The 56893-nt window shown below is 57.8% G+C and carries 53 protein-coding genes (2 of these 53 only partly in view); 17 read left to right on the top strand and 36 right to left on the bottom strand.

Annotation, left to right across the window (positions count from 1 at the left end; all coding sequences use genetic code 11):
• Positions 1-790 carry the 5' portion of a serine hydroxymethyltransferase gene (gene glyA, locus ACR0A1_RS08005; protein ID WP_170594798.1) on the bottom strand. Its footprint begins 506 nt before the window's first position, so only the first 790 of its 1296 coding nucleotides appear in the window; it begins with the start codon at positions 788-790; its stop codon lies off the left edge, out of view.
• Between the two features lie 168 nt (positions 791-958).
• On the opposite strand from glyA, the gene ACR0A1_RS08000 reads away from it, so the two are divergent.
• Positions 959-1720, top strand: coding sequence for an NAD kinase (locus tag ACR0A1_RS08000; RefSeq protein ID WP_480866985.1), 762 nt, complete (start codon positions 959-961; stop codon positions 1718-1720).
• A gap of 271 nt (positions 1721-1991) precedes the next feature.
• Here ACR0A1_RS08000 and ACR0A1_RS07995 read toward each other — a convergent pair whose 3' ends face one another.
• The 3 genes from ACR0A1_RS07995 to ACR0A1_RS07985 all read right to left on the bottom strand — a co-directional run bounded on the left by ACR0A1_RS07995 (position 1992) and on the right by ACR0A1_RS07985 (position 8062).
• Positions 1992-3431 carry an amidase family protein gene (locus ACR0A1_RS07995; protein ID WP_170594800.1) on the bottom strand — a complete coding sequence of 480 codons (1440 nt, stop codon included), beginning with the start codon at positions 3429-3431 and terminating at the stop codon, positions 1992-1994.
• A 180-nt stretch (positions 3432-3611) separates the two neighbouring features.
• The gene (gene prpE / locus ACR0A1_RS07990; protein ID WP_170594802.1) at positions 3612-5501 is read right to left on the bottom strand and encodes a propionate-CoA ligase PrpE; all 1890 of its coding nucleotides are present in this window, start codon (positions 5499-5501) and stop codon (positions 3612-3614) included.
• 287 nt (positions 5502-5788) lie between these two features.
• Positions 5789-8062 (bottom strand): NADP-dependent malic enzyme, encoded by a 2274-nt coding sequence (locus tag ACR0A1_RS07985; RefSeq protein ID WP_170401318.1) that lies wholly within the window; start codon positions 8060-8062, stop codon positions 5789-5791.
• A gap of 196 nt (positions 8063-8258) precedes the next feature.
• Here ACR0A1_RS07985 and ACR0A1_RS07980 point away from each other — a divergent pair, with 196 nt between their 5' ends.
• The 7 genes from ACR0A1_RS07980 (at position 8259) to upp (ending at position 14658) form a co-directional block, all read left to right on the top strand.
• Positions 8259-8963 carry a hypothetical protein gene (locus ACR0A1_RS07980; protein WP_480866982.1) on the top strand — a complete coding sequence of 235 codons (705 nt, stop codon included), beginning with the start codon at positions 8259-8261 and terminating at the stop codon, positions 8961-8963.
• Complete coding sequence (locus ACR0A1_RS07975) at positions 8926-10029, top strand: cupin domain-containing protein (protein ID WP_480866980.1); 1104 nt, start codon at positions 8926-8928, stop codon at positions 10027-10029. The genes ACR0A1_RS07980 and ACR0A1_RS07975 overlap by 38 nt, the downstream gene beginning before the upstream one ends.
• A gap of 104 nt (positions 10030-10133) precedes the next feature.
• Positions 10134-10526 carry a cytidine deaminase gene (locus ACR0A1_RS07970; RefSeq protein WP_170391936.1) on the top strand — a complete coding sequence of 131 codons (393 nt, stop codon included), beginning with the start codon at positions 10134-10136 and terminating at the stop codon, positions 10524-10526.
• Positions 10527-10530: 4 nt separating this feature from the next.
• Positions 10531-11838 (top strand): thymidine phosphorylase, encoded by a 1308-nt coding sequence (locus tag ACR0A1_RS07965; protein WP_480866978.1) that lies wholly within the window; start codon positions 10531-10533, stop codon positions 11836-11838.
• Entirely contained in the window at positions 11835-13046 is a 1212-nt protein-coding gene (locus tag ACR0A1_RS07960) for a phosphopentomutase (protein WP_480866976.1), read from the top strand. The genes ACR0A1_RS07965 and ACR0A1_RS07960 overlap by 4 nt, the downstream gene beginning before the upstream one ends.
• Entirely contained in the window at positions 13043-14029 is a 987-nt protein-coding gene (locus ACR0A1_RS07955) for an adenosine deaminase (protein WP_480866974.1), read from the top strand. Before ACR0A1_RS07960 ends, ACR0A1_RS07955 begins: the two co-directional genes overlap by 4 nt.
• Positions 14026-14658 carry a uracil phosphoribosyltransferase gene (upp, locus tag ACR0A1_RS07950; protein ID WP_170391930.1) on the top strand — a complete coding sequence of 211 codons (633 nt, stop codon included), beginning with the start codon at positions 14026-14028 and terminating at the stop codon, positions 14656-14658. The genes ACR0A1_RS07955 and upp overlap by 4 nt, the downstream gene beginning before the upstream one ends.
• A 3-nt stretch (positions 14659-14661) precedes the next feature.
• On the opposite strand, the gene ACR0A1_RS07945 is transcribed toward upp, so the two are convergent.
• Positions 14662-15675 carry a hypothetical protein gene (locus ACR0A1_RS07945; RefSeq protein WP_480866972.1) on the bottom strand — a complete coding sequence of 338 codons (1014 nt, stop codon included), beginning with the start codon at positions 15673-15675 and terminating at the stop codon, positions 14662-14664.
• 147 nt (positions 15676-15822) lie between these two features.
• On the opposite strand from ACR0A1_RS07945, the gene ACR0A1_RS07940 reads away from it, so the two are divergent.
• A complete protein-coding gene (locus tag ACR0A1_RS07940; RefSeq protein WP_480866970.1) occupies positions 15823-16761 on the top strand; it encodes a DMT family transporter in 939 nt (312 codons plus the stop codon).
• A gap of 209 nt (positions 16762-16970) precedes the next feature.
• Positions 16971-17747, top strand: a complete 777-nt coding sequence (locus ACR0A1_RS07935) for a Hint domain-containing protein (protein WP_480866968.1) — start codon at positions 16971-16973, stop codon at positions 17745-17747.
• A 53-nt stretch (positions 17748-17800) separates the two neighbouring features.
• Here the strand turns inward: ACR0A1_RS07935 and ACR0A1_RS07930 are convergent, their stop codons facing one another.
• From ACR0A1_RS07930 to ACR0A1_RS07895, 8 genes are all read right to left on the bottom strand, one after another.
• Positions 17801-20002 carry a 3-hydroxyacyl-CoA dehydrogenase NAD-binding domain-containing protein gene (locus ACR0A1_RS07930; RefSeq protein WP_480866966.1) on the bottom strand — a complete coding sequence of 734 codons (2202 nt, stop codon included), beginning with the start codon at positions 20000-20002 and terminating at the stop codon, positions 17801-17803.
• Entirely contained in the window at positions 19995-20483 is a 489-nt protein-coding gene (locus tag ACR0A1_RS07925; RefSeq protein WP_480866964.1) for a cupin domain-containing protein, read from the bottom strand. Before ACR0A1_RS07925 ends, ACR0A1_RS07930 begins: the two co-directional genes overlap by 8 nt.
• On the bottom strand, positions 20483-21694 hold the full coding sequence (locus ACR0A1_RS07920) for an acetyl-CoA C-acetyltransferase (RefSeq protein ID WP_480752472.1): 1212 nt from the start codon (positions 21692-21694) through the stop codon (positions 20483-20485). The genes ACR0A1_RS07925 and ACR0A1_RS07920 overlap by 1 nt, the downstream gene beginning before the upstream one ends.
• 12 nt (positions 21695-21706) lie before the next feature.
• Positions 21707-22345, bottom strand: coding sequence for a glutathione S-transferase (locus ACR0A1_RS07915; RefSeq protein ID WP_170391918.1), 639 nt, complete (start codon positions 22343-22345; stop codon positions 21707-21709).
• Positions 22346-22376: 31 nt separating this feature from the next.
• Positions 22377-22589, bottom strand: a complete 213-nt coding sequence (locus ACR0A1_RS07910; RefSeq protein WP_170391916.1) for a hypothetical protein — start codon at positions 22587-22589, stop codon at positions 22377-22379.
• Positions 22590-22642: 53 nt separating this feature from the next.
• The gene (locus ACR0A1_RS07905; protein WP_480866961.1) at positions 22643-24424 is read right to left on the bottom strand and encodes an acyl-CoA dehydrogenase C-terminal domain-containing protein; all 1782 of its coding nucleotides are present in this window, start codon (positions 24422-24424) and stop codon (positions 22643-22645) included.
• A gap of 38 nt (positions 24425-24462) precedes the next feature.
• A complete protein-coding gene (locus ACR0A1_RS07900; protein ID WP_039536426.1) occupies positions 24463-24864 on the bottom strand; it encodes a MerR family transcriptional regulator in 402 nt (133 codons plus the stop codon).
• A gap of 172 nt (positions 24865-25036) precedes the next feature.
• Positions 25037-25405, bottom strand: a complete 369-nt coding sequence (locus ACR0A1_RS07895) for a MerR family transcriptional regulator (protein WP_170391912.1) — start codon at positions 25403-25405, stop codon at positions 25037-25039.
• Between the two features lie 117 nt (positions 25406-25522).
• Between ACR0A1_RS07895 and ACR0A1_RS07890 the strand changes: the two genes are divergently transcribed.
• From ACR0A1_RS07890 to ACR0A1_RS07880, 3 genes are read left to right on the top strand one after another with little or no spacing between them, the layout of a single operon-like run.
• Positions 25523-25942 (top strand): PaaI family thioesterase, encoded by a 420-nt coding sequence (locus tag ACR0A1_RS07890; protein WP_010438901.1) that lies wholly within the window; start codon positions 25523-25525, stop codon positions 25940-25942.
• Position 25943: 1 nt separating this feature from the next.
• Positions 25944-26462 carry a PaaI family thioesterase gene (locus ACR0A1_RS07885; protein WP_170635955.1) on the top strand — a complete coding sequence of 173 codons (519 nt, stop codon included), beginning with the start codon at positions 25944-25946 and terminating at the stop codon, positions 26460-26462.
• 2 nt (positions 26463-26464) lie between these two features.
• The gene (locus tag ACR0A1_RS07880) at positions 26465-27781 is read left to right on the top strand and encodes an MATE family efflux transporter (RefSeq protein ID WP_480763061.1); all 1317 of its coding nucleotides are present in this window, start codon (positions 26465-26467) and stop codon (positions 27779-27781) included.
• On the opposite strand, the gene arsC is transcribed toward ACR0A1_RS07880, so the two are convergent.
• From arsC to ACR0A1_RS07860, 4 genes are read right to left on the bottom strand one after another with little or no spacing between them, the layout of a single operon-like run.
• Positions 27778-28119: an arsenate reductase (glutaredoxin) gene (gene arsC, locus ACR0A1_RS07875; RefSeq protein ID WP_170662049.1), complete on the bottom strand. Its 342-nt coding sequence runs from the start codon at positions 28117-28119 to the stop codon at positions 27778-27780. The genes ACR0A1_RS07880 and arsC overlap by 4 nt on opposite strands.
• Complete coding sequence (locus tag ACR0A1_RS07870; protein WP_480761099.1) at positions 28116-29174, bottom strand: quinone-dependent dihydroorotate dehydrogenase; 1059 nt, start codon at positions 29172-29174, stop codon at positions 28116-28118. Before ACR0A1_RS07870 ends, arsC begins: the two co-directional genes overlap by 4 nt.
• A complete protein-coding gene (locus tag ACR0A1_RS07865; RefSeq protein ID WP_170420906.1) occupies positions 29171-29602 on the bottom strand; it encodes a DUF1330 domain-containing protein in 432 nt (143 codons plus the stop codon). The genes ACR0A1_RS07870 and ACR0A1_RS07865 overlap by 4 nt, the downstream gene beginning before the upstream one ends.
• Complete coding sequence (locus ACR0A1_RS07860; RefSeq protein WP_480866958.1) at positions 29599-29937, bottom strand: DUF952 domain-containing protein; 339 nt, start codon at positions 29935-29937, stop codon at positions 29599-29601. Before ACR0A1_RS07860 ends, ACR0A1_RS07865 begins: the two co-directional genes overlap by 4 nt.
• A 108-nt stretch (positions 29938-30045) precedes the next feature.
• Between ACR0A1_RS07860 and ACR0A1_RS07855 the strand changes: the two genes are divergently transcribed.
• Positions 30046-31623: a bifunctional metallophosphatase/5'-nucleotidase gene (locus ACR0A1_RS07855; protein WP_170625323.1), complete on the top strand. Its 1578-nt coding sequence runs from the start codon at positions 30046-30048 to the stop codon at positions 31621-31623.
• Between the two features lie 52 nt (positions 31624-31675).
• On the opposite strand, the gene ACR0A1_RS07850 is transcribed toward ACR0A1_RS07855, so the two are convergent.
• Positions 31676-33328: a tetratricopeptide repeat-containing sulfotransferase family protein gene (locus ACR0A1_RS07850; RefSeq protein WP_480866956.1), complete on the bottom strand. Its 1653-nt coding sequence runs from the start codon at positions 33326-33328 to the stop codon at positions 31676-31678.
• A gap of 151 nt (positions 33329-33479) precedes the next feature.
• Here ACR0A1_RS07850 and mnmH point away from each other — a divergent pair, with 151 nt between their 5' ends.
• Complete coding sequence (gene mnmH, locus ACR0A1_RS07845) at positions 33480-34532, top strand: tRNA 2-selenouridine(34) synthase MnmH (RefSeq protein WP_480866954.1); 1053 nt, start codon at positions 33480-33482, stop codon at positions 34530-34532.
• Here the strand turns inward: mnmH and selD are convergent.
• The 7 genes from selD to ACR0A1_RS07810 are packed head-to-tail and all read right to left on the bottom strand — an operon-like array spanning position 34523 to position 42609.
• The gene (gene selD, locus ACR0A1_RS07840) at positions 34523-36682 is read right to left on the bottom strand and encodes a selenide, water dikinase SelD (protein ID WP_480866952.1); all 2160 of its coding nucleotides are present in this window, start codon (positions 36680-36682) and stop codon (positions 34523-34525) included. The genes mnmH and selD overlap by 10 nt on opposite strands.
• Before the next feature lie 5 nt (positions 36683-36687).
• On the bottom strand, positions 36688-37074 hold the full coding sequence (locus tag ACR0A1_RS07835; protein ID WP_170401276.1) for a Na+/H+ antiporter subunit G: 387 nt from the start codon (positions 37072-37074) through the stop codon (positions 36688-36690).
• Positions 37075-37081: 7 nt separating this feature from the next.
• Complete coding sequence (locus tag ACR0A1_RS07830) at positions 37082-37351, bottom strand: K+/H+ antiporter subunit F (protein WP_170391889.1); 270 nt, start codon at positions 37349-37351, stop codon at positions 37082-37084.
• Positions 37348-37845 (bottom strand): Na+/H+ antiporter subunit E, encoded by a 498-nt coding sequence (locus ACR0A1_RS07825; RefSeq protein WP_170392908.1) that lies wholly within the window; start codon positions 37843-37845, stop codon positions 37348-37350. The genes ACR0A1_RS07830 and ACR0A1_RS07825 overlap by 4 nt, the downstream gene beginning before the upstream one ends.
• The gene (locus ACR0A1_RS07820; protein WP_480866950.1) at positions 37845-39383 is read right to left on the bottom strand and encodes a monovalent cation/H+ antiporter subunit D; all 1539 of its coding nucleotides are present in this window, start codon (positions 39381-39383) and stop codon (positions 37845-37847) included. Before ACR0A1_RS07820 ends, ACR0A1_RS07825 begins: the two co-directional genes overlap by 1 nt.
• A complete protein-coding gene (locus tag ACR0A1_RS07815) occupies positions 39380-39739 on the bottom strand; it encodes a Na+/H+ antiporter subunit C (protein WP_170391885.1) in 360 nt (119 codons plus the stop codon). Before ACR0A1_RS07815 ends, ACR0A1_RS07820 begins: the two co-directional genes overlap by 4 nt.
• Entirely contained in the window at positions 39739-42609 is a 2871-nt protein-coding gene (locus ACR0A1_RS07810; RefSeq protein ID WP_170401275.1) for a monovalent cation/H+ antiporter subunit A, read from the bottom strand. The genes ACR0A1_RS07815 and ACR0A1_RS07810 overlap by 1 nt, the downstream gene beginning before the upstream one ends.
• Before the next feature lie 220 nt (positions 42610-42829).
• Between ACR0A1_RS07810 and ACR0A1_RS07805 the strand changes: the two genes are divergently transcribed.
• Both ACR0A1_RS07805 and ACR0A1_RS07800 read left to right on the top strand, forming a co-directional pair.
• Positions 42830-43303: a rhodanese-like domain-containing protein gene (locus ACR0A1_RS07805; protein ID WP_480866948.1), complete on the top strand. Its 474-nt coding sequence runs from the start codon at positions 42830-42832 to the stop codon at positions 43301-43303.
• Positions 43300-44115 (top strand): PHB depolymerase family esterase, encoded by an 816-nt coding sequence (locus tag ACR0A1_RS07800; protein WP_170391879.1) that lies wholly within the window; start codon positions 43300-43302, stop codon positions 44113-44115. Before ACR0A1_RS07805 ends, ACR0A1_RS07800 begins: the two co-directional genes overlap by 4 nt.
• Here the strand turns inward: ACR0A1_RS07800 and mdoH are convergent, their stop codons facing one another.
• The 11 genes from mdoH to cobM form a co-directional block, all read right to left on the bottom strand.
• Positions 44116-45987 carry a glucans biosynthesis glucosyltransferase MdoH gene (gene mdoH / locus ACR0A1_RS07795; RefSeq protein ID WP_480866946.1) on the bottom strand — a complete coding sequence of 624 codons (1872 nt, stop codon included), beginning with the start codon at positions 45985-45987 and terminating at the stop codon, positions 44116-44118.
• Positions 45984-47483, bottom strand: a complete 1500-nt coding sequence (locus tag ACR0A1_RS07790; protein WP_480866944.1) for an OpgD/OpgG family glucan biosynthesis protein — start codon at positions 47481-47483, stop codon at positions 45984-45986. Before ACR0A1_RS07790 ends, mdoH begins: the two co-directional genes overlap by 4 nt.
• Entirely contained in the window at positions 47480-48697 is a 1218-nt protein-coding gene (locus ACR0A1_RS07785) for an OpgC family protein (RefSeq protein ID WP_480866942.1), read from the bottom strand. The genes ACR0A1_RS07790 and ACR0A1_RS07785 overlap by 4 nt, the downstream gene beginning before the upstream one ends.
• Before the next feature lie 33 nt (positions 48698-48730).
• Positions 48731-50101: a tetratricopeptide repeat protein gene (locus tag ACR0A1_RS07780; RefSeq protein WP_480866941.1), complete on the bottom strand. Its 1371-nt coding sequence runs from the start codon at positions 50099-50101 to the stop codon at positions 48731-48733.
• Positions 50102-50281: 180 nt separating this feature from the next.
• The gene (locus ACR0A1_RS07775) at positions 50282-51466 is read right to left on the bottom strand and encodes a CaiB/BaiF CoA transferase family protein (RefSeq protein WP_480866939.1); all 1185 of its coding nucleotides are present in this window, start codon (positions 51464-51466) and stop codon (positions 50282-50284) included.
• On the bottom strand, positions 51453-53072 hold the full coding sequence (locus tag ACR0A1_RS07770) for a thiamine pyrophosphate-binding protein (protein ID WP_480866937.1): 1620 nt from the start codon (positions 53070-53072) through the stop codon (positions 51453-51455). The genes ACR0A1_RS07775 and ACR0A1_RS07770 overlap by 14 nt, the downstream gene beginning before the upstream one ends.
• Positions 53073-53151: 79 nt before the next feature.
• Positions 53152-53616, bottom strand: coding sequence for a DUF302 domain-containing protein (locus tag ACR0A1_RS07765; RefSeq protein ID WP_480866935.1), 465 nt, complete (start codon positions 53614-53616; stop codon positions 53152-53154).
• 76 nt (positions 53617-53692) lie between these two features.
• The gene (gene cobF, locus ACR0A1_RS07760) at positions 53693-54436 is read right to left on the bottom strand and encodes a precorrin-6A synthase (deacetylating) (protein WP_170512199.1); all 744 of its coding nucleotides are present in this window, start codon (positions 54434-54436) and stop codon (positions 53693-53695) included.
• Positions 54429-55157 carry a uroporphyrinogen-III C-methyltransferase gene (gene cobA / locus ACR0A1_RS07755; RefSeq protein ID WP_480866933.1) on the bottom strand — a complete coding sequence of 243 codons (729 nt, stop codon included), beginning with the start codon at positions 55155-55157 and terminating at the stop codon, positions 54429-54431. The genes cobF and cobA overlap by 8 nt, the downstream gene beginning before the upstream one ends.
• Positions 55154-56476, bottom strand: coding sequence for a cobyrinic acid a,c-diamide synthase CobB (locus ACR0A1_RS07750; protein WP_480866931.1), 1323 nt, complete (start codon positions 56474-56476; stop codon positions 55154-55156). Before ACR0A1_RS07750 ends, cobA begins: the two co-directional genes overlap by 4 nt.
• Positions 56463-56893 carry the 3' portion of a precorrin-4 C(11)-methyltransferase gene (gene cobM, locus ACR0A1_RS07745; RefSeq protein WP_170512168.1) on the bottom strand. It continues 364 nt past the right edge of the window, so 431 of the gene's 795 nt are visible here — the last part of the coding sequence; its start codon lies off the right edge, out of view; it ends in the stop codon at positions 56463-56465. The genes ACR0A1_RS07750 and cobM overlap by 14 nt, the downstream gene beginning before the upstream one ends.

Below are 56893 nucleotides of genomic sequence, written 5' to 3'. Positions count from 1 at the left end.
GGAAGATCGCCGAGTTTACCTTTTTGGCAATCGCTTCATCATTGGTCAGGATCATGCCGCCGCGCGGGCCGCGCAGGGTTTTATGCGTGGTGGTGGTGGCCACATGCGCATGCGGGAAGGGCGAAGGGTGCGCGCCTGCGGCAACCAGACCGGCGATATGGGCCATATCCACATGCAGATAGGCGCCGACCATATCGGCGATTTCACGCATGCGGGCAAAATCGATGACGCGCGGGATGGCCGAGCCTCCGGCGATGATCAGCTTGGGGTTATGTTCCTTTGCCAGCGCTTCAATCTGATCATAGTCGATCAGGTTGTCCTGCTTGCGCACGCCATAATGTACCGCGTTGAACCACTTGCCCGACTGGTTCGGCGCCGCACCATGGGTCAGGTGACCACCTGCATCCAGCGACATTCCTAGAATGGTGTCACCGGGCTTGATCAGCGCCTGAAATACACCTTGGTTCGCCTGCGATCCCGAATTCGGTTGGACGTTGGCAAACTCACACCCAAACAAATGCTTGGCACGGTCGATAGCCAGGTTCTCGGCAATGTCGACGAACTGACAACCGCCATAGTACCGGCGGCCCGGATAACCTTCGGCATACTTGTTGGTCATGACCGAGCCCTGCGCCTCCATCACGGCGGCAGAGACGATGTTCTCCGAGGCGATCAGTTCGATCTCGTCGCGCTGGCGGCCCAATTCAGATGTGATCGAGCCGAACAGCTCGGGGTCACGATCCGCGAGGGACTGGGTGAAAAATCCGTTGTCACGAAGATTGGCGTTCATGTGCGCTCCGCATGGCTGGGGTGTATCTGGCGGATTTCCTATCGGAAACGACGTGTGTCAGAAAGGTTGTAAAGCGACGAAATGGCCCTCTATGGCGTCAACTCTGGCCTATTGCGGAAAGGTATGTTTGTTTCGGAACCAAATGTGCAGCACTGGAAACTATAAAACATGACAAAGAGAATCGCCTTTCTGGCCAGCGATGCCAAGGTTGCGCAGACCGCCCGGGATGCGCTTGTGGCGCGCTACGGAAATGCAGCGCCGAGAGACGCAGATGTTGTGGTGGCGCTGGGTGGTGATGGCTTCATGCTTCAGACGCTGCAGGGCGTCCAGCATTTGGACAAGCCGGTTTATGGAATGAATCGCGGTACCATCGGGTTTCTGATGAACGAATATGCCGAAGTTGATCTGATGGCCCGGCTAGCAGAGGCAGAGGAAGAAGTCATCAATCCATTGGCGATGACTGCAATGGACCAGGCGGGCCAAAAGCACCAAGCACTTGCAATCAACGAGATTTCGCTGCTTCGTGCGGGGCCGCAGGCAGCGCGGCTGCGGATCAGCGTGGATGGGCGGGTACGTATGGCCGAACTCGTGTGTGATGGCGCATTGCTTTCCACGCCGGCGGGTTCAACCGCATATAACTATTCCGCTCACGGACCCATTGTGCCCATTGGCGCGGACGTTCTGGCATTGACGCCAATCGCCGCGTTTCGCCCCCGGCGGTGGCGTGGCGCCTTGCTGCCGAAAGTTGCGAAAGTCAGATTCGATGTGATCGAGGCTGACAAACGCCCGGTTATCGTTGCGGCCGATTCCATATCGTTTCCGGATATCGATTGGGTCGAGATCAGGTCTGAGATTGCGATCCAGCATCGTATTCTATTTGACCCTGGCCACGGCCTGGAAGAACGATTGATCTCCGAACAATTTACTTAAATCTCAGCGTGTTGATCATTTTTCCACCCCTTGTGTGAACCAGTTCACAGGCAACGCGATAAGGGTTTGTTAACTTCAAGTTGCCCGGAGAACACGCCGAGGTGGAAGTGAGTGGCCATCTAAAGGTGTTTTCGAATGGTTGCGCAGTTTTCGCGCTGGCGAGGGTGGGTGGTGCTACGCTCGTCATCTTAATCCGGGCATATTTTAGTATGCGGACCCCGGGACAAAATCCCGGGGTCTATTTCATTTGTGAGGCCTGAGTGACGATGTCTCAGGTTTGCGCGCTCATTCGATCCCACAGAATCGGAGCCATCTGCCCCACACGCGCTTCGATCGCGACCGCTGCATCCACCGCCATGTCCTCACGCCAGCGTCGAGCAGCAATCTGAACATTGATCGGTTGCGGCCCATTCGGCAATTCGGCCAAGCGTGCGGGAACGCTGGCGGCGGGCAGCCCGAGGAAATTCATCGCATAAGAATAGACCGCGCATCCTAACACCTCATGAACGCCTTCGGCACCTTCGGTATCACGATCGGGTCTGAAGAACGGTTGCGGCAGGAAAGGAGACAGGACCAAAGGATATTCCTGCATGAATAGCGACCATTGGCGCGCATAATGGCTGCGTTGCGCCAACGCCTGAATCAGATCGTCGCCTACGATCGGAGGAAACTCCTGAAAATAAACCTCGAAAATATCGCGAATGGTTTGAGACCCGGCTGCCTCGATATCGTTTTTCATCAACGTCAGCACTTCACCCATCAGCGCGCGATAGCCGATGCGCCCGCATTCGAACACATCCGGCGGATCAATGTCTTCAACTATATATCCGGCATCTACCAGCGCCTCCCGAGCAGTACTTAGCGCTTTGTCCACTTCGGGGTGCAAAGCGTATTCGAACGTATTTTTGGTGAACGCAACTTTGATTGGGACGTCCGGCCCCGCGCCGCGCCAAGGCATTGGCACATGGAAGGGGTCGCGGGCGTCCGGGGCGATCAGGCTGGGCATCGAAAGGTGCAGGTCCTTTGCGCTTCTTGTGATCAAGCCCTGTACCGACATCGATTGTGCCAGCATCCCGCGTTCCACCTTCTGGCTGGGGTTCCAGGCCGGTACGCGGCCCAGCCCCGGTTTCACTGTAACCGCACCATTGGCTGCAGCAGGGAACCGCAAGCTACCTCCGATATCGTTGCCATGAGCCAGTGCGCCGATGCCCGCCATGACCGCAGCCCCCGCGCCCCCGGACGACCCGCCGGGCGAGATATGGCGGCCCCAAGGATTGTGCGTGCGCCCATGAAGTGGATTATCCGTGTCAGCGCGGAACGAGAATTCGGGCGTGTTGGTCCGCCCGATGACAATGGCCCCCGCATTGTGCAAGTTTAAAACCACCGGGGCGTCATCAGGGGCAATGACATCCTTCAAGGCAACCACACCATTTGTAGTGGCATGGTTCTTCTGGTCGACATTCACTTTTATGGTCACGGGGACCCCGTGCAGCGGCCCAACCGAGGCACTATTGCGGCGCGCCTTATCAAGCGCAGATGCACGCTCTAACGCTTCTGTGCCCAGATCGTCCACGACAGCATTCAGCGAGGGATTTACCTGATGCATCCGCTCCAATGCATCACTGATCACCTCTTCTGCGCTCAACTCGCCAGCTTGGGTCAGCGCAGCCAATTCTGTTGCATCAAAACGCCAGATATCGCCCTGTGTCATGCTCGTCCTCCTCACCTCAAACTGAGGTGAGGAGGACCCAATGACAAGCCCCGCAATCGCAAAACGGATCCAACCTTCATCTGGCCAAAAATATCTCGGAGCGCGAGGCAGAGCCTCGCACACGCGCGACAGCGCAAATCGATTGCGCCGTAAGGCGCTCCGCTTGATCGTACCGTGAAATTACTGCGCGTAGCCGATAGTTTGCAGGGCCACCGTGATCTCGTCCAGAATTGCTGGGTCATCGATTGTGGCAGGCATTTTATACGCCTTCCCATCCGCGATCGACACCATCGTACCACGCAGGATCTTGCCCGAGCGTGTCTTGGGCAGACGATCCACCACCACTGCTTTCTTGAACGCAGCGACTGGGCCGATTTTGTCACGAACCATCTGGACCACATCGGTTACCACCTCCGCGTGATTTCGGTCGGATCCGGCATTCAGGCACAGGAAACCTACGGGCATCTGGCCTTTCAGTTGATCAGAAACCCCAATCACGGCGCATTCTGCCACATCGGGGTGAGCGGCCAAAACCTCTTCCATCCCGCCCGTCGAAAGTCGGTGCCCGGCGACGTTGATCACGTCATCGGTACGGGCCATGATATAGAGATACCCATCTTCGTCGATCATGCCCGCATCACCGGTTTCGTAATAGCCGGGAAAATGCTCAAGATAGGATTTTCTGAAGCGCGCCTCGGCATTCCACAGGTTTGGCAATGTGCCTGGCGGAAGCGGGAGCTTGACTGCGATCGCGCCCAACTCGCCCGGTTTCATAGGATGGCCGCCCTCGTCCAGAATCTGAACGTCATAGCCCGGCATAGGCTTGGCAGGTGATCCCAGCTTGACCGGAAGCTCTTCGATTCCGAGCGGGTTGCCAGCGATGGTCCAGCCAGTTTCGGTTTGCCACCAATGATCGATGACCGGAACTTTCAGCGCATCCTGCGCCCAGATGATCGTATCTGGATCAGCCCTCTCTCCTGCAAGATACAGAGCCTTAAGGCAGGATAGATCGTAATTCGCCATCAATTCTGCGCTTGGGTCTTCGCGTTTTACGGCACGAATGGCGGTTGGGGCGGTGAAGAAGCTTTTGACCTTGTGTTCGGATATCACGCGCCAGAAAGTTCCGGCGTCAGGTGTTCCGACGGGCTTGCCTTCAAAAACAATCGTCGTGTTGCCGTGGATCAGCGGGGCATAACAGATATAGGAATGGCCAACGACCCAGCCGACATCCGAAGCCGCCCAGAACACATCTCCCGGATCGACATTGTAGATGTTTTTCATCGTCCAGTTCAGTGCGACCAGATGGCCGGCAGTCGGGCGCACGACGCCTTTGGGCGCACCAGTGGTGCCGGATGTATAGAGGATATAGGCTGGATCATTGCCGCTGACTGGTACACATTCTGCGGGCTCCGTACCGTATTGGAAACCGTGCCAGTTGACGTCGCGCCCCTCGATTAGTTGTGCGACTTCCTGCTCGCGCTGGAATATTACGCAAAACTCGGGTTTGTGGGTGGCCAGATCGATCGCGCCATCCAGCAGAGGTTTGTAGTGCACAACGCGTCCCGGCTCCATCCCGCATGAGGCAGCGATGATCGCCTTGGGTTTCGCATCGTCGATACGTACGGCCAGTTCGTTGCTGGCAAAACCGCCGAATACCACTGAATGCACTGCTCCTAGTCGGGCGCAAGCCAGCATTGCCTCCAGCGCTTCGGGGATCATAGGCATGTAGATGATGACGCGGTCACCTTTCTCAATACCTTTTGCACGAAGTGCGCCGGCCAGATTAGCAACCCGATTGCGTAACTCGACGTATGAGATTTCGCGTTTGGTATGAGTAATGGGGCTGTCATAGATGATCGCGGTTTGCTCACCACGACCATTTTCCACATGGCGATCAACCGCGTTCCAGCACGTATTTACCTTGGCATCACTGAACCATTCGTAAAGAGGCGCATTGTCGTCAAACAGAGCTTTGCTGGGCGCTTGAACCCAATCGATCCCCTTGGCTGCATCCATCCAGAATGCTTCGGGGTCGTTCTTCCAGCTCTCGTAGACGTCCTGATATGCCATGATGGCCTCCTCCCAAATTCCTTGAGCTATGTGTTAGGCATCGTGGATGTTTCGAGCAAGCGATGCGCATAACGGCGCGTCAGTTTATCGCAAAATCTTTGCAGAACCTTGCAGTTTGGCTTGCAAATTTTTGCAAATCCTCTGATCTGAGCAGATTTCTGAGTGTCACACGCAAAGATTTGCAAATCTGCAAATTTATTGCTGCAAATGTTCTGGCGCTAACAGAATCAAACCGGGCACCTAATCTGGTGCCCGGTCATGTATACGTAATGATATAGGCGCTGGGCTTATCCGTAGTGCGCGACTGGCGTACCTGCGATGGCCGCCATGTTCAGCAGTCCCCTGGCCGTAATCGAGGGCGTTACGATATGCGCCTTGTTTCCCATTCCCATGAGGATTGGACCTACCTCAAGCCCGTCCGCTTTCATCTTCAAGATATTGCGCACACCGCTTGCCGCATCCGCATGGGCGAAGATCAGGACATTTGCAGAGCCTTCCAAACGCGAGTTCGGGAAGATACGTGCACGCAATTCAGGATCCAAAGCCAGATCAAGGTTCATCTCGCCTTCATAGCTGAAGTCGCGTGGCTCGGAATCGAGAATCTCAAGCGCAGCCCGCAGCCGCTTGCCTGATCCCTCGGCCTGATTGCCGAATTGCGATTGCGAACAAAATGCGATCTTGGGTTCCAACCCGAACCGCCGCACGTGACGAGCAGCTCCAATGGTGGATTCGGCAAGTTCTTCTGGTGTCGGCAATTGTCTTACATGCGTGTCTGCAATGAACAGAGGGCCATCTTCCAGAATCATCAGCGAAAGCGCGCCATGAGGGCGCAAATCGCCATCATCCAGAACCTGTTCGACATAGTTAAGATGCCAGCGATACTCACCAAAAGTGCCACAGATCATGCTGTCCGCCTCACCGCGATGCACCATGATTGCTGCAATGGCGGTGTTGTTGGTGCGCATGATGGCCTTGGCCAGATCCGGAGTGACCCCCCGACGCTGCATTATTTGATGGTACGAATTCCAATAATCGTAGTAACGGGGATCGTCCTGAGGGTTCACGATTTGAAAATCCTGCCCCGGTCGTACTGTCAGGCCTAGCCTTTCGCAACGTGCGCTGATCACGTCCGGTCGCCCGATCAGGATCGGGGTTTCCGTGGTTTCTTCCAATATCGCTTGCGCAGCCCTTAAAACACGCTCGTCCTCCCCTTCTGCGAAGACAATTCTACGCGATGCGACGGCTGCGGCTTCGAACACTGGCCGCATCAACAGTGCAGATTTGAACACGGTCTGGTTCAGGCGCTCTTTGTAGGCCTCGAGGTCATCAATGGGTCGTTTTGCGACCCCGCTCTTCATAGCCGCCTGTGCAACCGATGAGGAAACGACCCCAACGAGGCGCGGGTCGAAGGGTTTTGGGATCAGGTAATCTGGACCAAAAGTCAGCTGCTCACCCTTATAGGCCGCCGCGGCTTCGGCGCTGGTCGTCGCGCGGGCCATGTCGGCGATGCCGTCGACGCAGGCGATCTGCATCTCGTCGTTGATTTCAGTCGCGCCCACATCCAGGGCACCTCGGAAGATAAACGGGAAGCACAACACGTTGTTCACTTGGTTCGGAAAGTCGCTGCGACCGGTCGCAATGATCGCGTCAGGGGCAACTTCGCGCGCCGCCTGTGGCAGGATTTCCGGAGTTGGGTTGGCCAGCGCAAAGATGATCGGGGTCTTGGCCATCTTCTCGACCATCTCAGGCTTGAGCACATTTGGTCCGCTCAGCCCCAGAAACAGATCGGCACCTCCGATCACATCATCCAGAGTGCGCAGATCGGTTTTCTGCGCGAACTGATCCTTGTGCGGGTTCATATCCTCGGCGCGACCTTCATAGACCAACCCGTGAATGTCGCACAGCCAGATATTCTCGCGTTTGACGCCGAGCTTCACCAACATGCTGAGGCAGGCGATCCCGGCAGCACCGCCGCCGGTCGAAACTACTTTGATATCCTCGAAGCTCTTTCCTGCCACATACAGGGCGTTCTTCGCTGCGGCACCAACAACGATTGCCGTGCCGTGCTGATCGTCATGAAACACCGGGATGTTCATCCGTTCCCGGCACAGTTTTTCGACAATAAAACAATCCGGTGCCTTGATATCTTCAAGGTTGATCGCGCCAAATGTGGGCTCCAGAGCACAGACGATATCTGCCAGCTTTTCTGGGTCAGGCTGATCCACCTCGATATCAAAGCAATCGATGCCTGCGAACTTTTTGAACAGGACGGCCTTGCCTTCCATCACCGGTTTCGAGGCCAATGCGCCTATATTCCCAAGGCCCAGAACTGCGGTGCCGTTTGACACAACTGCAACAAGATTGCCGCGGGCCGTGTATTTCTCAGCGTTGGCGGCGTTGTCCTTTATCTCAAGACTGGCTTCGGCGACGCCTGGCGAATATGCCCGCGCAAGGTCCCGACCATTTGCCATTGGTTTGGTTGCCTTGATCTCAAGCTTTCCGGGCTTTGGATGCGCATGATAGTCAAGCGCGGCCTGTCTCAGGTTCGGTGTGTCAGACATCGGTAATACAACTCCGTTCCAATATTCGTTTGATGGTTAAACTATTTCTCAGCGCTTGGCTATGTCGCCTCGGACCGCAGTCAGAGACAGGCCTCACGGATACGTTAACGAAACGTTGGTTGAGAGTTGCTGCATCGTTTTTATGTACAGCCAATTCCGGGGAACCTGACGGACACCAGAAGCGGCGGACCTTATCATGCGTCATGAAGACAAAGCTTGTGCTAGTGCGCAATTTGCCAACCCTTCAATCAGGATTGGTGCCAATCGGAATGTCTTCTTTGTTGTGCTTGTTTCGGCGGTTTCATTACTTTTTGTGGTTATGATTTGGCCCGAAGCGGCTGCGGCTTTCATCCAGGAAGGTGGGTTGATTGAGACGATATCGGCCACTGCGTTACTGGTTTCCGGGCTGGTCGCGTTGACGCGTTTCCGAGGCATCTCGCGGCTGTATATCGGATTGGTCTGCCTGCTGTTGGCCGAGCGCGAATTGGAGGCGGAGGTGTACACAGAAGGCAGCGCGCCTTTTGTGGTCCTAAACTGGATTGATTTATTGCTTGATGTGACTGCAGTAAGGATCGCTTTGGCTGCGATCGTCATTGGTGGTTTGCTCTGGCATGGGATACCGAACGGAATTAAGGCACTTAAGATCCGCGCGCCTTTTTTGATGATTTTTTTCCTGGCCGGAAGTGTTGCGGTGCTGGCTCAGCTTCTTGAGGAAATCAGCGGATTGTTCGACGAATACCTTTCGGTTGCGATGGCTACACGTTTGTTCGTGATGGAAGAAACGCTGGAGATGTACTTTTCGATTGGCATTTTGGCTGCTGTTCTGATCGGATGGCCAAAACCAAAATCCGAAGAGAAACAGAATGACCAGCAATACCGGCGACTCCCTCACGCGCGCTGAATTCCGACTGCCGACGCAGGAACTGCGCAACGATATCCCGTTTTATACCAAGGTACTGGGGATGCGGATGGATATGATCTATCCGGCAGATGACCCTCGGGTTGCCGTGTTCTCTGGTCACGGTCTGCGCTTGCGGATCGAGAAAGATGCAGCTGAAGCGGCGGGAACGTTGCGCATTCTGACATCCGATCCAGATGGTTTTGCAGACGGTCAACGAAGTCTTGTAGCCCCAAACGGCACCCGGATCGAGATTGACGAGTTGAACCCGCCGCTGGTCATGCCGGATACCGTCCACTCTTTTGTTGTTCGTAGGCTCAAGGATCAGGCGCCGTGGATCATTGGACGGGCAGGGATGCACTATCGCGATCTCGTGCCGGACCGGCTTGGCGGATCGATTATCGCCAGCCATATACGTATCCCAGATGGTGGTCCTGTGCCCGACATGGTGCATTTCCACAAAGTCGGATTTCAGCTGATCTTCTGCATCCACGGTTGGGTCGATGTGGTCTACGAAGATCAGGGCGACAAGATGCGCCTGACGGCAGGCGATTGCTTTATTCAGCCGCCTGAAATCCGCCACCGCGTGCTGGAAGCGTCAGACAACGTTCAGGTGATCGAGATTGGTGTCCCAGCCGAGCATGTCACGGAGATTGATCATGAGATGGAACTACCCACCCCGCATTTCCGCCCGGATCGGGAATGGGATGGGCAGCGGTTCGTTTACAATCAGGCGAAAGATTCCGACTGGGTGCCATTCCGTTTGCCCGGTTACATCTGTCGTGACACGACGATTGCCGAGAATACCAAAGGCGTGGCGGGCGTTCAGGTCGTGCGCCGGGGCGAGGGTAACCCTCAATGGGCCAGCCACGACACCGACATACACTTTACCTTCGTGATGACCGGCGAGGTGACGCTTGAGGGTGAAGGGCGCGAGCCCTATCGGTTGGAACAGGGCGATGCCTTCGTCATCCCGCCGGGAATGCGAACACGGCTGTCAGACCCCTCGCGGGATGTGGAACTGCTTGAGGTGACTTTGCCGGGGACCTTCAACACGACGTTGGGTTAGGGCCAAGAAGAAGTGGATAATGGCGTCAAGGGGGCTTCAATTCCCCCGTCGCTTTCCAGTAGGGTATGATATTCTGACCAGATGATCAAAAATTGGGATTCGCCATGTCTTTGAAAGATGCAGCTTTGGCCGTTCGGGAAAATGCCCACGCGCCTTATTCGAATTTCAAGGTCGGGGCGGCGATCCGGTCCAGTTCAGGTGTGATCTATTTTGGCTGCAATGTCGAAAATATTGCTTACCCCGAAGGTACGTGCGCCGAGGCCGGGGCAATCGCGGCAATGGTCGCCGCTGGTGAAAAAGAACTGACCGAGGTCTACGTGGTCGCCAGCAGCCCGCAGCCGGTGCCCCCATGTGGTGGATGCCGTCAGAAACTGGCCGAATTCGGCAACGGGGATGTGGTCGTTACGATGGCAACGGTTGATGGTCTGGAAACCAAAACCACGATTGCCGATCTATTGCCGGGTGCGTTCGACGCGTCGCATATGGAGGATGTCTGACTTCATGGATGCGCGCTCGATCATCGCCAAACTTCGCCGTCAGGAAGTACCAACCGGCGACGAACTAATGTGGTTCGCGCAAGGCCTGGCCGATGGTGGCGTCAGTGACGCGCAGGCCGGGGCCTTTGCAATGGCTGTCTGTATGGGCGGTCTGGGGGCCAATGGGCGGGCTGATTTGACTGTTGCCATGCGCGACAGCGGCGAGGTGCTGACGTGGGATTTGGACGGGCCGGTGGTCGATAAGCATTCGACCGGTGGGGTCGGCGATTGCGTCAGCCTGCTGCTTGCCCCGGCTTTGGCGGAATGCGGGGCGTATGTGCCGATGATCTCGGGGCGTGGTCTGGGCCATACCGGGGGCACTCTGGACAAGCTCGAGGCCATACCGGGAGTGACCACTCAGATCGGGCAGGCGCGACTGACGCAAGTGCTGAAAGACACAGGGGCAGCCATCGTGGGGGCAACGCGCCAGATCGCCCCTGCGGACAAGCGGCTGTATGCGGTGCGCGATGTGACGGCGACGGTGGAGAGCCTTGACCTGATTACGGCATCAATCCTGTCCAAGAAGCTGGCGGCTAGCCCGGATGCGTTGGTTCTGGACGTTAAGGTGGGCAGCGGCGCGTTCATGAAGACACTCGATGAGGCACGCAATTTGGCGCAGGCCTTGACCGAAACGGCTAATGCCGCTGGTTGCCGTACATCCGCAGTGATCACCGACATGAGCCAGCCCCTTGCGTCCGCGCTGGGCAATGCGCTGGAAGTGGCCGAGGTGATGAAAGCTTTGACCAGCGGGCAGGGATCACCTTTGGCGGAAATCTCGGCCGAGTTGGGGGGCGTTCTCATGGCGGATGCCGGTATGTGCGCTTCGGCAGAGGAAGGGAACGCCAGAATAACCCAAGTGATCCGCGATGGTCGTGCAGCCGAACGGTTCGGACGCATGATGGCTGCCGTGGGTGGACCGGTGCATTTCGTTGACACATGGGATCGGTTTTTGCCAGAGGCCAATGTGATCCGGGAAGTTCATGCTCCGCATGGCGGATATGTCTCGTCTATTGATGGCGAGGCGCTGGGCCTCGCAGTCGTGGCCCTAGGCGGTGGGCGCCAGATCGAGAGCGATGAGATTGATCCGGCGGTTGGCTTGTCGGGCATTCTGAGGGTCGGAGATAAGGTGACCAAAGGCGCTCCGTTGGCGGTTGTTCATGCGGGGCGGGAAGATGCGGCGCAAAGGGCTGCGGCGGTGGTACTGGATGCTATTTCGCTGAGTGACGAACTGGTCGCGCAACCGCCGCAAATCCACGAAAGGATCTGCGCATGAGCCGCGCTTTCCTTGTGGTGATGGACTCGGTGGGTATCGGCGGCGCGCCGGATGCCGATCAGTTTTACAACGGCACCAAACCCGATACAGGCGCGAATACATTGGCCCACATAGCACAAGCTTGTGCCGAGGGGCGTGCGGAAGAAGGGCGGAGCGGACCGTTGCAACTGCCCAACCTGGATGCCATGGGGCTTGGGGCGGCGACCCGTCTGGCCTCGGGCGCACCGACGCCGGGCCTTGAGGCCGCGCCGACGGGCTTGTGGGGTTGCGCACGTGAATATTCTCCGGGAAAGGATACGCCCTCAGGGCATTGGGAACTGGCGGGTTTACCTGTGCCATGGGACTGGCGTTATTTCCCGGATCGCCAGCCAGCGTTTCCCGAAACGCTAAGCAAGGCTGCCGCCGAGGCAGCGGGGACCGACGGAATATTAGGCGACTGCCATGCCTCGGGGACGACGATCATCTCAGAACTGGGGGCCGAGCATATACGTACCGGCTGGCCGATCTGCTACACGTCTGCCGATAGCGTATTCCAGATTGCCGCGCATGAAGACAGCTTTGGGCTCGACCGACTGCTGGATATGTGCCGCTCACTGGCGCCGCGCTTGCACGAGATGAAAGTGGGCCGCGTTATCGCCCGGCCGTTTGTCGGAACGCCCGAAACGGGTTTCACCCGGACAACCAACCGCAAGGATTTTGCCATCGTTCCGCCAGAACCCGTTCTGACGAATTGGGCACAGGATGCCGGTCGCCGTGTGCATGCGGTGGGCAAGATTGGCGATATATTTTCAATGCAGGGGATCGACACGCTGCGAAAGGGTTCGGACGCAGAGTTGATGCGTCACCTGTCGGACCTCGTTGATGAGGCGGAAGAGGGCAGCCTGACCTTTGCAAACTTTGTCGAGTTCGACAGTCTGTATGGCCATCGGCGCGATATCAGCGGCTATGCCCGTGCGCTGGAATGGTTCGATTGTGAAATTGGCGCGATCCTACAAAAACTGCGCCCCGGTGATCTGATGCTATTGGCCGCAGACCACGGCAACGACCCCAGTTGGAGCGGCACTGACCACACCCGTGAACAAGTGCCCGTGCTGATCGCAGGGCAGGGCACGGGCGAGATCGGTCCCGTGAACTTTGCCGATATCGCCGCCAGTATCGCGCACCACCTGAACATACCGGCGCAAGGGCCGGGAAGGACTTTTCTATGACAGTCGCTGACCTGCCTAAGATCGAATTACATTTGCACCATGAAGGCGCCGCTCCGCCTAGCTTCATACGCCATCTGGCCCATGAGAAACGAGTGGACCTGAGCGGGATATTCAAACCCGACGGCTCTTATGATTTCCGCGACTTTGCCCATTTCCTTAGCGTTTATGAGGCTGCGTGCGAGGTGCTGAAAACGCCTGAAGATTTCCGCCGCCTGACGCTGGCCATTCTGGAAGAGAGTGCCGCGAATGGTGTGGTGTATTCCGAAACATTCCTTAGCCCGGATTTCTGCGGCGGTGGCGATTTGCATGCATGGAAGGATTACCTGACTGCGATTCAGGACGCCGCAGACGAGGCCGAGCGCAAATTCGGGATCACCCTGCGTGGTGTCATCACTTGTGTGCGCCATTTTGGACCCGAGCAAGCCAAGGCCAGCGCCCATTGTGCGGCTGAAACCGCAGGTGACTGGATTACCGGATTTGGTATGGGCGGCAACGAATCCGTCGGAACGCAGGGCGATTTCAAATGGGCCTTTGACTGCGCGCGCGAGGCTGGGTTGCGATTGACGACCCATGCCGGTGAATTTGGCGGTCCAGAGAGTGTTCGGGATGCTGTCCGTGATTTGGGGGTCGAGCGCATAGGCCATGGCGTTCGCGCCATCGAAGACCCGGATCTTGTGTACGAGTTAGTTGACCGGGGCATAACGCTTGAGGTCTGCCCGGGTTCAAACGTGGTACTGGGCCTGTTTCCTGATTTTGCCGCACATCCCATCGCTAAATTGCGTGATGCAGGCGTCAACGTCACGGTATCCACTGACGATCCGCCGTTTTTTCATACCACGATGCGGCGCGAATATGAGATGCTGAATGCAGCGTTCGGCTGGCAAGCCGAAGATTTTGCTGCCCTGAATGAAACAGCCCTGAACGCGGCCTTTTGCGATGAAGAGACCCGCGCGCGGGTCAAGAAAAGACTGGAGACATCATGAGCGATCACCTGACCGTCGTCGACCACCCATTGGTGCAGCACAAATTGACGCTCATGCGGGACAAAGGCACCTCAACCGCTGTGTTCCGGCAGTTGCTGCGCGAGATCACGCTTTTGCTGGCTTATGAGGTCACCCGCGAGATGCCGCTGACCACCCGCCATATCGAAACCCCGATGGAAGAAATGGACGCTCCCATTCTGGCGGGCAAAAAATTGGCGCTGGTATCGATCCTGCGGGCTGGAAACGGGATGTTGGACGGCGTGCTGGAGCTGATCCCCTCTGCCCGAGTGGGCTTCGTGGGGCTTTATCGGGATGAAGAGACGCTGAAGCCGGTCCAATACTATTTCAAAGCTCCCGAGGGTTTGACGGACCGTTTGGTCATTGCTGTTGATCCGATGCTGGCAACCGGCAACAGCTCGGCTGCGGCCATTGATTTGCTGAAAGAGCAGGGGGCGAAAGATATCCGCTTTCTGTGCCTGTTGGCTGCCCCCGAGGGCGTCGCGCGCATGAAAGAGGCGCACCCGGATGTCAAAATCGTCACGGCCGCGCTGGATCGTGAGCTGAACTCAAAGGGTTACATTATGCCTGGACTAGGTGACGCTGGCGACCGGATGTTCGGGACCAAATAGGTGCTATTGCCCACAGATATTCTGTAGCCGGACCCAATCGCGGTCGGGCAGTACCTGTTCCAAAGTACGACCCGCCATCGGATCGGCTTCTATCAATCCAAGAACGGACTCGCCTGTGATATCAAGCGCATAGGCGTATGGGGTCGAGGGCAGGGCGGTCTGTGCAAAAACCGCGAGCAGCACGTCATCGCTTAGCTGCGGCTGTGGACCGGATAGAACCTGCTCGGTGTAGGTGTCCACGATCTCGGGCGTCAATTCGCCGGTAGTCAGCAACCGAAATGCGGCACTCGGGCCGGTACGGTCCAACAGATCGTCCAGCGGTTCCTGCTGAGTTGCCCGCGCGCGCGCGGCTATGATGTATCCGGCGGCAACGGCTGGGTCTTCGTGATCTTCGACCAGTGCCCGGTTTAGCAGCACGGTTCCACCCGGCAGGCTCAGGCTGTCAGGCAGACCTGCTGGTAGGATCACGATTTGGCGGACACCGGTGCGGCGCGCCAGCTGATCCAGCGACGCTTGCGCATCAGGCGAAGAGCAAGCCTTGCCTGACACCCTTTCGATCCGCTGCAGGATTGCATCGCCGATTTCTTGTTGCTTGACCTCTGGCACTACCGAAACAACATGGCGCTGCAGTGCTCCGGGTAGCCAAAACAAAAGCACTGCCAAGACCGCCAGAACAACCCCTGCAACGCTGAGCCAACGCAGCCGTCCGGGATGTGGTCTGGCACGGTCGATGGCGCGCTGCAGCCGGTCAATTGCTTCGATCATTGTGGTTTCAGATTCTGCAAGCTCCAGTGTTTCGCCGGGATCGCCGTCGGGATTGAATATTGCAGGGTAGGTTCCGGGGTTTTGTCGCTCTAGCGCCGCCAGCGACCAATGGGTCAGCGCGCTGTCATTGAAGTCAGAAATCGTCAGAGTGGCTTCACCAATCGATACGACTACTTCGCGCCGTTGCTCATCGGGCGAGGGACGCCACAGACCGGTGGCTTCGATCCGCTGGTACTGTTTGAGTGCGGTCATCGGGTAATGCTGCTCAAATATTATTTTGCGCCAAGCTTAGCATGGCAAAAACCAGCGGCGCAAACCTGTTGCGCAGTGTTTGTGAAATGTGCTGAGTGTGCCGGGTAAGTTTCGGCCAGAACGGGCTGATTAAGGGCAGAGGCGCGGATGCAGTCACAACAACAAACCCATTCAATCATGGCGTCGTTGCTGATGGTTGCGGCCATGTCCATTATCGGCGTGATCGACAATTTCGTGATCCGCGTGGCCGAGAGCGTGGGGCTTTGGCAGTTTCACCTAAGTCGCGCCTTACTGATGCTGCCGCTGATCGCGGTGTTGTCGATATTGGGTTTGGGCACCTTGAGGCCCCGGCGGATTGGTGTCGTCGCGGTGCGCAGCGTGTTGATCACGCTGGCGATGCTCTTCTATTTCAGCGCGCTGGCATTGATGCCCATCGCTCAGGCGCTTGCCGGGTTATTCACATCGCCGATATTCGTGCTGTTGATTTCGGCCCTTTTGTTGAAACAGCGCATAGGTCCCTGGCGGATCGTGGCTGTTTTATTGGGGTTTTCGGGAATTCTGTGCGTATTGCAACCGGACCCGACATCGTTTGATGTAAAGACGCTGCTGCCAGTCGCTGGTGGCTTCTTTTACGCACTCAGCGCTGTTGTAACGCGCACCCACTGTTCCAATGAAAGCACTGTTGCGCTGCTGGCGGCGATGGTTGTCACGCTGGGGCTTGCGGGGGCGATCGGACTGATCTGGCTTGCCCTGTTTCCGGTTGGCGTGCCAGTCGGGCCGGATGGCTTCGCGATGCGCGGTTGGGTTTGGCCGATGCAAGACGCGTTGCCTTGGGTTGTGGTTCAGGCCGTGGGCTCAACAATTGCCGTTTTTATGCTGATCAAAGCCTATCAACTGGGTGAGCCATCATATGTCGCAGTCTTTGAATACTCGGTCATGATATTTGGCCCGTTCTTTGCTTGGGTGGCGTTTGGGCAGTCCGTCGGGCAGATGCAAATCATCGGCATTGGCATGATCGCCTCTGCCGGAGTGCTGCTTGGGTGGCGGGAGCGGCGGTTATCCTCGCTACAGCATGCGGCGCAGTAAGAACGGAATAGAATCGGCTTGTATCCCTCATAGCATCGTTTCGAAATGCATATCAAAGCTCGCTCGTAATACTGATTTGTTTATTCAAAACCAGTAAATTGCGGCGAAACTGACCTAATTTGGCCTCAAATGTGGCAAAACTAAGTCCAATTGAGGCACAACTCTAAGACCTTCTGAGTTGTGTGAAGGTGCCAACAGGGGGACGGCACGTGTTAGAGTTAGTGAGTGTTTCGGGGTATTCGAAACGTGAAGTTAAAGGCCGACAGGCCTTTGTGGGACAGGCCGCATCAGCGCGTCGTGGGGGATTGCTGCACGGAACCAAAGTGTCCACAACAGGGGGCTGGAAACGGGTCGAAAGACTAGTTGCAGGCGATCTGGTGCGGACCCGGGACCATGGGTTCAAAGAACTGAGGCGCGTTTGCGTCGACCGGATCGTGGTGCCGGGAGACGAACGCAGGCCCGAGCATCTGCCGATCCTTGTGCCATCCCGAGCAGCTTATAATGGGCGCCCAGTCTGGCTGATGCCGGAACAGGGTATGGCATTGGATCAAGGCAAGCTTGGTGTTGGAATCGAGGGGGTTTCGATTATTCCAGCTCGAACGCTCAGCGGGGTGGGGAGTATTGAGTCCAGCACGCCTGCGCAGTCATTCGATGTCACGTCATTACTCTTTGACGAGGATGAGCTGGTTTTTATCGAGGGCGGATTTCAGGCTTATTGCCCGTCCGGTCGCATGAATACCGGGTCAAGTCGAAACCCTGAGGCCTATGAAGTCGCGGATGCTGAACATGCCGATCTTCTGATCGAGGCCGTGACCGGCAAAGGGAACCTTTCGGCTTTAACCAACCCGTTGGCTGCGTTACCTGCACCCATTCCGCAAGAGCCAATTTTCCCGATCCGACCGGCATCGGGCGTACGTCGACCCGGGCGACCGGGGCGGCCCAATATGCCTGCGCTGTTCCTGCGGCCTGAATGGCAGCTGCAATAGTAGGTGTTTGAGTATGAAGCAGGCGCATGGGCTCATGCGCCTGCTGTCTTTGTTCAGGCGGCCTGTGCTTCGGGGTTGAAGCGGCCATAGAAGCTCTGACCTTTTTCCGCCATCTCGCGCAGCAGCGGCGGGCAGGTAAAGCGCTCACCATAGGCTTCGGTAAGTTGATCGCAGCGTTCGGCGGCGTAGGGCGTACCAATGATGTCCAACCAGCTGAGCGGGCCACCGGACCACGGCGCAAAGCCCCAGCCAAGTATCGCACCCACGTCGCCCTCGCGGATATCTTCCAGAACACCTTCTTCCAGCGCACGGACGGCTTCAAGAACCTGCGCGAACATCAGACGTTCCTGCACTTCGATCAGGTCGGGCTGGTTTGCGGCATGTGGGTATTTGTCCTGCAGGCCCTTCCAATACTCGACACGTTTGCCCTTGTCGTCATAGTCGAAGAATCCTGCATTGGCCTTGCGACCCAGACGACCTTGTTCTTCCATCCAAAAGATCAGATCATCGCCCGGGTTTTCCGGGTAAGCGTTGCCCATAGCTGCCTTAGTAGCGCGGGCGATCTTGGCCCCCAGGTCAATCGAGGTTTCGTCGTTCAGCTGAATGGGTCCTACGGGGAAGCCCAACTGACGCGCCGCATTGTCGATCAGAACAGGGCTGACGCCTTCGGTGATCATCCGCAGACCTTCGTTGATGTACGGAATAATGCAGCGGTTGGCGTAGAAGAAGCGCGCGTCATTGACCACGATCGGTGTCTTGCGGATTTGGCGCACATAGTCCAGCGCCTTGGCGACAGCACGATCACCGGTTTCCTTGCCTTTGATGATCTCGACCAGGAACATCTTCTCGACCGGTGAGAAGAAGTGGATGCCAATGAATTGCTCGGGCCGGACGCTGGCCCTGGCCAGATCTGTGATCGGTAGGGTCGAGGTGTTCGACGCAAAGATGCAATCCTCGGGGATGATCGCCTCGACCTTCTTGGTCATTTCAGCCTTGACGCCGGGGTCTTCGAACACGGCTTCGATGATCAGGTCGCAGCCTTTCAGGTGCTCCAGATCGGGCGTGGCGGTAATGCGGTCCAACAGGGCTTCTTTCTTCTCAGCCGTCGCTTTGCCGCGCTTGATCCCCTTATCCATATAGCTTGCGCTATAGGCCTTGCCCTTGTCGGCGGCCTCCTGATCTCGGTCGATAAGCACAACCTCCATCCCGGCCTGTGCCGAGACCAGAGCAATACCAGCCCCCATCATGCCGGCACCTAGAACGCCGACTTTCTTGACCCGCTGATCGGGTACATCCTTGGGTCGCACTGCGCCTTTCTCCAGCGCCTCCTTGTTCAGAAACAGCGACCGGATCATCGCTGACGAAGACGGGTTCATGAGCACGTTGGTGAACCAGCGCGCCTCAATCTTCAAGGCGGTGTCAAAGTCAACCAATGCGCCTTCGTAGATTGAACTCAACAGAGCCTTGGCCGCTGGGAAGGCACCTTGAGTCTTGCCGTTCACCATGGCGCTGGCGCCGACGAAGGTCATGAAACCGGCGGGGTGGTAGGGTGCGCCGCCGGGCATCTTGTAGCCCTTAGCATCCCACGGCTTTACCAGATCGGCTTCCTTGGCGTTCAGTACCCATTCCTTGGCCGCCGCAACCGGATCATCCGCCACCGCGTCGATCAGTTGTGCGCCTTTGGCCTTCTTCGGGTCCATCATCTTGCCTTCAAGCAAGACGGGTGCCGCCGCCATTGCGCCGACCATACGGCTGTAGCGCATGGTGCCGCCTCCACCGGGGAAGATACCCAGCAGAATCTCAGGCAGGCCGATCTTGGATTTCGGATTGCTGGTCATCACACGGTGATGACAGGCCAATGCGATCTCGGTACCAATCCCGGCACAGGTGCCGTTGATGGCACAGGCGACCGGCTTGCCGCCTTTTTTGGACTTGGGGTCCATGCCTGCCAGTTCCAGCCGACGTAGGATGTTATGGCCACTCATGACGAAATCGAACAGTGCCTGCGCGGGTTCGTCGCCGGCCTCCTGTCGGATCGTGGCGAGCGTGCTCAAGTCCATGCCGCCTGCAAACGACCCTTCTTTTCCACTGGTGATAACGATGCCCTTGATCTCATCATCCGCCAGCGCCTGATCGATCAGATCACCGACCAGAGTGAAGGCCTCGCGCGACAGGACGTTCATGGATTTGCCGGGAACGTCCCAGGTGATGAAGGCGACGCCATCGGCGTCTTTGCTGAGGGTGAAATCAGTCATTGTCATCTCCAATCTGGTCAGCCGTCAGCGGGCTGCCATCCTTGCGAGTGAAAGAGAATCCGTTCTCATCATCTTTCACCATCATATCTAAATCGCTGTAATAGCCGGTCTCGGTCGGGGTCCGGGTGCCCACCACCAGAAAGGTTGCGGGCGTGTCGGTTTTGTTCACAAGGTGATGGCCATTGGCCTCACCTGCAGGCCAAGCGGCGCAGTCACCGGGCAGCATCTCATGCTCGCCATCATCATCGATCAGCATGCATTTGCCGCTGAGCATGATGGCAAACTCGTCCTGCTCCATGTGGTAATGGCGCAGCGAGGATAGCCCCGAGGGCTCCAAACGTACGATGTTGACCCCGTATTGGGTCAGCCCGCCTGCATCTCCGACGCGCTGGACAAAACGACCCGCGGCGGCCTCGGCTAACTTGCCGGGATAAGATGAACCGCCTTTGAACGGTATCTGAGAAAGATCCAGTTTGGGCATCAGACGCGCTCGATAATTGTTGCCGCACCCATACCGGATGCGATGCAGAGTGTGGCCAGACCGGTTTCCTTGTCCTGACGCTCCAGCTCGTCCAGCAGCGTGCCGATAATCATCGCGCCGGTTGCACCCAGCGGGTGACCCATCGCGATCGAGCCGCCGTTGACGTTAACCAGCGCCGGATCAACATCAAACGCCTGCTGGAACCGAAGCACGACCGAGGCGAAGGCTTCGTTGACTTCAAACAGGTCCAGATCGCCGATTTTCATTCCGTTGTCGGCCAGAATTTTCTCAGTCACCGGAACCGGACCGGTCAGCATTATGGTCGGATCAGTGCCGATCTTCGCGGTCGCTTTGATGCGGGCGCGCGGCTTAAGGCCGTATTTCTCACCGAACTCCTTATTACCGATCAGCACAGCGGCCGCACCGTCCACGATGCCCGAGCTGTTGCCCGCGTGGTGTATGTGGTTGATCCGCTCAAGATGCGGGTATTTGATCATCGCCACCTTGTCGAAGCCCGGCATTTGCTCACCCATCATTGCGAAAGACGGGTTCAGCGCGCCAAGCGACTGCATGTCTGTGCCGGGACGCATGTACTCGTCGCGGTCCAGAATGATCAGACCGTTCTGATCTTTGATGGTGATCACCGACTTTTCAAACCGGTTGTCTTCCCAAGCCGCTGCTGCGCGTTTTTGGGATTCAACGGCCAGAGCATCGGCATCATCGCGGCTGAACCCATATTCGGTTGCGATGATGTCGGCCGAGATACCTTGCGGCACAAAATAGGTTTCCATCGCCAACGACGGGTCAACGGCAATCGCCGCACCATCGCTGCCCATGGCCACCCGGCCCATCATCTCGACACCGCCTGCGATATAGGCTTCACCCGCGCCGCCTTTGACCTGGTTTGCCGCCAAGTTCACAGCTTCCATGCCCGAGGCGCAGAAACGGTTGATCGCCAGACCGGGGATCGCTTCATCTAGATCCGAAGCCAGAACTGCCGAGCGCGCCAGACAGCCGCCTTGCTCCATCACCTGCGTGACGTTGCCCCAGATCACGTCCTCGACGGCGTGGCCTTCCAGATTGTTCCGTTCTTTCATCGCGTTCAGGGTCAGGGCAGACAGGCGCACCGAGGTTACCTCGTGCAGGCTGCCATCCTTGCGGCCCTTGCCGCGCGGGGTGCGCAGGGCGTCATAGATATAGGCTTCGGTCATGGGGTCTTCTCCTTAAGCTCGATCCGACGGGTTGCCGGGCATCAGGTCGTAGGGGTGTTTCCAACCGGGCTGTTCGCTAAGGCGCGTCAGCCAAGCATCGATGTTGGGCCAATCGGCGCGATCAAAGCCAAATGGTTCGGGGTAATAGAGGTAGCCGCAGCAGCTGATATCAGCATTGGTCACGCCGCCACCAACGATCCAGTCGCGGCCTTCAAGATGGGCGTTCAGTGTCTGATAAGCAGCCTTGAGGCGACCCTGATTGAACGCGATAACATCCGGATTGCGGTGCTTTTCGGGCAGGAAGTTGATCAGAAAACGAGTCAGTCCGGCCATCGAGCTAAGCTTGTGGTTGTCCCAAAGAACCCATCTGAAAATCTCGTAATTTTCGTCACGATCCTTGCCGCCGAATTTTCCGGATTTCTCGGTGACATAGGCCTGAATTGCTCCGGACTGGCTGGTGCGAAAATCGCCATCTACCAGTACGGGTGCTTCGCCCATTTCGTTCACTTCGGCCCGGAATTCAGGGGTGCGCGTTGCGCCGTTGAAAAAGTCGACAAAGACCGCTTCCCACTCCAGACCCGACATCTCAAGCGCCAGAGCGGCTTTGTAGCTGTTTCCGCTTTCACCGAAGCAATGCAGTTTGATGGTCATTTGGGCGCCCCTCCCAAGGCGTATTGCGCGTTCAGCGCTTTCTTGCGTCCAGCTCGGAGTTGAAGATGCGCAATCTGTGCGTCAGGTTCTCGTGATCAATCACGCTATTGAAATTCTCGAACAGGAACGACAAAGCCTCACCTTCATCCAATCCCGCCTCTCGCGCGAAACCGCGGAGTTTGCGATAGCCATCCTCGGTCATGGCGACGGGAAAGCGGCGGGTCAGGCGAAAGCGTTTTGGCATCTTGTCTCCTCCAAGGGTGGGTTCGGGCTACGACGCCCGAGCCCACACTGAGATCAGAAGTTCGCTGCGTCCAGCGCCATTACCGTGTCCGCTCCGGTTTGGATGCGCGCCAAATGCATGGCTGTCGCGGGCAGGCGACGGGCCATGTAGAAGCGACCGGTATTGATCTTGGTCTCGTAGAACTCTTTGTCCGAGGCGCCACCATCCAGCGCTTCGCGAGCGGCTTTCGCCATCTGAGCCCACATCAGGCCCAGGCAAACATGACCAAACATGTGCATGAAGTCATACGAACCGGACAGCGCGTTGTTAGGGTTCTTTATGCCTTCCTGCATGAAATACATGCCAGCGGCTTGCAGGTCCTTGGACGCGGCCTTCAGCGGTTCGATGAACGCTTTGTCATAAGCTTCATCCTTGCCGGCATTTTCCTTGCAGAAGGTTTTAACCATCTCAAAGAACGCCATGACATGCTTGCCGCCATCCTGCGCCAGCTTCCGGCCAACAAGATCCAACGCCTGAACGCCGTTTGCCCCTTCGTAGATCATCGCGATGCGGGCGTCGCGGGTGTATTGCGACATGCCCCATTCTTCGATGTAGCCATGGCCGCCATAGACCTGCTGCGCCTGAACGGTCATGTCGTAACCTTCATCCGTCAGGAAGCCCTTGATGACCGGTGTCAGCAGCGAGATCAGCCCGTCGGCATCCTTGTCACCCGAGCGGTGCGCCTTGTCGATCATGGTCGCGCCCCACAGGATGAACGCACGTGCGCCCTCGGTGAAGCTTTTCTGATCCATCAGGTTGCGGCGGATGTCCGGGTGCACGATCAGCGGATCGGCCGGGCCATCCGGGTTCTTCACACCTGTTACGTCGCGGCCCTGCAGGCGGTCTTTGGCGTATTCGACGGCGTTTTGATACGCTGCCTCGGCCTGGGACAGGCCTTGCATGCCCACACCCAGACGCGCTTCGTTCATCATCGTGAACATGGCGCGCATGCCTTTGTGCTCGTCGCCCAGCAGCCAGCCGGTGGCCTCGTCATAGTTCATGACGCAGGTCGAATTGCCGTGGATGCCCATCTTTTCCTCGATCTTGCCGACCGAAACACCATTCCGCTCGCCCGGAGTACCGTCTTCGTTCACGATAAACTTCGGGACAATAAACAGCGACACACCTTTGATGCCCTCGGGTCCGCCTGGAATTTTGGCCAGCACCAGGTGAATGATGTTGTCGGCCATGTCGTGATCGCCCGCAGAGATAAAGATTTTCTGACCGGAAATCTTGTAGCTGCCATCGTCCTGCGGCTCGGCTTTGGTACGCATAAGCCCCAGATCGGTGCCGCAATGCGGTTCGGTCAGGTTCATGGTGCCGGTCCATTCGCAGCTGACCATATTGGGCAGGTACGTGTTCTTCTGCTCGTCGGTTCCGTGCGCCAGAATGGCTGAGGCTGCGCCGTGGGTCAGGCCCTGATACATCACAAACGCCTGGTTCGCGCCCGAGAACATTTCGCCTACCGCAGTACCCATCACATAAGGCATGTTCTGGCCGCCATACTCTTCCGGCATGTCGAGGCCAGTCCAGCCGCCTTCTTTCATCTGCTCGAAGGCATCTTTGAAACCTGTTGGGGTGTACACAATCCCGTTTTCCAACCGGCACCCTTCGATGTCCCCAACCACGTTCAGCGGGTGCAACACATTGGTGGCAACTTTGCCCGCTTCTTCCAGAACCGCGCCGGTAAACTCGGCCTCCAGTTCATCATAGCCGGGGATATCCGACTGCGAGACTTTCAGAAAATCGTGCAGGATGAACTGCGTATCTTTGGTTGGCGCGTTATAGACGGGCATGTGAAGCTCCCTTAATTCATATGTCCGAAAGGCCGGGCTTATTCGGCGGCCTTCTTTTCCTGTTTCATCGAGGCGATAACCTTTTCGCCCCAGCGCAACTGCTCTTTTAGTTCGTCAATGGCCTGCGTCAGCTCTTCGCGGCGCGATTCCATGTCAGCAAGGCGCTCGCACGCGATTTCATAAGTGCGGGACATCTGGGTCAGCTGCTGGTCACCCACGTGGTACAGGTCCAGAAGCTGGCGGATCTCTTCGAGGCTGAAGCCAAAGCGCTTGCCGCGCAGGATCAGTTTCAGGCGTGCACGATCCCGTTTGGTGAACAAGCGCTTTTGGCCCTCGCGGATCGGAAACAAAAGCTCTTTGGCCTCGTAGAACCGCAATGTGCGGGGCGTGACATCATAGGTCTCGCACATTTCGCGGATGGTCAGCAGATCTTCGGTCATGGTTCAAACTCTCATCACTGGCGTCATGCAATCTGAGTTGCGCAGTCGATGAGCGTTTTACAACACACAAGTGACGTTTACGTAATGCGGACGCTGCGTCACAAAATAGTTGACGTAACATCCAGTCGCGTAAGCAGGGGTTTCGGCAATTTTCTTGCCGTAGGGGAAGGGGCTATTTCAGCAGGCCGACGGTCTGATCGCGCAATTGCTGAAGCGCATCCATTGCTTCATCCAATTGCGCGCGCTGCTGGCGCAGCTCTTCCATTTGACGATCGGCCATCTCGATAAAGGTCGCCATCTGCGCCTGATTGCCCTGATCTTCGTAGATCAGCAGCCACTGACGAATCTCTTCCAAAGGAAATCCAAACTTTCGACCACGCATGATCAGTTTCATCCGGGCGCATTCACGAGGCCCGTAAAACCGCGACCTGCCTTCACGGTCAGGCTGCAGCAATTCGATGTATTCGTAATAGCGCAGGGTGCGTGGGGTCACGTCGAACTCAGCGCACATTTCTTTGAATGACAAACGGGTGTCGGACATTCCGGGTCTCCTTGGCAGCAACCTAGGGCGTCGTTGCGGCAAGCGCAACAGGTGGGCTTGCCCTTGGTGTAAACGCAGGCCCATAAAGGGGCAGGTACAAGGACAGGACCCAACCCCATGGTCGATAAGACAGTTTTAGCGCGCCAGTTCATCGAGGCGATTCCGCACGCCAAGGCCTTGGGGCTTGATCTGACCCACATCGGAGAGGGTGAGGCTGAAATCTCGATGCCCTATAACGAGCAACTGATCGGCGACCCTCGGACTGGCGTGATCCATGGCGGGGCTGTGTCGGCCATGCTGGATACCTGTTGCGGTGCCGCAGTGATGAGCCACCCCTCGGCCCCGGGAGGAACCGCCACCATCGATCTGCGTATTGATTACATGCGGGCCGCAACGCCGGGTCAAAGTATCCGGACCCGCGCGACCTGCTATCACATCACGCGCAACGTGGCTTTTGTGCGGGCGACGGCGACGGATGATGACAGCGACCGTCCCGTTGCCACCGCTTCAGGTGCCTTCACCGTGGAGGGTCGCTGAGATGGCAAGACCTCGCCCAGAACCTATGCAGGTGGTCAAGCAACGCCGTGATGCCGCATTGACCGCGCTGGTCGAAGGTGTGCCGTATATTCGGTTCCTCAATATAACATTCGACCGGCGGGGGGACGAACTGACGGGCGTTCTGAATTTCGATGAGAAGTTGATCGGTAATCCTTTTCTGCCCGCTATCCACGGTGGGGTGACAGCGGCGTTTCTGGAAGTCACTGCCGTAATCACGCTGAGTTGGGAACATATGTTTCCCAGGATTGAAAGCGGTGAGATCGGTGCGGAAGACATCTTGACCGACGTGAATATCCGCTTTCCCAAAACCATCGACTTCACTGTCGACTACCTGCGGTCGGGCCTGCCGCGAGACGCCTATGCGCGCGCTTTCATCAACCGCTCGGGTCGACGTTATGCCTCTGTCCGTGTCGAAGCCTGGCAAGACAATCACGCCAAACTCTTTGCGCAAGGTACGGGGCACTTCTTGATGCCGCAATCTCCGACACCGAAAGACTAAAGATGGAGGACGCCTCAGCGCCCATTACCCATAGGCGCGTCCTGAAAATCGCGTTGCCGATCGTGCTGTCGAACGCGACCGTACCGATCCTCGGGGCAGTGGATACCGGCGTTGTCGGTCAGATGGGGCAGGCCGCCCCCATCGGGGCTGTGGGTATGGGTGCGGTGATCCTGTCGGCGATCTACTGGATATTCGGCTTTCTGCGGATGGGCACCACCGGGCTGGCGGCACAGGCGCGCGGTGCAGGTGACACTGCAGAAACCGGAGCGTTGCTCATGCGAGGCTTGCTGCTGGGCGGAACAGCAGGATTGGTTTTCATTGCCGCGCAGGTTTGGGTATTCCTTGGAGCTTTTGCACTGTCGCCCGCCAGCGCCGAAGTCGAGTCTCTGACGCGCGCCTATCTGGAGATTCGCATCTGGGGCGCTCCGGCCACGATTGCCCTTTATGCGGTGACAGGCTGGCTGATCGCAGTCGAACGCACGCGAGGTGTATTCATCCTGCAGATATGGATGAATGGGCTGAATATAGCGCTGGATCTATGGTTTGTGCTTGGCCTGGGCTGGGGTGTCGAGGGCGTTGCCATCGCGACATTGATTGCCGAGTGGACGGGTCTTGCCCTGGGTTTGTGGCTTTGTGGTGATGCGTTTGGCGGCAAGCAGTGGCGGGATTGGCCGCGTATTTTTGATGCCGCACGGCTGCGCCGGATGATGCAGGTGAATGGCGATATCATGGTGCGCTCGGTTCTATTGACCGGGGCTTTCACCACGTTTTTGTTTGTCGGTTCCGATCTGGGCGACGTGAATTTGGCGGCCAATCAGGTGTTATTGCAGTTTCTCGAAATCACCGCGTTCGCTTTGGACGGATTTGCTTTCTCGGCTGAAGCTCTTGTCGGAGGAGCCGTCGGTGCTCGCGACCGCCGGAAGGTCCGGCGCGCGTCGGTTATGGCGTCTCAATGGGGCGTTGGCGGGGCCATCGGGCTTGGGCTGGTGTTTTACCTGGCAGGGCCCGCGCTGATCGATCTGATGTCGACATCGCCTGAAGTTCGTATGACGGCACGCGAGTATCTGCTCTGGGCTGCTCTGGCACCGATCATCGGAGTGGCAAGCTGGATGTTCGACGGTATCTATATCGGCGCCACCTGGACCCGCGATATGCGCAACGCGATGATCCAGTCAGTCGCGCTGTACGTGGTTGCGTTGTTCGTGCTGGTGCCAACGATGGGCAATCATGGGCTTTGGGTCGCGCTGATGGTGTTGAACATCGCACGGGGCCTTACGCTTGGTTGGCGCTATCCACGACTTGAGGCACAGATCGCCTAAAGCAAGTCCAGCAGGTTCTCGGGCGGGCGTCCGATAGCGGCTTTGTCGCCCGCGATGGCCAGCGGACGTTCGATCAGGATCGGGTGTTCGGCCATGGCCTGAACAAGCTCCTCATCGGGCGAGGTCTTGGCCAGACCAAGCTCTTTGAACGTTTTCTCTCCGGTGCGCATCATGCTGATCGCCGGGATATTCAGCTTGGCCAGAACCGTCCGGATTTCATCGGCCGAGGGCGCGTCTTCGAGGTATTTGCGCACCTCAGGATCTGCGCCGTTTTCCTGCAGCAACGCCAACCCCGCGCGGGACTTGGAACAGCGCGGATTGTGCCAGTATTTGATCATAGCCAGTCCTCTCGTTTGCTGCCCACCGCTTGCGCGACCGAATCGAAGCCGTCCCTCTCCAGCAGCGTGTCCAACCCCTGTGCGATGTCAGCGGCCAGGGAAATCCCGCCATAGACCATCGCCGTGTAGAACTGCACTGCGGACGCTCCGGCGCAGATCTTGGCATAGGCCTGTTCTGCCGTACTGATGCCGCCGACCCCGATCAGCGGGATATCTGCGCCCGTCAACTGGCTGAGCTGCGCCAGCACCCGCGTCGATTTCTCGAATAACGGCGCGCCGGACAGGCCTCCGGCCTGATCCTTGTGCGCACTGCGCAGGCCATCGCGCGACAGCGTGGTGTTGGTGGCGATCACCGCGTCCACGCCGGTTTCACGGGCGACAGCGGCGATATCCTGCAATTCGTGCTCAGTTAGATCCGGGGCGATCTTCAGGAAGATCGGGATCGGGCGGGGCAGGGCGTTTCGGGTTTCGATCACACCGCTCAGCAACGCAGTTAGCGCCGCTTTGCCCTGCAAATCTCGCAGCTTTTCGGTATTGGGCGAGGACACGTTGACGGTGGCAAAGTCCAAATGCGCAGCGCAATGGGCAAGCACTTTTGCGAAGTCTCCGGGCCGATCATCACTGTCTTTGTTGGCCCCAAGGTTCAAACCGATCACCGCGTCCTTTGGACGCTGCGCCAGACGCGCGGCCATGACCTCCATTCCCTCGTTGTTGAAGCCAAAGCGGTTGATGGCGGCGCGATCTTCGGTCAGGCGGAACAAGCGCGGTTTAGGATTGCCGGGCTGCGGACGGGGTGTCACCGCCCCGACTTCGATAAACCCGAACCCGGCGCGTGAAAGCGGCAACAGTGCTTCGCCATTTTTGTCAAACCCTGCGGCCAGTCCGACGGGGTTGGGCAAATCCAGTCCCGCGACTCGGGTCTTCAGCCGGTCCGATGTGACCGGCCCAGGCGTCGGTGCAAGCCCCGAGGTCAGAGCCTTGATCGAAAGCCCATGCGCGGTTTCCGGGTCAAGACGGTGCAGCGCAGCGAGCCCAAGTTTTTCGGTCAGTTTCATCCGAAGGAATCTCCACCCTCTGTCGGCGCGCAACGTATCAGGCGCGAGGTTTCAACGGCGGCCTGCCGGTGTATCACCGCGGCGCGATAGGCAGGGTCGGTCACCATCTCAAGAAATGCGTGGGCGGTGGGGTAGCGGGCGATGAACACAGCATCCCAAGCCTCATTTTGTGGACCGATCAGCATAGTCTGAAATGCGCCGCGCCAAAGGATCGACGCTCCTATGCGGGCGACGATAGGCGCGGTTTCAGACCCGTATTTGCCATAGGCCTGTGCGCCGGTCAGATGTGCGCCGGCCAGTGCGTGATCGGACGGATACTGAGCTGTTTCGCGAAACTTCACCAGATTGAGCATCTCGATAGGATGGTCTCGATCGAGGGCCTTAAACGCCTCGAACTGTTCGCGTTCGGGATCGATGAAGCGTGTCATTCCATCTCCTGCGGGAACTGGTGCGCCTGACCGTCAAAGGGCAGATCGCGTGACCAGACCACATCCGACATTTGAATCTGGCGGTAGAGATGGGGGAACAATGCGCCGCCACGGGAAACCTCCCATTTCAGATCGTCACCCATCGCCTGGCTGTTACAGGCCAAGAGGGTCAGGCCCTCGACCCCGGCAAAATGCTTGGCAGCGGTTTCAGCGGCCTGTTCTGCGGTTGAGAAATGAACATATCCATCCAACACATCAATCGGTGCACCATCCGAAGCCCCATGTGCCTGCAGGTTTGCCCATTCATCGGCGCGGAAGATCTTGTAAATCAGCATGAAGTCCTGATGCCCCGCACGACAGGTGGAATCAAGCCGGATTTCCCCCTTTGACTCTTCGCCACGCAACGCGCACCATCGCGCAAAACAATCATAGGGAGTTTCACGATGTTCACCCGTTTTCTGGCTTCGGCTGCGGTATTGGCACTCAGCGCCGGTATGGCGGCTGCCGAATACAAGCTTACGATTCTGCATACAAACGATTTCCACTCGCGCTTTGAACCGATCAACAAGTACGACAGCGCCTGTGGCGACGAAGACAATGCCGAAGGCAAGTGCTTTGGTGGATCGGCGCGCCTTGTGACGGCAGTCGAAGAGGCCCGCGGACGGGCCGATAACTCGATCCTCGTTGATGGGGGCGACCAGTTCCAGGGCTCGCTGTTCTATACCTACTACAAGGGTAAGGTTGCGGCTGAGTTCATGAACAAGCTGGGCTATGACGCCATGACTGTGGGCAACCATGAATTCGACGATGGCCCTGAGGTGCTGCGCGGCTTCATCGACTCGGTCGATTTCCCGGTGCTGATGTCCAACGCCGATTATGCGGATGAGGAACTGCTGACCGACAAGATCAAGAAATCGGCTGTGATCGAAGTGGGCGGCGAAAAGATCGGTCTGATCGGACTGACGCCGGAAGACACGCACGATATCGCGTCACCCGGTCCAAACATCACCTTCTCTGATCCAGTTCCTGCCGTTCAGGCTGAGGTCGACAAGCTGACCGGCGAAGGTGTGAACAAGATCATCGTTCTCAGCCACTCAGGCTATGGCGTCGATCAGCGCGTGGCGCAGGAGACCACGGGCGTTGACGTGATCGTGGGTGGGCATTCGAACACATATCTTTCGAACACATCCGACAAGGCCGCCGGACCGTACCCTACCGTCGTAAACGGGGTGCAGATCGTTCAGGCCTATGCCTATGGCAAGTTTCTGGGTGAATTGAATGTGACATTCGATGATGACGGAAATGTTGTATCCGCAGAGGGTGAGCCGCTGATCATGGACAATGCGGTGACAGAGGATCAGGCCGCGCTAGACCGCATCGCCGAGCTGGCCGTTCCGCTGGATGAAATTCGCAACAAGGTTGTCGCGGAAGCGTCAGCTTCGATTGAAGGCGACCGGTCCGTTTGTCGCGTGCAGGAGTGTGAGATGGGCAATCTTGTTGCGGATGCCATGCTGGCGCGGGTTGCCGATCAGGGTGCCCAGATTGCGATTGCGAACTCGGGTGGGCTGCGCGCCTCGATCGATCCGGGTGAGGTGACCATGGGTGAGGTGCTGACAGTTCTGCCGTTCCAGAACACGCTCTCGACCTTCGAGATCAGCGGTCAGGGCGTGATTGATGCTCTTGAAAACGGGGTGAGCCAAGTTGAAGAGGTCAAAGGCCGCTTCCCTCAGGTGGCAGGAATGACATTTACCTGGGATCCATCGGTTGCCCCGAATGAGGGCCGGATTGTTGAGGTCATGGTCGCCAAGGATGGCGGTTTCGAAGCTATTGATCCAGCTGCGACATATCTGGTGGTGACAAACAACTATGTCCGCAATGGTGGCGATGGTTATTCTGTGTTCTCGGGTGATGACAAAAACGCCTATGATTTCGGGCCTGATCTGGCGGATGTTACGGCGGAATATCTGGCCGAGAACGCCCCGTATCAGCCTTATCTGGACGGGCGCATCAAACAGAAGTGATGTGACCGGAGAAGCAAAAAAAAGGCCGTCTCTCGGGGCGGCCTTTTTTTGGTCAATCGAACCTGTATTCGGGCCACAACGCCTGATCCAGCCCATCCAACATCGGCTGAATTTGATCCGCAACCTCTTGCCAGCCACCAATTGACCCGGTTGAGATTTTCTTGCGCACCTGATCGGTGCTGGCGGTGCGGACTTTCCTAGTATTTTTCTCAGGGGTCATCATCCGCTCATCCCAGTCGATACCGCAGAAGGCGGCGACTTGCTGGATACAGGTTTTGGGGTCGACTACCAGGTCCTCATATCGAACCGTCAGAATACGATCACCGAACAGCTTTTCCCAATGAGATAGATAGCACCGGTACAGGTTGGCCGAGTGGGCAATCGATTCAAGATTGGATGCATAGCGCATACCCGGTGAATGAAAACGCCTGATCCATTTTGATAGCCCCACATCCCTTGGATCGCGCAACATGTTGATCACGCGGGCATTCGGGAACGCTGACATTATGAAGCCGAGCCGCTGATAGTTATGTGGCATCTTGTCAACGAATGCGGTCGAACTTTCGGGTAAGGGTGGCATCAGCCTGCGAAACTCTGCTGCACATTCAGCAGCTGCGTCTGCGTCAAATGGTTTGCCGCTCTCTCTGACCTTCTGGGATAATTCACCTGCAATCGTCAGCTCTCCGCAGCCGGCGATATCCGGTGCCGAACTAAGCATCATTTCCATCAGTGTTGTGCCTGATCGTGGCTGTCCGACCACGAATATCGGCTTGGGCCCATCGCTTACGCCTGCTGTCGCAGGGGGTACATTCAGGGGAAAAAACGCGCTGATTTCTTTGAACCGTTTCTCTTCTTGCGTACTGTCATAGGGATTCACGTTGTGTTGAATGGCATTGGCCCGCGCAAAGTGGGGGAGCGCCGAGAACAGCCCATCACGTTTGGAGATCAAGTGCGCCTTTGCGAATTCAAGCACCGAGTTGGCGTGATCACTTTCTGAAATTGCGGTGTCGACAGCACGCGCAAGGCTCTCGGCATGGTCATTGTCCACCATTAGAGACATTTGGTAGAGTGCCGCCGCGCAAAACTTGTTTCTCTCGAGTACAGCGCGCAAAATGGTTTTTGAGCCCTCTTTGTCGCCCGATTGATACAAGTCTACGGCTTTTGACAATGCGATTTTTTCATTTTCAGATGCGATCCCATAAGCGCGGGCAATGTCCTGAGAGCTGTGATCGGAGAATCCGACCTCTCCGTAGGCGCGGGCCCGCAACCAAAGCAAATCTGCATTGTCAGGGTCTTTTTCCAGTTTTTTCGTCGTATGGTCGATGATCAGGCGCCAATTCTGTCCCTTGAGCTGAATTTCATCAATGACGCGGACCAGTTCTTTGTTATTCGGGAAGCGTTCAAGTTTCTGCTCGGCATAAGACAGCGCACGCGGAATTTGACCTGTCTGCATTAACGCGTTGGCGAGGTTTTCGACAAATTGAACATCGTCCGGTTTCATTCGCGATGCTTCAGCAAAGTGTGGAATGGATTGCTTGTACCGCTTCATCTCGGTCAGGACAAAGCCTGCGATTGCTTGGTAATCGGCATCCTTGGGGTGTTTCTTGATGCCAAGCTGCGCTTTTTTCAAGGCCTGCGGCAACTTCCCTGTCTCCAGATCGGCCAATGCTTTGCTCTTGAGGGAATTTGCGGTCTGCTGTGCCATTTGTGCGCACGTCCCATGCCAATAAGAAACCAGTATCGATGGTTCATTACCCAAGCGAAGATGGTTTGCAATGGCTGTTCCGTATTATGGTCTGGTACCTTCAACAGCGGCTTGGGTTTTCTTCCGGCACCATGCGGGATAGACCGTTGATATGGTTTTGAAAGTCTCCAGCCTGCAGCAATTCTACAACCACACGTTTGATACGGTTATCGACGTGCGTAGCCCGGCTGAGTTCGCCGAAGACCATATGCCGGGCGCTATCAATCTGCCGGTTCTGAACAATGAAGAACGGGCACGGGTCGGTACTATCTACGTCCAGCAAAGCCCGTTTCTGGCCCGCAAGCTGGGTGCTGCGCTGGTGTTTCGCAACGCGGCAGGCCATATCGAGGATCACCTGAGCCATCATGAGGGCGACTGGAAACCGCTGGTCTATTGCTGGCGTGGCGGGCAGCGATCAGGATCATTTACCTGGATGTTGCAACAAATCGGCTGGCGCGCCGAGGTGGTTGAAGGCGGCTATCGCAGCTATCGCCGACTGGTAAAGCAGTTCCTCTATGATGAAGTGTTGCCATATCGATTAGTCGCGCTGGATGGTTATACCGGGACGGCCAAGACAGACCTGTTGGGCCATCTAAAGGCGCAAGGCGCGCAAGTCCTGGACCTTGAAGGGCTGGCCAATCACCGAGGTTCATTGCTGGGCGAAATGCCGGGCGGGCAACCCAGTCAGAAAGCCTTCGAATCCGCGCTCGCCGCTTCCTTGGGCGAGCTGGATGCAGCGCGTCCGGTGGTTGTTGAAGCAGAATCATCCAAGATCGGAAACCTGATCCTCCCGCCCAGCCTGTGGTCGGCCTTGTGTTCTGCACCTCGCATCCAGATCACAGCATCGATTGCTGCGCGCACCGCGTATCTGGTGTCTGCCTACGATGACATTCTGTCGGATAGCGAACGGCTACGTGATCGATTGTCTCCACTGCGCATTCATCGCGGTCATGAGGTTGTGGATAGTTGGCTGGAATTGATCAATGCCGGCGACAAGCGTGGACTGACACAGGCATTGATGGAACAGCATTACGACCCGGCCTATGCCAAATCGCGTAAGGCGCAGCGTGCCGAAGTGATCGCGCAGATTGAGGCACCGTCACTTGATGATACCGGGCTGTCGGCGACGGTGGCTCGGATCAAGAATGTTCTGGATCAGCTTTGAACACGCAGGCCCGGTGCCGCGTCGATGTGACCAATCAAGGCGGCAGGGTAACCGGCGGCGCGTAGTCCCGAGCATACTTGCTCGGCTTCGTTGGCATCGACGGCCGCCAAGAGACCTCCCGCAGTCTGAGGATCGAATAACAAATCCGCCTTGCCGCCGGTCGGTAGGCCTGGGGCGATGGCACGGTTGTCGGTGTAGATTGTAGATCGAATGCCCTGATCACTGAGCTCTGCCGCACCTTCCAGAGCTGGAATCGCGTCCAAAGACAGGGTTGCGCCGCAGCCTGACGCTTCACATATCCCATGCAAATGACCCGCCAGACCAAAACCGGTGACATCCGTCATCGCATGGGCATTTTTCAGGATGCGGGACGCCTCACCCTGCGGCTGTATCATTTGCGCGAAAGCTGCCACGACCCAGGCGCCTTCCGCCTTGCCCGCCATTTCGGCCGCCATCAAAACACCGCTGCCCAACGGCTTTGTCAGGATCAAAGCGTCATTAGGTTTTGCGCCACCCAGCGTGATCGGTTCAGCATCACAGAGCCCGGTCAGAGTGAACCCGATGGTCATTTCGTCACCCATTGAGCTATGGCCGCCGACGATCTCAGCCCCGGCTTGGTGCATGACGTCGCTGGCAATATGCATGATCTCAGCCATTGTGCGCTGCTGCAACTCAGCTGACATGCGCGGCAGGATGATCGTTGCTGTCGCAGCCTGCGGACGAGCGCCCATTGCCCAGATATCACCAAGCGCGTGGACAGCGGCGATACGCGTCATCACGGCGGGATCGTTGGTGAAGCTGCGTAAGTGATCCGATGTCATAACCTGTCGCGTGCCACCGGTTAGCAGCACCGCCGCATCGTCACCGGGCAGGGGTGTAATGTCGGGCCTGTCGAGCTGCGGCAACTCCTGCAATGCGGCCTGCAAAGCGCCTCGACCCACCTTTGCACCACACCCGCCGCACATTGGTTTTTCTCCCAACGCCTCTTGCAGCCCTGCTGCGTGATGACGGGGCAATGCGGTGGTGAGCATTTGGGGCAGTTCACGGAATCGGTTCATGAACTTCTGATCGATATGGTTTTTCCATTGCCACATAAGCGGTCCGCTGAACGATGTTCCCAATCGTTCGGCCAGTGCGGATTTTCCACCCAGAGAGATGAGTTTCAGGTAATCCTTCTGCGGCACGTAACGCCGCATACTCCCAGACCCTAGCGCGGCGCGCAAATTGTCATACAGTATTGGTGCCTCGCGCACTGCGTAGACCCCTGCCTTGGGGCGCGGGTTCTCGGACAGATGGGCGCAATCTCCCGCGGCGAAAATCGCCGGATCGCTGGATTGCAGGGACGCGTTCACTTTGATGAAACCGTCATGCAGCGCGAGGCCGGTATTGGATATCCACTCATAGGGCCGCGCGCCTGCAGCACCGGTGATGAAATCGGCTGGTATCTGGCGACCGCCCGTTAGCTCGATTTCGCCCGCAGAAATCTTCTGGATTGATGTGTTTTCCAGAACTTCGATCCCCAGGTGCGCCATCGCCTGCCGGATGGTGGCGGATGCCTTCGGGACAGTCGCTGTCAGGGCCGTTGCACTGTCGATCAAAGTAACCTGCGCTTCACGTCCTTTGGAACGCAGTGCATGGGCCATCGCCATGACTAGCTCTACTCCCGCAACGCCACCACCGATCACGGCGACCGAGGCGCGGCCCGTCCCTGAAAGATAGCTTTGCCATTGCGCGGCGAAGAGGCCGAGCGGCTTGGCCGGAACGGCATGCTCGGCGAATCCCGGCAATGCTGGCATATCCGAGGTGATCCCGACATTGACCGAGGCCACGTCAAACGCCACCGGCGGGCGTCCGGGCACATGGATTTGGCGTGTGTCCGGGTCGATACCTTCAACTGCGCCCAGTATCACCCGCGTACCGGCAAAGCGGGCCAGACGCACCAAATCAATATCAAGCTCCCACCGCTGATAGTGACCAGCGACAAATCCTGGCAACATGCCCGAATAGGGTGCGGTGGGACCGGGGTTTATCACCGTAACCCGCGCGCCGGACAGTGGTTTCATACCCCATTTGCGCAGCAGTAGCGCGTGCGTGTGTCCTCCGCCTATCAGAACCAGATCGCGGGTTAGGGGCAGCAGAGGTTTGTGCATAGGTCTCAGTTCGTACTGTGGTCCGGGACGTCCTCGACCTGTTCGACCGCGTGGGTGGCCCAAAGCTCATCCTCGCCTGCGTCTGGTAGATCACTGGGTTTTTCATGGCGATGAATGTGCCATTTGGCAATGAACAGGGCCGTGATCGGGGCCGTCAGGAACAGAAAGAGCGTGATCAACAACTCGTGCATCGACAGTTTGCCCTCAAGCAAAACCGAATGCGCGATCGAGGCCAGTAGGACGCCGCCCACGCCCAGCGTAGTTGCCTTGGTGGGTGCGTGCAGGCGGGACATGGGGTCTTTCAGCTTGATCATGCCGAATGATCCGACAAAGCCGAAAATGCCCGATACGATCAGGAAGAATGCGATGAGCAGTTCGAAGATAAAGGTCATGCCACGCTCATTCGATGATATTGCCACGCAGCATAAAGCGCGCATAAGCCACGGTTGAGACAAAGCCGAGCATGGCGATGATCATGGCGGATTCAAAGAAGATTTCGGTCTCGATACTCAAGCCGTAAAGGATAAGCAGAGCAATGGTGTTGATCACCATTGTATCTAGGGCCAGAACACGGGTACCGACACCGTCGGCAGTAATGATACGCCACAAGCACATCATGATCGCAGCGCCGAAGCAGGCAAAAGCAAAGTAGATCGCATAGGTGATCATTCGAAAATCTCCTTCAGGCGGCGCTCATAGCGTTGTTTGATCTGGTCGCGCACCTCTTCGGGGTTCGGTGCATCCAGACAATGAACCAGCAGGTAGTGCCCTTGTGCGGACAAATCGCAACTGACGGTGCCGGGGGTCATGGTGATGGTTCCGGCCAGAACTGTGATGGCCTCGGGCGTGCGCAGTTCCAGCGGCACGCTGACAAAGCTTGGCTGGCGGTCTGCGTCGCGTTTGAACAGGATGATCCGGGCCACCGCGATATTGGCCATCACGATATCCCATAAGACAACCAACATGTATTCCGCCACCATCGGCCAATTGCGCAGTTTCGGGCGATCCGGCCAATAGGGCTGAGTGATAAACGGAATGATGATGCCCAGTAGCAGGCCAAAGACCACCGAGTTCAAAGACCCGGTGTTTGCCAGAAACACCCACACCAGTGTAAGTAGTGCGGTCAGATGGGGATGCGGAAATATACGGTGCAGAAGCTTCATCATTCTTCCCCTCCCAGCACGGCCGAAATGTAATCTTCCGGCGCGAACAGTTGCACGGCCGTGTTGCTGGCATATTGCAGCGCCGGACCTGCAAACAGTGTCAGCAGCACAAGTCCCAGAACCGCCCCGAACACCGAAGTAAAGGCGAGGCCCGGATAGGGCTCGGGCGCGGTTGGTAGGCCGGCTTCTTCGGTTGGCTCAGGCGTCACATTATGTTGGGCGTCGTTACTTTTCCAGAAGATCAGCGTTCCCGCGCGGGCCAGACCCACGATTGTGACGAACGACCCGATCAAGATCACGGCCCAGACCGCATTTGCATCGGGCGCGTCACGTGAGGCGTCCAGTACCAGCAGCTTGCCCACAAAGCCCGATAGTGGCGGCATGCCAGCCATCGCGATGGCGCCGACAAAGAACAGGGCTGAGATCAGACCGGATTGCGGCATCGGCGTCGAAGGGGCTATGGCTCCGCCACGGCGCTCCATTACCATGTCCGCGACAAGGAACAGCAGGGCCGTCGCCAGCGTCGAATGGAAGATATAGTAGAGCGCTGCCGCCGTCGCGGCCTCGCTAAACAACGAGATCGCAATCAGCAATGTGCCCATCGACGCGATGGCGCAAAAGGCCACCATTCGCGCGATATGTTGCGAGCCCAGAATGCCAATAGCGCCAACGGCCAATGTCAGCAGCGCTGCAGGTTGTAGCCAACTACCGACTAGCCCTTCGGTTGCGGCTACATTGGGCCCAAAGACCAGCGTATAGACCCGCAGGATCGAATAAGCACCGACTTTGGTCATGATCGCGAACAGCGCCGCAACGGGCAGCGGCGCATTTGCGTAGCTTGCAGGAAGCCAGAAATGCAGTGGCAACACTGCGGCCTTGATACAGAAAACCAGTAATAGCAAGACTGCTCCAACCCGCAGCAAGGCGGTGTCTTCGGGTGGGATATCGGCCACGCGAACGGCCAGATCAGCCATGTTGAGCGTACCGGTCACAGCATAAATCGTACCCAATGCAAACAGGAACAAGGTCGAGCCGAGCAGGTTATAGGCGACGTACTGAACCCCGGCCTTCAACCGCACTGCGCCACCTGCATGCGTCATGAGGCCGTAAGAGGCAATCAGCAGGACCTCGAAAAACACAAAGAGGTTGAAGGCGTCGCCGGTGAGAAAAGCACCGCAGACACCCATTAGCTGAAAATGGAGTAGAGCATGGAAGTGTTTGCCTCTCTCATCCCAGCCAGAGCCGATGGCATAAAGGACAACCGGCAGGGCCAGCAGGGCCGTCAACAACACCATCATGGCCGAAAGTTTGTCCAACACCATTACGATGCCGAACGGTGCGGGCCAGTTGCCGAGCTCATAGACCTGAACCTCGCCACCCGATGCCTGGGCGGTAATGGTCAAGGCGATACCCAGCAATCCCACGACGCCGGCGACCGAGAAGATGCGTTGAAGGTCCAAATGATATCGCAACACCATAATGATAAACGGGGCCAGGATCGCGGGCAGGACGATCGGCGCGACGATCCAATGGTTCATGCGTCTTCTCCCGGCGCGTCCACGCTATCGCTTGCGCTCATATCGATATGGTCATCCTTCGAGGACAGATAGGCGGACAGCGAAATCATCACGATCACCGCCGTCATCCCGAATGAGATCACGATGGCCGTCAACACCAGCGCCTGCGGTAGCGGGTCGGTATAGGGGACATCTTCATATTTGTTCAGAACGGCAGGTGCGTTCAGCGCCAGCCGCCCGGTGGCGAATAGGAACACGTTCACCGCATAGGTGATCAGGGACAGGCCCAGAATGACTGGGAATGTACGACGGCGCAGGATCAGAAATATCCCGGCGGCGGTCATCACGCCGACTGCAGAGGCTACGAGCGCTTCCATCAGGCCTGCTCCTTCTCGTTATCTTCATCCTGAGGGCTATCCCGCAGCGGGTTGATATCCATCGGGAATTCTTGTGCCATTCCCGGCTGCCACGCGAAGCGCGACAGGCTGTCGAGCGCCAGCATCACAGCGCCCAGTACCGCAAGGAAGACGCCGGTATCGAACAGAATCGCGGTGGCCCATTCGAATTCTTCCAGCGGGGGCCAGTGGATATAACCGAAATCGCTGGTCAGGAACGGGCGTTCATTGAACCATGCACCCAGACCAGTGGCAGCGGCGATCAGAACGCCCCAACCGATGGTGCCGTGATAGTAGAACCGCTGCCGTTCAATCGCCCAGGTATAGCCGCTGGCCATATATTGCATCAGGAAGGCGATCGCGACGATGAGGCCTGCGATGAAGCCGCCGCCGGGCTGGTTGTGGCCTCGGAAGAAGATATAGGCCCCGACCATTAATGCGATGGGCATCATCACGCGGGTGACGACCACCATCATCAATGGGTGAGAGTCACCCGACTGCGGCCAATGTGGTTTACGGTTCAGCAGGTAACTGCGCACATTGGTGCTCAGCACTGCTTCGGTCAGGGCGTAGATGATCAGGGCTGCGATGCCCAGCACGATGATCTCGCCAAAGGTATCAAAACCCCGGAAGTCTACGAGGATCACGTTCACGACGTTGGTGCCACCGCCACCTTTGTACGAATTGGCCAGATGGAATTCCGAGATCGTAGGGAAAGCAAAATCCCGCATCATCAGCGCATAGATCAAAGCGCCTGAGCCGATCCCGGCAACCACCGAAATTGCCGCATCACGCCAACGCCGTGCCGCGCTGCTGTCCCAGGGTGTATCGGTCGGCAGAAAGTTCAGCGACAACAACAGCAGGATCATCGTCACCACTTCGACCGAAATCTGTGTCAGCGCCAGATCGGGGGCAGAAAGGTAGTTGAATGCCATCGAAACGATCAGGCCAACCACCCCGATCAACACCAGTGAAAGCAGACGGTTGCGGTGGAACCACATGATCGCCAGCGTCGCACCCACCAGACAGATCCAGCCGATGATCGGGATGACCTGAGCCTCAAGCGGTACGCGTGTTTCAACGCCAATGGTGCCGGTGGTGTAGGCGTAGTAGCCAAGCCCAACGACAAAAGCCACGAAGATGATCGCATACCGGCTGAGCACACCATTATGCAGCTCGTCCGTAATCCAGCGGCTGAGACGGGTCAGCGCGTCGATGATTGCCTCGAAGATCACCTTTGCCTCGGGCCGGGGCAGGGCGTTCCATATCTGGTCGCCGCGTTTGTGCAACGACAGCAGGAACAGGCCTCCCAGCGTCGCGACCACCGACATGTAAAGCGCAGGTGTAAAGCCGTGCCACAGTTTCAGCGAGTAATAAGGCAGCTTCTCGCCCCCGATCACCGCGCTGGAGACAACCGCGACAAGCGGGCCAACGATGGCTGCGGAATAAAGACCGATCAGAACAACCAGCACCACAAGGAACGCCGGCGCCAACCAAAGACCGACAGGCGGGTCATGCGGATGCGCGGGGTAATCGTCCCGCTCGGGCCCAAGGAAGACATGGCTGACAAAGCGAAAGGAGTAGGCCGCTGAAAATAGCGCAGCCAAAAGCGCCAAGCCGGGTACCAAGTAAGGTGAGTTAAGCCAAGTCGTGTGGACTGTCTCTTCCAGCATCATCTCTTTCGAGAGGAAGCCATTCAGCGGTGGCAGACCAGCCATCGACAAGGCAGCGATGGTGCCGATAGTAAAAGTGATCGGCATCAGATGCCGCAAACCACCCAGCCGTTTGACATCGCGTGTGCCGGTCTCGTGGTCCACGATCCCGGCGGTCATGAACAAGGCCGCCTTGAACGTCGCGTGGTTGATGATGTGGAAGACGGCTGCAACAGCGGCGATCGTCGTGCCAAAGCCCAGTAGCATCGTCACGAGACCCAGATGGGACACCGTCGAAAACGCCAACAGCGCCTTTAGGTCATCCTTGAACAGCGCAATCACGGCACCCAGCAGCATGGTGATCAAACCGGTAGTGGCGACGATGTAGAACCACGCATCCGTACCCGCCAGAACCGGCCACATCCGGGCCATCAGGAACAGGCCTGCCTTCACCATTGTGGCCGAGTGCAGATAGGCCGACACTGGCGTCGGAGCCGCCATCGCGTGCGGCAGCCAGAAATGGAACGGGAATTGCGCCGATTTGGTGAAACAGCCAAGCAAGATCAGGATCAGCGCAGGAAGGTAGTACGGCGAGGACTGGATCAGCTCTTTGTTCTGCAGAATGACACTCAGGTCATAAGATCCCACGATATTGCCGAGGATAAGCATCCCTGCGATCATCGCCAGCCCGCCCGAGCCGGTCACGGCCAAAGCCATACGCGCGCCTTGACGACCCTCGGGCAAGTGCTTCCAGTAACCAATCAGCAAGAATGAACTGAGCGACGTAAGTTCCCAGAATATTAGCAGAAGCAGGATATTGTCGGACAGAACAATTCCCACCATCGCGCCCTGAAACAGCAGCAGATAGGTATAGAACTGCCCCATCGGATCCTCGCGCGACAAGTAGAATCGTGCGTAGAGGATGATCAGAAGACCGATGCCCAGGATCAGCAGGGCGAACAAAAAACCCAGGCCGTCCAGCATGAAGTTCGCGTTTAGTCCAAGCCCGGGTATCCAGTCGAACCGCGCGGTCACAACATCACCGCGCATGACGCTGGGAATGTGGATCAGCAATCCCATCAACGCGAGGAAGGTGGTCAACCCAGCCGCTGATGCTGCTGCGTTTCGTCCTGCCCGGATCAGGAGGGCCGGAAAGACAGCTCCGAGGAAGGGAAGGGCCGCGATAAGGAATAGGGACAAGTGCGATACTCCGGTCTGTGCGGTCAATATGACTGAATTACTAGGGATAATTTATTGACTGTCCGGAAATTGCAAGGTTCCGAAAGGTCCTAAAGCGCACATATTGGACGTGATCTACCTGTGTAACTATGACGCGAACTTGATCTTAGGGTTGGATTTCCTGAAAGCGTCGCGAATTGCCATATGATAATACCGATCTGACAATGCAGGAGAGTGCCGCATGGCAGAAGGGAAACGCCGAACCCGCAGATGGGTCCTATTGGGCGGAGGGGCCGTCATTGCAGCGGGTTTCGCAATCCGCGAATACCGGCTGATCCCGCAGGCCTATGCTGGTGGTCAGATTGCGGCGGCCACGGCCCATCAACAGGCTCTCGACGGCGCGATCCATCTTATCGATATCCGAACCCCACGCGAATGGCGGGCGACCGGGGTCGCCGAAGCGGCCCATCCGCTCGACATGCGTCGTGAGGATTTCGTGCAGGCCTTGGACCATCTGCTCGGGGGGGACCGATCTGCACCTGTCGCACTGATCTGTGCACGCGGGGTGCGCTCGGCCCGATTAAGCAATAAACTGACCGAGGCTGGATTTACCAATATCATTGACGTGCCCGAGGGCATGCTGGGTTCGGCGGCTGGGCCCGGTTGGGTGCGGGCTGGGTTGCCTGTCAACGATTATGAAGAGGAAACGGGATGAGTGTCAGACACTGGTTGGCCGCGTGCTTTGTTTTTGCCGGGCAACCTGGCCTTGCGGCTTGTGGCGATACCGAGGGGATGTGCGAAACCGCATCAGGCGGATATCACATCGAACTGCCGAAAGCGGAGAACCCTCCGCTGGTTGTGTTCCTGCACGGCTATGGCGGCAGCGCCACCGGTACGCTCAAGAATCGATCCATGGTCGAGCCGTTGCTGGCGCGCGGCTACGCGGTGATGGCACCGGAAGGGTCCGAGAGAAACGGCCGAAAAAGCTGGAACTTCTTTCCCGGTTGGGAAGGTCGGGATGAACCCGCTTTTCTTCGTGAAGTAGTGCAGGACGCCGCCGACCGGTTTGATATCGACCCGGATCGCGTGGTGCTGGGCGGCTTCTCGGCTGGCGCGTTCATGGTTTATTACCTCGCCTGCGCTGCGCCGGATTCATTTTCTGCTTATGTCCCGGTTTCAGGCGGGTTCTGGCGGCCACATCCCGAAAGCTGTGATGGTCCGGTACGCATGTTCCACACCCATGGTTGGACGGACAATGTGGTGCCGCTGGAGGGCCGCCTTTTGGGCGGAGGCCGTTTCCACCAGGGCGATATCTTTGCCGGATTGGAAATCTGGCGGGTCGCCAATGAGTGTGCCGATACCAAGCCCAGCGGGTTTTCTACCACGGGCCAGTTTATGCGTCGCAACTGGATGGGATGTGCCGAAGGTAGCGCCTTGGAATTTGCGCTGTTCCCGGGCGGCCATACGGTGCCAAACGGTTGGGCCGATATGATGGTAGACTGGTACGAGGGCCTGCCCGGCGGGTGATCATTCCGCCGGTGTGACCACGCCCTTGCCTTCGATCAATCGCTTCAACTCATCGCGATAGCGCCGGGCCGAGCGCGTAATTGCAGGCTCACTGACATCTTCGCGCATACCAACCATACGGCGCGCGGTGCCTGCCGATACGCCGCTGAGCGCAGACAGTGGGATCGCCAGTGCCAGGCTGATCGCAATCGGGGCCAGCCAGACCGAGACCAGACCGGCGAGGATGCCAACGCTAAGCGCGACGCCGATGATAGTCTCAAGGCTGTGGCACAGGATCAGCGTGCGCAGCCCGTAGCTGCCACCATCGCGCGCTTGCGGGGACCAGCCCTTTTGAATGCCCAACGCGGTGCGGAACACTGCAATCATCTGCTGCACCATAAGTATAGGGGCATAGAGGATCGACAGGATGACTTCGGACAGAAATGAAGTGAAGAATTTTCGCGTTCCGCCGAAATCGGAATAGCGCACACCGCTGAGGGGCAGGGCAGCGACGCCCAAAACCTTGGGCGCCAATAGCATCGCATACATCACCAGAATGATCAGCACATGGCGTGTTTCGGACATTTCTGGCCATTGCGGGAACAGCGGATTGTCCGGGCTGAAGTAATGCAGGACCGAGGCGTCCTTGCCCTGACCGATCAAGGCCCACATCACCAAAAGTGCGAACCATAGCGGCGACATCAGATATCCGACCGCACCGTGGAACATATGGAACCGCGAGACTGCGCGGAAGCCGGTCGAACCCAGCAGTTTCAGGTGCTGCAGGTTGCCCTGACACCAGCGGCGATCGCGCATTGCGTGGTCAATGAGGGTGGGGGGCGTTTCCTCATATGATCCGCGTATGCGCGGCAGAAAGCGCACGGCCCATCCTGCGCGGCGCAGCAATCCGGCCTCGACGAAATCGTGGCTCATGATCAGCTTGTCTTGTCCGTTGAGCGACCGCAACTTGGGCAGACCTGCGCTAGAAGCAAATGCACAGGTGCGAATGATGGCGTTGTGGCCCCAATAATTGCCTTCTTGCCCGCACCAGCGCGCGAGGCCTTCGGCAAAGGCGATACCATAGACGCCGTTGGCAAACTGCTGCATCCGGGCAAAGACCGATTGCGCGCCAATAAGCTGCGGATAGCTTTGGATCAGGCCTGCGCCGGGATCGCGGGCTAGCGCATCGGTCAGACGCGAGATCGCGCGACCCGTCATCAGGCTGTCGGCATCCAGCACCAACATCGCGTCCCAGTCCGCGCCCCAGCGGCTGACCCAATCGGCAATATTACCGACCTTGCGATCCGTATTCTGGGGGCGGCGGCGGTAATAGAGTTCAAGCCCCGGTGCCAGCGTGGTCCGTAGCGCCTCGACACTGGCCTGTTCCTGCGCGGCGATCTCGGGGTCGCGCGTGTCGGATAAAATGAACATGGCATAGTGGTGCTGACCACCGCGTTTCTGCAGGTCTTCCAGCATCGTACGGGCGTTCCCCAGCACGTTCCACGGCACTTCGTTATAGACAGGCGTCAACAGCGCCACGCGCAACGGTTGCGAGCGTCCTTCACGCTTTGGCTGCTCTTGCCGGGACAGCGAGACCATGCCCAGCAGCACGGTGCAGACCGTGAAGGAAATCCAGAAGAAATTGAACGAGATTAGCGTCAGCAGGATACCTTCGACCAGATTAATCCCTTCGGCGCTGAACCAGTCGGACATGACCCAGAGCAGACCCAAAGCCGCCGCCATGGCAGGTGAGAAGACCAGCGCGCGCCAGAACCCGACGGAAGGAATTCGACCTCCGGCAGGTACCTGCGCATCGCGGAATCCCTGCGCAAAGTTCTGCGCTGGCATCGCCAGAGGGGCCTCGGGCGGCATGATATGAAGATCGCGGTTCATATGGTCCAACGGTAAAGCCAGACTTCAGAGGCTGGTTGTTTGTCTTTCAGCAACTGCGCGCGCAGTTCCACGTGGTTGCGTTCGCCTGGTTCGAATGAGAACGCCAGCCGCAACCCGCCCGTGTCTGGGTTACGCTGCAGAACGCCTTCTGAAGTTACGGCATGGGGCGAGTCGACAAACACCGTGATGGCCTCGGGATCGTCAAGCAGCTCACTGGCTTCGAAATCAATCACAGCCAAACGGCCCTCGCCGAACGTGTTGTCGCCCATCGCGGTGTTGATCACGCGGGCCATAGGGGTGTGCTGCGGTTCCTCGCCCCAGATCAGGCGATAGGACAGATCAATCTGGCTGCCTGCTGCGTAGGGTTCCATCGGGCGCCAATAGGCGACGATGTTGTCATAAATCTCCTGATCCGCTGGGATTTCGACAAGCGTGACAGTGCCTTTACCCCAGTCTTCGCTGGGTTCGACCCACAAGCTTGGGCGTTTGTGATAATTGGCTTCAAGATCCGCATAGTCCGAGAACTTGCGCTTGCGTTGCATCAGGCCAAAGCCGCGGGGGTTTGTGTCGACAAAAGACGAGATCTGCAGGCGAGTCGGGTTCGCAAGCGGGCGCCACAGAACCTCTCCTGCGCCGTTGCGGATCATCAACCCGTCACTGTCGTGCACTGCGGGGCGAAAATCATCGAAACGGCTGTGATTAGTCTGATCGAACAGGAACATAGATGTGCCGGGCGCGATGCCGACATGGGGCAGTTCGGTACGTGGGAACAGGGTGGCTTCAATATCCATCACGCAATCTGAACCGGCGGTAACGTGGAAGCGATAGGCCCCTGTAACGCTTGGGCTGTCCATGAGCGCATGAACGACCATGTTACGTTGATCCGGTTCTGGACGCTCCAACCAGAAACGAATGAATTCGGGGAATTCCTCGCCATCTGGATCGCCGGTCTTCAAGGCGAGCCCTCTGGCCGAAAGGCCATAGACTTCGTGCAAACCGATGGCGCGGAAATAGCTGGCCCCTTGCCAAACGCAGAACTCGTCTGTCTCGCCAGGGCGGTGCATCTCAGTACGCAGGCGTAGACCTGAAAAGCCCAGCGTGTCGTCAATGGGCAGCTCAGGTACGTCTTCAGACTTGTCGAACATGGCTAGATCAAAGGCGACCGGCTTGGTCATACCGTCCTCGACGGTCGATACTTTCACTGTGCGTGGAAAATACAGGCCCGGCGTGAAAAAATCGACGTTGAAGGGCGTCTCGGTCTCGTACCAGAGCGCGCGATCCAGCCGGAACCGGATTGAACGGTATTGCTGATACGTCAGGTCCTGCCACTCCTGCGGAACCATCTCACGCTCGGCATAATCACGGCTGGCCAGGTCGCGGGCCATTGCGATGACGTCGTCTCGGCTGAACGGGGTCTCTCCACCTGTGGCATATGCCGCTGGGGCGAAGGCCAGAGCCGTTGATGAGGCGAGAAAAGCGCGACGTGTAAAGTTCATTTCTTTGATTTCCAAGGTTGTGACTTGAACCAGGCGGCCAGATAAGCCACGCCGATGATCATGGCAAAGCCAATCATGTTGGCGATGAACACACTGGCAACATCTCGCCCACTCAGGTCCAGTCCGACGCCGATAAGTCGTGCTGCTGCCATAGAAAATACGAACACCGCGAGCGATTGCTGACCCACTTTGGTGATGATGGTCAGCAGGAACTGCCAGACTTTTGCAGCTGCCCCCTGACCGGTCGCTATCAGGCGACGGCCATGCTCACCGGCGATAACCCAACCCAGATAGGCAAGCGACAGAAAATGCAGATATCGGAATAGACCAAAGTCGGTCTTGTCGCGAAATTCTTTGGTCACTGGCCAGACCTTGCGAATCTCATCAGCCAGATCAGGGGCTGCTGCATTGATCCAAGTGAATACCTTCCACGAGCCGAACGGCATCGAGAAGATCAAAAACAATGCTGCCGCCCAGATCAGAGTTTTCGACACCGGCGGCGCTGGAATCCAACCTCGCATGAACGCAAAGCCGGTGAAGAACAGCAATTGCCACCCGAATGGGTTGAAGAACCACTGGCGCTCTGACCAGGGCTCGGCCGGCAGGTCAAGGTAGTCGAATTGTGCAACGAGCCAAATCGTGACCGAGGCCATGGCGACCGCCCAGAATCCGATACGATATAGCCCCATAAACAGGGGCATCATCGCCAGTACCACCAGATACATCGGTAGAATATCGAAGTAGTTCGGCACATAGGTCAGGGTGAACAGTCCGACGATCTGTGACGCCGGATCGTTGAAGAAATGCTGTAGATTGAGAGAGGAGATATAGTTTTTCTCGAACAGCCCACTCTGGTTCAGGGCCGCCATTGTCATCGCGACAAAGAAGAACAGGCAGATATGCGCCCAGTAGACCTGCCAGATGCGAAAGCTCACGCGTGCGGTGCCCATCCACCAGCCTTTGCGCATGAACGCCCCCCCAAAAGCAATTGCCGAAGCCATGCCTGAACAGAATACGAAGATCTCGGTTGCGTCCGAAAAGCCAAAGCGGGCAGGTATCCATTTGGCCCACGGATCGTTCGGAATATGGGCAATCAGGATGATGAACATCGCGATGCCGCGATAGAAATCCAACCGCGGATCGCGCGTAGCGGCGGGGGCGGCGACCTGAGACGCCACCGGAGCAAAATCAGAAGCGGGCGATGCGGTCGCCATACGGTTTCTGTCCTTCTTGGTCTTTTATTGTTGTTATTCGGCGGGGACGCTTTGTGCGTCGCCGCTGTCGCGTGCGGCCTCGATCAATTCTCGGCGGGCGAGGGCGTAATTGTCCTCTCCCCCGGCACGTTTGGCGCGGCGGTCGTCCAGGATGCGCTCGACAGCATCCAGGCGGCCAGCGCGCAGGCCGGAATCAATGGTGATACGCTCGAATACATCACGTTGGGCGTGGCTGCCACCCGCCAGTTGCATCCCACCCCGGGCATTTGAAAGAAAATCAAAGGCTTGACCGTAAAGGCCTTCTCCAAAGGCCTCAAGCCCCTTGGCGGCGGCAATGCCCGGGTCGGACATGCGGATCGGCGTGTCACCCTGATTGCGCTGGGCGTCATTTTGAATACGCTGCAGCATATTTGCCGTAGCCTCCGAACGATTGTCCCCGGTCAATGCCAGCAAGTAGTGAAGATCGGCGAAGATCAAGCATCCGTCTTCGGTTCGGGCTGCGCTGAGATCGGCCAGTTCTTCCCAGCGGTTGCCAACATCAACGCCCTCAAGCTCTAGCCGGGACAGCAGCGAGGTTGCATTCGAGATATCGCGATAGTCGTCGGTTTTGTCCTGGCGGATGTGATGATCGTAAAGCGCCATAACTTGATCGACTTGCCCCAAATCCAGATGCATCAGCGCCTTGTGCCACCAGACATGATAGCGGAAATTGTTGCAATGCGCCCAAGCGTCCTCGCGTCCCGCGAGCCAGTCCAGTCCCAGCTGCGCGTTGCCCGTCATCTCGTGCACGTGCGCTACAGCGTGCAATCCCCAGGCGTCGTCCGAAACCATCCACAAGGCCTGACGACCGGCGATCTCGGCTTTCTCGTAGGCGCCGGTTTCCTCCAGCGCGAACGAGTGGCATCCCAGCAAGTATCCACGTCCGGCGTGGTCGGGTTCATACGCTGGCATCACCCGTTCGATCGACCGACGCATCCCCGCCGCATCGCCCAGAACGAAACGCGTCGCATGGCTGAGCTTCATGGCCAAAGTATCAGTTGGGTGCGCTCGCAGAATCTCTTCAAATTTCTGAACGGCCTGTGATGGAAGGTCGGCCATATACAAACCCAGCGCCTCGACATATAGCCTTTCCCGGGCTGAAACGGGCTGACGCTCCATCGCTGCATTCGCGGCACTCAGCGCTTCGGCAGCGACCGCGATCATCTCACGCCGGCCCAGCAGAACCATGAACAACCCTTTGACCGCATGGCCCAGCGCAAAGTCCGGCTCAAGCTCCAGAACCTTGCCCAGATATTGCGGTGTTACAGCGGCATGCGCCATGAACCCAAGGAGAACACCATCCCATGCCTCGACGCTTGCGGGCTGGTTCAGGGTGTTCATCTGTCCAAAGACGTCTTGTTTCATACTCGGGTCCAATCTGATTGCGACGTTCTACACTGTTCGATGTAACAGAGTGTGCAGCCGGGTCGTAACAGTATCGACCCTGCTCTCGAATTGGTGAAATCCCGTGTGTGAGAAACGCGAAAAAAACCGCCGATTCAAGGGCATGTTTCAGCAACTTGCCGCCTAAACGGGCAGAGTGTTTCAATCTTCGAAGGGGTTTTCCGCGTTCAGAACAGCCTGTGTGTCAGCCCCACAGACCGGTGGTGCGCTGCGATATGTTACAGGCGTGCGTGACAGGTTCAGGGGATTCCCGATCAGTTGCACCTCGCCAGGTTCAGCTTGCATCGAGATCTGCATCTGGCGGGCAGCGACCTGATCCGAGGCAAAAACCTGATCGAGCGTCCGCACCGGGCCAACAGGGACTTTCAGGTCTTCAAGCCCCGCGATAACGCTGCCTGTATTCAGCGCCTGAACAGCAGGGCGCAGGATTGCATTCAACGCGTCCCGGTTTTCAAGACGGGCCGGGTTGGTGGCGAATCGAGGATCGTCGGCAAGCTCTGGCTTTTCGATGAAGCTGCAAAATCTTTTGAACTGACTGTCATTTCCAACGGCCAGAATCACGTGCCCATCCGCCGTCTGATAGACCTCGTAAGGCACAATATTGGGATGCCCGTTGCCGCGCCGCCGAGGCACTTCGCCCGAGGTCAGATAATTCACGCCTTCATTGATCAGCCAAGCGATCTGTGCATCCACCAGCGCCAGATCGATCTGCTGACCCTCGCCAGACATGTCGCGATGACGCAGCGCAGCCAGAATACCAACGCAGGCATACATACCACACATCACGTCAGCAATTCCGACGCCTACTTTCATCGGCGCGCCGTCGGCGTCTCCGGTCAGAGACATGATCCCGCCATATCCTTGCGCCATAAGATCATATCCGGGCTTCGATGAGTTTGGGCCTGTCTGCCCGTAGCCTGAGATCGAACAGTAGACGAGGTCAGGAAACTCATTGGACAAGGTTGCGTAGTCGAGCCCGTATTTCGCCAGTCCACCGGGCTTGAAATTCTCGATCAGAATATCAGCGTGCGAGGCTAGGCGTCGGACTTCCGCCTGTCCTTCGGGTGTTGCGATATCCAAGGCGACCGATTTCTTGTTGCGGTTGGAGGACATGAAATATGCGCTCAGGTCTGAGCGGTTGCCATCCGCATCCTCGGCGTAAGGAGGGCCCCATTGCCGCGTATCATCACCACCGGTCGCCGGGTTTTCGACTTTGATGACGGTAGCGCCAAGGTCGCCCAACAACTGCGTACAAGTGGGTCCTGCCAGAATGCGAGACAGGTCCAGTACCTTGACGCCTTTCAGCGGTCCTTCAGATGCGGCCATCATATCCTCCACGGTCAATTTCCGCAGCAATGACAGTGAACTTGTCCGCTTTCAACGCCTGATCCAATGCAGCCCGCAAATCGTCGCGGCTACGAACTGTGTGACCATAACCGCCGAATGCGCGGCCTAAAGCCGCAAAGTCATGGCGGTCAAAATCCACTCCGCGATTGCCTATCTGGCGCTGGCGTTGTTTCAGCTCGATCAGCGCAAGGCTGGCATCGACAAAGACCAGAAAGATTGGGTTGCCACCCAATTCGGCGGCAGTCGACAGCTCTCCGGCAACCATCAGAAAGCCGGCATCGCCAGAAAAGCTGATCACGGGGCGATCCGGTTCGGCCAATTTCAGACCGATCGCCATCGGAACGGCACACCCCATGGTGCAGAGCGCCGAGGACTGGATCAACCCGCGTGCCACCGAACACTCCCACATCTGACTGAGCAGAATGCGATGCGCGCCGCTGTCGGCCGTGGCGAGGGTCTCGGGTGGCAGAACGGCACGAGTTTCTGCGATGATTGCCGCCGGTCCCCAGTCTTCATCTGACGGAAAAGCATTCGCCAGCGCCGCCTTGACCTGTTCAGGCTCACCATTCGGCCAAGTCTTGCCGGCAGGGTTGCCCTTGGCGATGGCCTCAAGCGTTGCGCCGGTGTCGGCGACCAGATTTAGCCCAGCCTGATGCATGTAATGATCGTTCACCACGGCTGATATGTCGATCACGCGCTTGGTTTCAGGGTCCCATATCTCGCGCCAGCCGGGGCGCATCTCGATAGGGTCATATCCCAAACACAGTACCAGATCAGCCTGTTCCACCAGCGGGACTAGGTGCTTATCGGCCAGCGGAGACAAACCCGCCCCGCCCAGGCAGAGTGGATGATCCTCGGGCACCACCCCCTTGGCCTTGTAGGTGGTGACAAAGGGAATGTTGAAATGCTCTAAAAATGCTCGCACCACACAGCGCGAGTCGTCGTAAAGAACATCAAGACCGATGATCGCCAAGGGACGCTCGGCCTCAGCCACCCAGCGACGGGCCTTTTCCAGACATTCCGCGCCGGGGGCGACAGGGGCGGTTTTCGCCAGTCGGCGACGTTTAACCTCTGATACGCGCGTATCGGCCACCGAGATCGGCACATCAATGTGCACCGGGCCAGGGCGCGGCTGGTTAGCGAGCGATACCGCCTTGTCTGCGATGATATCAGCTCCGTTAGCCGTCAGCATGAAGGTACCCTTGGTGATTGAGCGATAGACTTGCGCGTGATCCATCACCTGATGGGTGTAAGTCAGCGCCTCATCCGCATCAACGCATCCGGTCAGCACGATCATCGGCACCCGATCCTGCAAGGCGTTCGCGACCACATTGATGCCATTCATGGCACCGGGGCCAAGCGTCGCCACCAGAATCGCGGGCGCGCCATCGCGGTGATGAACGGCTTCGGCCATGAAACCGGCGGCGTTTTCATGCTTGGTCAGATGAAAGGTGATGCCCGCGCGTTCCAGCGCATCCACCAATGTCAGAACCTCGCCGCCGGGCATTCCGAACGCATGGCGGCATCCGGCCTCGAAAAGGCGTTGTGCCAACAAATCCGCAGCGCGGGGAGACAGGTCCTGCATTAATCAAGCTCCGACAAAGTTATCTGTCAGCAGATTGCGGAGGACGCGTCCGGACGCAAGCAGGTTCACGTCAGTGTGACTATTTGACGGCGTTTTCCGCTATGGCCTGAAACTTTGCGTCCAATTCTGTGGCAATCTCGCGCAGAGCGTCTCCGCCCTCGTCTGCGTAAGGGGCAAAGACGAAGCTTGGTGTCTTGTAAGAAAGGGTTGCAGTGCCGTCCTCGTTCTCGGTCACGTAGAAACGGATGGGCGCTTCGATCATCGCGTTGGTCGAGGTTTCAAGAACCCGAACTGCGTAATCGTTGTTGAATGCGCCAATCACCCGGTTGCCCGGAATGGTGATACCGCGCGAGGCCGCCGCTTTGGTCGGCCCGGCCTGTGTCACAACGATCAGGCCGTTTTCCTTTACCGCGGCCTTTGTGTCATCCACGAGGGTCTCATAGCTTTTTCCGCTGGAGTAAACCGCCCATCCAGTAAGAGGTTCGATGCCGTCGGCCCAAGCAGGCATCGCCAGCAGGCAGATCGCAGCCCAAAGCGCCCTCATGTTCTTTCCCTTCCTGTTGACTGGGGAATTGATGACAGAAAAGCGCTGAAACGGGGCTCACAATCCTGTGCGCGCGTCAGGCCGCACGTTTCTTCAGCAGATAGATATCCATGATCCAGCCGTGATCAGAACGGGCCTGCGCGCGGGTATCCAGAATGTCTTGCGCCACATCCGCCAATGGGCCTTTGATCAGAATCTCTTCTTTCATGCCCACATATGCCCCCCACCAGATGTCATAATCGGTCATCTTCAGGCTCTGGAACGAGCATTCGCCATCCAGCATTACGGCCACTTTCGACGCCGTTTCAGGCCACCCATCATCGCGGATGCGACGGCCTGTGGTCACGACATAGGGCGCGCCCAGATCATTGATCGGGATCGCATGGGCTGCAGTCAACGCCTGTAACGCTGTGATTCCCGGCATAACCTGGACTTGCGGTTGCGGGTCCAGCCGCGCTGCAATTCTTAGCGAACTGTCATACAGCGACGGATCACCCCAGATCAGCAACGCCACCTTCTGCGCGTCCGGGTAGGCTGAAATCGCCTCGTGCCAGCGCAGGGCAATTGCGTCGTGCCATTCGTCGACGCCTCGGAGATAACCGTCATCTGCCCGGCGTTTGGGAACGTCGAAATAGGCGATCCGTGCAGGTTTGTCGGTGACCTGCGTGATGATGTCTTCGCGCACACCGGCCAGATCAGCTTTGTTCTCTCCTTTTCGCGGAATCAGGATCAGGTCCGCTGATCTTATCGCCTTCGCCCCCTGAAAGGTCAGGTGGTCGGGATTACCCGTGCCGATTCCGATCAGAATCAGTTCAAACATCTTCGAACCCTGCCAGCGGGCCATACAGGATCAGGGCCGGGGCGGTTCCAACCTCGGATCGCAGCTTGTCGGACAGGTCTCCGATTGTGGAGCGATGCAAGGATTGCTCGGGAGTTGAAACAGATTCGGCCATCAATGCAGGCGTGTCCAAAGGCAAGCCATGCGCGCTCAGGGCTTCGACCAGCAAGGGAAAAGTGCGCTTGCCCATAAATACGACCGTTGTCGCGGTAGCGTCAGCCAGGGCGGGAAGGTTCAGATCGGTCGGCAATTTGCCACTTACGTCATGCCCGGTGACGAATTGAACACGACGTGCAGTCAGGCGTCGGGTCAGAGGAATACCAGCGGCAGCTGCCGCCGCGACGGCAGAGGGGATGCCGGGAATGATCTCATATTTGATGCCGGCTGCCTGCAACGCGACCAATTCTTCCTCCAGTCGACCGAACAATCCTCCATCACCGGATTTCAGGCGTACCACCTGCTGACCGGTCTGCGCATACTCCACCAACAATCGGCTGACGTGATCCTGCTTTGGCGAAGGGCGACCGGCGCGTTTGCCAACACCAACCAGATCAGCATCGTCACGCGCATGGGTCAGGATCGGGCCGCTGCTGAGATCATCAAACAGCACCGCATCGGCCTTCTGCATCCGGTCTACGGCCTTGAGCGTTAGTAGCTCCGGATCACCCGGACCGGAGCCAATGAAAGAGACAAAACCGGTCATGCCGAGGCCTCTGCAATAAGATGGAAAAATGTGCCGGTGACATTGCCGCGTCGCGATCCTGTCTGAGGGCCTTCGGCCCCCTCGGCATCGAAGACTCGCGCAAGAGGAGCGTCAGGTTGTTCGATGATCGAGGAATAGTGGAACTCATGTCCGCGCAAGGCGGTACCCTTGGCAAAGCCAGGCATCGACGCCAAAAGTTCAGCCCTACGATAGCCAAGGTTGAATTTGCGCTTTTGGTATGAGGTTTGCAGACCCAACAACCCCGCCATCTGATGTGGCGCGCCTTCCTTGTCGACCAGAACTTCCCCCAATGCCATATAGCCCCCGCATTCACCATGCACGGGCCGCGTTTCCGCGTGTTTGCGCAGCCCCGTCAAGAAAGTATCTGCTGCCGCCAGGGTTCCTGCGTGCAGCTCGGGATAGCCCCCCGGTAGCCAGACCAGTTCAGCGTCTGCAGCTGGCGCTTCGTTTGCCAGTGGCGAAAAGGGCAGTATTTCTGCACCGGCGCTGCGCCACCCTTCCAGCAGATGCGGGTAGGTAAATGAAAACGCTGCATCACGGGCCAGTGCGATCCGCTGCGCGGGGGGGCGCGGCAGCGCGGCTGACGATGGCCCAGCAGGGCCTGAGGAGGCCGCCCGTTTGATCGCATCCAGATCGACATGTTCACGCAGGAATGCGGCATATCCGGCGATTGCCGTTTCCAGATCCGGATGCTCAACCGCCTGGATCAGGCCTAGATGCCTTTCGGGCAGGGTCAGATCACCTCGGCGCGGAAGAACGCCCAGAACCGGCAATCCAGCCCGTTCCTGGCCCAGCCGCGTCAGCCGCTCATGTCTTGGGCTGGCACAACGGTTCAGGATCACTCCGGCAAAAGGTAGATCGGGGTTATACATCCGAAAGCCAAGCGCGGTCGCCGCCGCCGATTGCGCCTGTCCTCCGACATCCAGGACCAGAACGACCGGCCATCCCATGCGCAGCGCCGTTTCAGCGCTCGACCCATGCCCCAGCTCTCCGGGTTTGGCGACGCCATCAAACAAACCCATTGAGCCTTCGGCCACCACAATATCCGCGCCCGTCGCCTGCTCAGAGATCGCGCTTAGCAGCGTCTCCCCCATCGCCCAGCTATCCAGATTGAACGAGGCACGGCCTGCCGCAGCCCGGTGAAAAGCCGGGTCGATGTAGTCCGGTCCGCTTTTGAACGGTTGTACGGTCAAGCCGTCCTCGGCCAGCGCCCGGAGCAATCCTAGCATGACTGTGGTCTTGCCTGTACCCGACGATGGAGCGGAAATCAGTATTCCCGGTGGGTTAGTCATCACCATGGCTCCAGCTCGACCACGGACTGTCGGCGCTTTGAGGGCGATAGCGGCGGTCATATGTCTTGGAATACAGACAGCTTTCGTCAAACCCTTCACCTGCAAGCGCCGGACCAACCATGATCAGTGCGGTGCGCGAGATGCTGTTGTCCAGCGCCTCCTTCAACGTGGCAAGCGTTGCGCGGATGATCTTCTCATCCGGCCAACTAGCGCGGTAGACCACGGCGACCGGGCAGTCTGCCCCATAGGCAGGTGTCAGGTCGGCGATGACGTTATCCAGATTTCCGATCGAAAGGTGGATAGCCAAAGTCGCACCTGTTTTAGCGAAGTTTTTCAGTGTCTCGCCTTCCGGCATCGAAGACGCACGCCCGGGCGTGCGGGTCAAGACCACTGATTGCGCCAGACCGGGCAGTGTCAGCTCGG

The organism is Ruegeria sp. D6 (genome assembly GCF_056534365.1).
Note: the sequence above shows the minus strand (reverse complement) of the source record. Positions and strands in the feature narration are given on the sequence as shown.

Excerpts from the sequence above, each read along its gene's own strand:
- ACR0A1_RS07885 (WP_170635955.1), top strand. The coding sequence starts at position 25,944 with ATGGCAAGACCTCGCCCAGAACCTATGCAGGTGGTCAAGCAACGCCGT.
- ACR0A1_RS07765 (WP_480866935.1), bottom strand. The coding sequence starts at position 53,616 with ATGAGGGCGCTTTGGGCTGCGATCTGCCTGCTGGCGATGCCTGCTTGG.
- ACR0A1_RS07975 (WP_480866980.1), top strand. The coding sequence starts at position 8,926 with ATGACCAGCAATACCGGCGACTCCCTCACGCGCGCTGAATTCCGACTG.
- ACR0A1_RS07970 (WP_170391936.1), top strand. The coding sequence starts at position 10,134 with ATGTCTTTGAAAGATGCAGCTTTGGCCGTTCGGGAAAATGCCCACGCG.
- ACR0A1_RS07955 (WP_480866974.1), top strand. The coding sequence starts at position 13,043 with ATGACAGTCGCTGACCTGCCTAAGATCGAATTACATTTGCACCATGAA.
- ACR0A1_RS07895 (WP_170391912.1), bottom strand. The coding sequence starts at position 25,405 with ATGTCCGACACCCGTTTGTCATTCAAAGAAATGTGCGCTGAGTTCGAC.
- ACR0A1_RS07860 (WP_480866958.1), bottom strand. The coding sequence starts at position 29,937 with ATGCTGATTTACAAGATCTTCCGCGCCGATGAATGGGCAAACCTGCAG.
- cobF (WP_170512199.1), bottom strand. The coding sequence starts at position 54,436 with ATGTTTGAACTGATTCTGATCGGAATCGGCACGGGTAATCCCGACCAC.
- ACR0A1_RS07805 (WP_480866948.1), top strand. The coding sequence starts at position 42,830 with ATGGCAGAAGGGAAACGCCGAACCCGCAGATGGGTCCTATTGGGCGGA.
- ACR0A1_RS07995 (WP_170594800.1), bottom strand. The coding sequence starts at position 3,431 with ATGACACAGGGCGATATCTGGCGTTTTGATGCAACAGAATTGGCTGCG.
- cobA (WP_480866933.1), bottom strand. The coding sequence starts at position 55,157 with ATGACCGGTTTTGTCTCTTTCATTGGCTCCGGTCCGGGTGATCCGGAG.
- ACR0A1_RS07855 (WP_170625323.1), top strand. The coding sequence starts at position 30,046 with ATGTTCACCCGTTTTCTGGCTTCGGCTGCGGTATTGGCACTCAGCGCC.
- ACR0A1_RS07905 (WP_480866961.1), bottom strand. The coding sequence starts at position 24,424 with ATGCCCGTCTATAACGCGCCAACCAAAGATACGCAGTTCATCCTGCAC.
- ACR0A1_RS07980 (WP_480866982.1), top strand. The coding sequence starts at position 8,259 with ATGCGTCATGAAGACAAAGCTTGTGCTAGTGCGCAATTTGCCAACCCT.
- ACR0A1_RS08000 (WP_480866985.1), top strand. The coding sequence starts at position 959 with ATGACAAAGAGAATCGCCTTTCTGGCCAGCGATGCCAAGGTTGCGCAG.
- prpE (WP_170594802.1), bottom strand. The coding sequence starts at position 5,501 with ATGGCATATCAGGACGTCTACGAGAGCTGGAAGAACGACCCCGAAGCA.
- ACR0A1_RS07960 (WP_480866976.1), top strand. The coding sequence starts at position 11,835 with ATGAGCCGCGCTTTCCTTGTGGTGATGGACTCGGTGGGTATCGGCGGC.
- ACR0A1_RS07930 (WP_480866966.1), bottom strand. The coding sequence starts at position 20,002 with ATGACTGATTTCACCCTCAGCAAAGACGCCGATGGCGTCGCCTTCATC.
- ACR0A1_RS07985 (WP_170401318.1), bottom strand. The coding sequence starts at position 8,062 with ATGTCTGACACACCGAACCTGAGACAGGCCGCGCTTGACTATCATGCG.
- ACR0A1_RS07910 (WP_170391916.1), bottom strand. The coding sequence starts at position 22,589 with ATGCCAAAACGCTTTCGCCTGACCCGCCGCTTTCCCGTCGCCATGACC.
- ACR0A1_RS07820 (WP_480866950.1), bottom strand. The coding sequence starts at position 39,383 with ATGAACCATTGGATCGTCGCGCCGATCGTCCTGCCCGCGATCCTGGCC.
- ACR0A1_RS07850 (WP_480866956.1), bottom strand. The coding sequence starts at position 33,328 with ATGGCACAGCAGACCGCAAATTCCCTCAAGAGCAAAGCATTGGCCGAT.
- ACR0A1_RS07865 (WP_170420906.1), bottom strand. The coding sequence starts at position 29,602 with ATGACACGCTTCATCGATCCCGAACGCGAACAGTTCGAGGCGTTTAAG.
- ACR0A1_RS07780 (WP_480866941.1), bottom strand. The coding sequence starts at position 50,101 with ATGAAACAAGACGTCTTTGGACAGATGAACACCCTGAACCAGCCCGCA.
- ACR0A1_RS07790 (WP_480866944.1), bottom strand. The coding sequence starts at position 47,483 with ATGAACTTTACACGTCGCGCTTTTCTCGCCTCATCAACGGCTCTGGCC.
- ACR0A1_RS07965 (WP_480866978.1), top strand. The coding sequence starts at position 10,531 with ATGGATGCGCGCTCGATCATCGCCAAACTTCGCCGTCAGGAAGTACCA.
- ACR0A1_RS07800 (WP_170391879.1), top strand. The coding sequence starts at position 43,300 with ATGAGTGTCAGACACTGGTTGGCCGCGTGCTTTGTTTTTGCCGGGCAA.
- mnmH (WP_480866954.1), top strand. The coding sequence starts at position 33,480 with ATGGTTTTGAAAGTCTCCAGCCTGCAGCAATTCTACAACCACACGTTT.
- ACR0A1_RS07870 (WP_480761099.1), bottom strand. The coding sequence starts at position 29,174 with ATGAAACTGACCGAAAAACTTGGGCTCGCTGCGCTGCACCGTCTTGAC.
- ACR0A1_RS07900 (WP_039536426.1), bottom strand. The coding sequence starts at position 24,864 with ATGACCGAAGATCTGCTGACCATCCGCGAAATGTGCGAGACCTATGAT.
- arsC (WP_170662049.1), bottom strand. The coding sequence starts at position 28,119 with ATGATCAAATACTGGCACAATCCGCGCTGTTCCAAGTCCCGCGCGGGG.
- ACR0A1_RS07785 (WP_480866942.1), bottom strand. The coding sequence starts at position 48,697 with ATGGCGACCGCATCGCCCGCTTCTGATTTTGCTCCGGTGGCGTCTCAG.
- upp (WP_170391930.1), top strand. The coding sequence starts at position 14,026 with ATGAGCGATCACCTGACCGTCGTCGACCACCCATTGGTGCAGCACAAA.
- ACR0A1_RS07835 (WP_170401276.1), bottom strand. The coding sequence starts at position 37,074 with ATGACCTTTATCTTCGAACTGCTCATCGCATTCTTCCTGATCGTATCG.
- ACR0A1_RS07945 (WP_480866972.1), bottom strand. The coding sequence starts at position 15,675 with ATGACCGCACTCAAACAGTACCAGCGGATCGAAGCCACCGGTCTGTGG.
- ACR0A1_RS07890 (WP_010438901.1), top strand. The coding sequence starts at position 25,523 with ATGGTCGATAAGACAGTTTTAGCGCGCCAGTTCATCGAGGCGATTCCG.
- ACR0A1_RS07925 (WP_480866964.1), bottom strand. The coding sequence starts at position 20,483 with ATGCCCAAACTGGATCTTTCTCAGATACCGTTCAAAGGCGGTTCATCT.
- ACR0A1_RS07880 (WP_480763061.1), top strand. The coding sequence starts at position 26,465 with ATGGAGGACGCCTCAGCGCCCATTACCCATAGGCGCGTCCTGAAAATC.
- ACR0A1_RS07770 (WP_480866937.1), bottom strand. The coding sequence starts at position 53,072 with ATGCAGGACCTGTCTCCCCGCGCTGCGGATTTGTTGGCACAACGCCTT.
- ACR0A1_RS07815 (WP_170391885.1), bottom strand. The coding sequence starts at position 39,739 with ATGGAAGCGCTCGTAGCCTCTGCAGTCGGCGTGATGACCGCCGCCGGG.
- ACR0A1_RS07775 (WP_480866939.1), bottom strand. The coding sequence starts at position 51,466 with ATGGCCGCATCTGAAGGACCGCTGAAAGGCGTCAAGGTACTGGACCTG.
- ACR0A1_RS07920 (WP_480752472.1), bottom strand. The coding sequence starts at position 21,694 with ATGACCGAAGCCTATATCTATGACGCCCTGCGCACCCCGCGCGGCAAG.
- ACR0A1_RS07750 (WP_480866931.1), bottom strand. The coding sequence starts at position 56,476 with ATGGTGATGACTAACCCACCGGGAATACTGATTTCCGCTCCATCGTCG.
- ACR0A1_RS07940 (WP_480866970.1), top strand. The coding sequence starts at position 15,823 with ATGCAGTCACAACAACAAACCCATTCAATCATGGCGTCGTTGCTGATG.
- ACR0A1_RS07915 (WP_170391918.1), bottom strand. The coding sequence starts at position 22,345 with ATGACCATCAAACTGCATTGCTTCGGTGAAAGCGGAAACAGCTACAAA.
- ACR0A1_RS07825 (WP_170392908.1), bottom strand. The coding sequence starts at position 37,845 with ATGAAGCTTCTGCACCGTATATTTCCGCATCCCCATCTGACCGCACTA.
- selD (WP_480866952.1), bottom strand. The coding sequence starts at position 36,682 with ATGCACAAACCTCTGCTGCCCCTAACCCGCGATCTGGTTCTGATAGGC.
- mdoH (WP_480866946.1), bottom strand. The coding sequence starts at position 45,987 with ATGAACCGCGATCTTCATATCATGCCGCCCGAGGCCCCTCTGGCGATG.
- ACR0A1_RS07830 (WP_170391889.1), bottom strand. The coding sequence starts at position 37,351 with ATGATCACCTATGCGATCTACTTTGCTTTTGCCTGCTTCGGCGCTGCG.